Source organism: Halorientalis brevis (assembly GCF_042678165.1).
Classification (GTDB): Archaea; Halobacteriota; Halobacteria; order Halobacteriales; family Haloarculaceae; genus Halorientalis; species Halorientalis brevis.
Genome location: NZ_JBHUDJ010000001.1, coordinates 433,915 through 488,505, shown reverse-complemented (window position 1 = coordinate 488,505; position 54,591 = coordinate 433,915). Strand labels below are relative to the sequence as shown.

Annotated in this window: 56 protein-coding genes and 1 tRNA gene (2 of these 57 cut by a window edge); 24 read left to right on the top strand and 33 right to left on the bottom strand. The window is 65.8% G+C overall.

Annotation, left to right across the window (positions count from 1 at the left end):
- The 3 genes from ACFR9U_RS02515 to ACFR9U_RS02505 all read left to right on the top strand — a co-directional run.
- Positions 1-626, top strand: the 3' portion of a protein-coding gene (locus ACFR9U_RS02515; RefSeq protein WP_247377016.1) for a D-2-hydroxyacid dehydrogenase. The gene continues 334 nt to the left of window position 1, outside the view; the window shows 626 of its 960 coding nt (coding positions 335-960); the start codon falls outside the window, past its left edge; it ends in the stop codon at positions 624-626.
- Between the two features lie 185 nt (positions 627-811).
- A complete protein-coding gene (locus tag ACFR9U_RS02510; protein ID WP_247377019.1) occupies positions 812-2,215 on the top strand; it encodes an APC family permease in 1,404 nt (467 codons plus the stop codon).
- A gap of 139 nt (positions 2,216-2,354) precedes the next feature.
- A complete protein-coding gene (locus ACFR9U_RS02505; RefSeq protein ID WP_247377021.1) occupies positions 2,355-3,074 on the top strand; it encodes a DUF2270 domain-containing protein in 720 nt (239 codons plus the stop codon).
- Between the two features lie 17 nt (positions 3,075-3,091).
- Here ACFR9U_RS02505 and gdhB read toward each other — a convergent pair whose 3' ends face one another.
- Positions 3,092-4,375 carry a glutamate dehydrogenase GdhB gene (gene gdhB / locus ACFR9U_RS02500; protein WP_247377023.1) on the bottom strand — a complete coding sequence of 428 codons (1,284 nt, stop codon included), beginning with the start codon at positions 4,373-4,375 and terminating at the stop codon, positions 3,092-3,094.
- Positions 4,376-4,632: 257 nt separating this feature from the next.
- Here gdhB and ACFR9U_RS02495 point away from each other — a divergent pair, with 257 nt between their 5' ends.
- Positions 4,633-5,709, top strand: coding sequence for an archaeosine biosynthesis radical SAM protein RaSEA (locus ACFR9U_RS02495; RefSeq protein ID WP_247377026.1), 1,077 nt, complete (start codon positions 4,633-4,635; stop codon positions 5,707-5,709).
- 1 nt (position 5,710) lies between these two features.
- On the opposite strand, the gene ACFR9U_RS02490 is transcribed toward ACFR9U_RS02495, so the two are convergent.
- The 4 genes from ACFR9U_RS02490 to purS all read right to left on the bottom strand — a co-directional run bounded on the left by ACFR9U_RS02490 (position 5,711) and on the right by purS (position 7,825).
- Positions 5,711-6,352 carry a hypothetical protein gene (locus ACFR9U_RS02490; protein WP_247377028.1) on the bottom strand — a complete coding sequence of 214 codons (642 nt, stop codon included), beginning with the start codon at positions 6,350-6,352 and terminating at the stop codon, positions 5,711-5,713.
- Positions 6,353-6,423: 71 nt separating this feature from the next.
- Positions 6,424-6,726, bottom strand: a complete 303-nt coding sequence (locus tag ACFR9U_RS02485) for a DUF7967 family protein (RefSeq protein ID WP_247377030.1) — start codon at positions 6,724-6,726, stop codon at positions 6,424-6,426.
- 90 nt (positions 6,727-6,816) lie between these two features.
- Positions 6,817-7,494: a phosphoribosylformylglycinamidine synthase I gene (gene purQ / locus ACFR9U_RS02480; protein WP_247377032.1), complete on the bottom strand. Its 678-nt coding sequence runs from the start codon at positions 7,492-7,494 to the stop codon at positions 6,817-6,819.
- Between the two features lie 79 nt (positions 7,495-7,573).
- Positions 7,574-7,825 (bottom strand): phosphoribosylformylglycinamidine synthase subunit PurS, encoded by a 252-nt coding sequence (purS, locus tag ACFR9U_RS02475; RefSeq protein ID WP_247377034.1) that lies wholly within the window; start codon positions 7,823-7,825, stop codon positions 7,574-7,576.
- 129 nt (positions 7,826-7,954) lie between these two features.
- Here purS and ACFR9U_RS02470 point away from each other — a divergent pair, with 129 nt between their 5' ends.
- Positions 7,955-8,911, top strand: a complete 957-nt coding sequence (locus ACFR9U_RS02470) for a ferritin family protein (RefSeq protein WP_247377037.1) — start codon at positions 7,955-7,957, stop codon at positions 8,909-8,911.
- Between the two features lie 9 nt (positions 8,912-8,920).
- Here the strand turns inward: ACFR9U_RS02470 and ACFR9U_RS02465 are convergent, their stop codons facing one another.
- Positions 8,921-9,616 (bottom strand): helix-turn-helix domain-containing protein, encoded by a 696-nt coding sequence (locus ACFR9U_RS02465; RefSeq protein WP_379813697.1) that lies wholly within the window; start codon positions 9,614-9,616, stop codon positions 8,921-8,923.
- 143 nt (positions 9,617-9,759) lie between these two features.
- On the opposite strand from ACFR9U_RS02465, the gene ACFR9U_RS02460 reads away from it, so the two are divergent.
- Positions 9,760-10,755, top strand: a complete 996-nt coding sequence (locus ACFR9U_RS02460; protein ID WP_247377563.1) for a formyltetrahydrofolate deformylase — start codon at positions 9,760-9,762, stop codon at positions 10,753-10,755.
- 357 nt (positions 10,756-11,112) lie between these two features.
- On the top strand, positions 11,113-11,454 hold the full coding sequence (locus tag ACFR9U_RS02455; protein ID WP_247377043.1) for a hypothetical protein: 342 nt from the start codon (positions 11,113-11,115) through the stop codon (positions 11,452-11,454).
- A gap of 43 nt (positions 11,455-11,497) precedes the next feature.
- On the opposite strand, the gene ACFR9U_RS02450 is transcribed toward ACFR9U_RS02455, so the two are convergent.
- Positions 11,498-12,520, bottom strand: coding sequence for a phosphoribosylaminoimidazolesuccinocarboxamide synthase (locus ACFR9U_RS02450; protein ID WP_247377045.1), 1,023 nt, complete (start codon positions 12,518-12,520; stop codon positions 11,498-11,500).
- A 79-nt stretch (positions 12,521-12,599) separates the two neighbouring features.
- Complete coding sequence (locus tag ACFR9U_RS02445) at positions 12,600-13,391, bottom strand: helix-turn-helix transcriptional regulator (protein ID WP_247377047.1); 792 nt, start codon at positions 13,389-13,391, stop codon at positions 12,600-12,602.
- Between the two features lie 225 nt (positions 13,392-13,616).
- Here ACFR9U_RS02445 and ACFR9U_RS02440 point away from each other — a divergent pair, with 225 nt between their 5' ends.
- The 4 genes from ACFR9U_RS02440 (at position 13,617) to ACFR9U_RS02425 (ending at position 20,195) form a co-directional block, all read left to right on the top strand.
- A complete protein-coding gene (locus tag ACFR9U_RS02440; protein WP_247377049.1) occupies positions 13,617-14,570 on the top strand; it encodes an AEC family transporter in 954 nt (317 codons plus the stop codon).
- Between the two features lie 116 nt (positions 14,571-14,686).
- Positions 14,687-16,507, top strand: a complete 1,821-nt coding sequence (locus ACFR9U_RS02435) for a histidine kinase N-terminal 7TM domain-containing protein (protein WP_247377051.1) — start codon at positions 14,687-14,689, stop codon at positions 16,505-16,507.
- Positions 16,508-16,554: 47 nt separating this feature from the next.
- A complete protein-coding gene (gene cofH / locus ACFR9U_RS02430; RefSeq protein ID WP_247377053.1) occupies positions 16,555-17,904 on the top strand; it encodes a 7,8-didemethyl-8-hydroxy-5-deazariboflavin synthase subunit CofH in 1,350 nt (449 codons plus the stop codon).
- Between the two features lie 122 nt (positions 17,905-18,026).
- Positions 18,027-20,195, top strand: a complete 2,169-nt coding sequence (locus ACFR9U_RS02425; RefSeq protein ID WP_247377055.1) for a glucosidase family protein — start codon at positions 18,027-18,029, stop codon at positions 20,193-20,195.
- Between the two features lie 63 nt (positions 20,196-20,258).
- On the opposite strand, the gene cofG is transcribed toward ACFR9U_RS02425, so the two are convergent.
- The 6 genes from cofG to ACFR9U_RS02395 all read right to left on the bottom strand — a co-directional run bounded on the left by cofG (position 20,259) and on the right by ACFR9U_RS02395 (position 25,510).
- A complete protein-coding gene (gene cofG, locus ACFR9U_RS02420) occupies positions 20,259-21,362 on the bottom strand; it encodes a 7,8-didemethyl-8-hydroxy-5-deazariboflavin synthase subunit CofG (protein WP_247377056.1) in 1,104 nt (367 codons plus the stop codon).
- 52 nt (positions 21,363-21,414) lie between these two features.
- A complete protein-coding gene (locus ACFR9U_RS02415) occupies positions 21,415-21,711 on the bottom strand; it encodes a DUF7577 domain-containing protein (RefSeq protein ID WP_247377058.1) in 297 nt (98 codons plus the stop codon).
- Positions 21,712-21,763: 52 nt separating this feature from the next.
- Positions 21,764-22,411 (bottom strand): 2-phospho-L-lactate guanylyltransferase, encoded by a 648-nt coding sequence (gene cofC, locus ACFR9U_RS02410; protein WP_247377566.1) that lies wholly within the window; start codon positions 22,409-22,411, stop codon positions 21,764-21,766.
- Positions 22,412-22,531: 120 nt separating this feature from the next.
- Entirely contained in the window at positions 22,532-23,302 is a 771-nt protein-coding gene (locus ACFR9U_RS02405) for a hypothetical protein (protein ID WP_247377061.1), read from the bottom strand.
- Complete coding sequence (locus ACFR9U_RS02400; protein ID WP_247377063.1) at positions 23,280-24,458, bottom strand: tubulin/FtsZ family protein; 1,179 nt, start codon at positions 24,456-24,458, stop codon at positions 23,280-23,282. The genes ACFR9U_RS02405 and ACFR9U_RS02400 overlap by 23 nt, the downstream gene beginning before the upstream one ends.
- A gap of 146 nt (positions 24,459-24,604) precedes the next feature.
- The gene (locus ACFR9U_RS02395) at positions 24,605-25,510 is read right to left on the bottom strand and encodes a complex I NDUFA9 subunit family protein (RefSeq protein ID WP_247377065.1); all 906 of its coding nucleotides are present in this window, start codon (positions 25,508-25,510) and stop codon (positions 24,605-24,607) included.
- 122 nt (positions 25,511-25,632) lie between these two features.
- Here ACFR9U_RS02395 and tmk point away from each other — a divergent pair, with 122 nt between their 5' ends.
- Positions 25,633-26,211 carry a dTMP kinase gene (tmk, locus tag ACFR9U_RS02390; RefSeq protein ID WP_247377066.1) on the top strand — a complete coding sequence of 193 codons (579 nt, stop codon included), beginning with the start codon at positions 25,633-25,635 and terminating at the stop codon, positions 26,209-26,211.
- Positions 26,212-26,220: 9 nt separating this feature from the next.
- On the opposite strand, the gene ACFR9U_RS02385 is transcribed toward tmk, so the two are convergent.
- Entirely contained in the window at positions 26,221-26,553 is a 333-nt protein-coding gene (locus ACFR9U_RS02385) for a hypothetical protein (RefSeq protein ID WP_247377067.1), read from the bottom strand.
- Between the two features lie 92 nt (positions 26,554-26,645).
- Between ACFR9U_RS02385 and ACFR9U_RS02380 the strand changes: the two genes are divergently transcribed.
- Positions 26,646-27,680, top strand: a complete 1,035-nt coding sequence (locus tag ACFR9U_RS02380; protein WP_247377069.1) for a thiamine pyrophosphate-dependent enzyme — start codon at positions 26,646-26,648, stop codon at positions 27,678-27,680.
- Between the two features lie 3 nt (positions 27,681-27,683).
- On the opposite strand, the gene ACFR9U_RS02375 is transcribed toward ACFR9U_RS02380, so the two are convergent.
- Entirely contained in the window at positions 27,684-27,914 is a 231-nt protein-coding gene (locus ACFR9U_RS02375) for an Lrp/AsnC ligand binding domain-containing protein (RefSeq protein WP_247377071.1), read from the bottom strand.
- Positions 27,915-28,060: 146 nt separating this feature from the next.
- On the opposite strand from ACFR9U_RS02375, the gene ACFR9U_RS02370 reads away from it, so the two are divergent.
- The gene (locus tag ACFR9U_RS02370; protein WP_247377073.1) at positions 28,061-28,750 is read left to right on the top strand and encodes a potassium channel family protein; all 690 of its coding nucleotides are present in this window, start codon (positions 28,061-28,063) and stop codon (positions 28,748-28,750) included.
- 2 nt (positions 28,751-28,752) lie between these two features.
- Entirely contained in the window at positions 28,753-28,983 is a 231-nt protein-coding gene (locus tag ACFR9U_RS02365; RefSeq protein ID WP_247377075.1) for an Lrp/AsnC family transcriptional regulator, read from the top strand.
- Positions 28,984-29,140: 157 nt separating this feature from the next.
- Here ACFR9U_RS02365 and ACFR9U_RS02360 read toward each other — a convergent pair whose 3' ends face one another.
- From ACFR9U_RS02360 to ACFR9U_RS02345, 4 genes are all read right to left on the bottom strand, one after another.
- On the bottom strand, positions 29,141-29,653 hold the full coding sequence (locus ACFR9U_RS02360) for a DUF5813 family protein (RefSeq protein WP_247377076.1): 513 nt from the start codon (positions 29,651-29,653) through the stop codon (positions 29,141-29,143).
- A gap of 113 nt (positions 29,654-29,766) precedes the next feature.
- Positions 29,767-34,560, bottom strand: coding sequence for a multicopper oxidase domain-containing protein (locus ACFR9U_RS02355; RefSeq protein WP_247377078.1), 4,794 nt, complete (start codon positions 34,558-34,560; stop codon positions 29,767-29,769).
- Between the two features lie 562 nt (positions 34,561-35,122).
- A tRNA-Leu gene (locus ACFR9U_RS02350) sits at positions 35,123-35,205 on the bottom strand.
- Positions 35,204-35,650, bottom strand: a complete 447-nt coding sequence (locus ACFR9U_RS02345; protein WP_247377079.1) for a group I intron-associated PD-(D/E)XK endonuclease — start codon at positions 35,648-35,650, stop codon at positions 35,204-35,206. Before ACFR9U_RS02345 ends, ACFR9U_RS02350 begins: the two co-directional genes overlap by 2 nt.
- Before the next feature lie 86 nt (positions 35,651-35,736).
- Here ACFR9U_RS02345 and ACFR9U_RS02340 point away from each other — a divergent pair, with 86 nt between their 5' ends.
- On the top strand, positions 35,737-36,327 hold the full coding sequence (locus tag ACFR9U_RS02340; protein ID WP_247377081.1) for a hypothetical protein: 591 nt from the start codon (positions 35,737-35,739) through the stop codon (positions 36,325-36,327).
- Here ACFR9U_RS02340 and ACFR9U_RS02335 read toward each other — a convergent pair whose 3' ends face one another.
- The 7 genes from ACFR9U_RS02335 to ACFR9U_RS02305 all read right to left on the bottom strand — a co-directional run bounded on the left by ACFR9U_RS02335 (position 36,328) and on the right by ACFR9U_RS02305 (position 43,121).
- Positions 36,328-36,669: a ferredoxin gene (locus tag ACFR9U_RS02335; protein WP_247377083.1), complete on the bottom strand. Its 342-nt coding sequence runs from the start codon at positions 36,667-36,669 to the stop codon at positions 36,328-36,330.
- Between the two features lie 44 nt (positions 36,670-36,713).
- Positions 36,714-37,379, bottom strand: a complete 666-nt coding sequence (locus ACFR9U_RS02330; protein WP_247377084.1) for an HdeD family acid-resistance protein — start codon at positions 37,377-37,379, stop codon at positions 36,714-36,716.
- Between the two features lie 175 nt (positions 37,380-37,554).
- A complete protein-coding gene (locus tag ACFR9U_RS02325; protein ID WP_247377086.1) occupies positions 37,555-38,877 on the bottom strand; it encodes an AI-2E family transporter in 1,323 nt (440 codons plus the stop codon).
- A gap of 190 nt (positions 38,878-39,067) precedes the next feature.
- Positions 39,068-40,726, bottom strand: a complete 1,659-nt coding sequence (locus ACFR9U_RS02320) for an ABC transporter permease (protein WP_247377088.1) — start codon at positions 40,724-40,726, stop codon at positions 39,068-39,070.
- A gap of 1 nt (position 40,727) precedes the next feature.
- Positions 40,728-41,597 carry an ABC transporter ATP-binding protein gene (locus tag ACFR9U_RS02315; protein ID WP_247377090.1) on the bottom strand — a complete coding sequence of 290 codons (870 nt, stop codon included), beginning with the start codon at positions 41,595-41,597 and terminating at the stop codon, positions 40,728-40,730.
- A 294-nt stretch (positions 41,598-41,891) separates the two neighbouring features.
- Positions 41,892-42,437 (bottom strand): peptidylprolyl isomerase, encoded by a 546-nt coding sequence (locus tag ACFR9U_RS02310; protein WP_247377091.1) that lies wholly within the window; start codon positions 42,435-42,437, stop codon positions 41,892-41,894.
- Positions 42,438-42,497: 60 nt separating this feature from the next.
- Positions 42,498-43,121 (bottom strand): RAD55 family ATPase, encoded by a 624-nt coding sequence (locus ACFR9U_RS02305; RefSeq protein WP_247377093.1) that lies wholly within the window; start codon positions 43,119-43,121, stop codon positions 42,498-42,500.
- 109 nt (positions 43,122-43,230) lie between these two features.
- Here ACFR9U_RS02305 and ACFR9U_RS02300 point away from each other — a divergent pair, with 109 nt between their 5' ends.
- Both ACFR9U_RS02300 and ACFR9U_RS02295 read left to right on the top strand, forming a co-directional pair.
- Positions 43,231-43,602, top strand: a complete 372-nt coding sequence (locus ACFR9U_RS02300; RefSeq protein ID WP_247377094.1) for a hypothetical protein — start codon at positions 43,231-43,233, stop codon at positions 43,600-43,602.
- Positions 43,603-43,722: 120 nt separating this feature from the next.
- Positions 43,723-44,307 carry an HdeD family acid-resistance protein gene (locus ACFR9U_RS02295; RefSeq protein ID WP_247377096.1) on the top strand — a complete coding sequence of 195 codons (585 nt, stop codon included), beginning with the start codon at positions 43,723-43,725 and terminating at the stop codon, positions 44,305-44,307.
- A 1-nt stretch (position 44,308) separates the two neighbouring features.
- Here ACFR9U_RS02295 and ACFR9U_RS02290 read toward each other — a convergent pair whose 3' ends face one another.
- The 3 genes from ACFR9U_RS02290 to ACFR9U_RS02280 all read right to left on the bottom strand — a co-directional run bounded on the left by ACFR9U_RS02290 (position 44,309) and on the right by ACFR9U_RS02280 (position 46,888).
- Complete coding sequence (locus ACFR9U_RS02290; protein WP_247377098.1) at positions 44,309-45,379, bottom strand: anthranilate phosphoribosyltransferase; 1,071 nt, start codon at positions 45,377-45,379, stop codon at positions 44,309-44,311.
- A gap of 95 nt (positions 45,380-45,474) precedes the next feature.
- A complete protein-coding gene (locus ACFR9U_RS02285) occupies positions 45,475-46,263 on the bottom strand; it encodes a formate/nitrite transporter family protein (RefSeq protein WP_247377100.1) in 789 nt (262 codons plus the stop codon).
- Between the two features lie 169 nt (positions 46,264-46,432).
- Positions 46,433-46,888 carry a MaoC family dehydratase gene (locus ACFR9U_RS02280; protein ID WP_247377102.1) on the bottom strand — a complete coding sequence of 152 codons (456 nt, stop codon included), beginning with the start codon at positions 46,886-46,888 and terminating at the stop codon, positions 46,433-46,435.
- A gap of 105 nt (positions 46,889-46,993) precedes the next feature.
- Here ACFR9U_RS02280 and ahbB point away from each other — a divergent pair, with 105 nt between their 5' ends.
- The 6 genes from ahbB (at position 46,994) to ACFR9U_RS02250 (ending at position 53,190) form a co-directional block, all read left to right on the top strand.
- Positions 46,994-48,031 carry a siroheme decarboxylase subunit beta gene (gene ahbB, locus ACFR9U_RS02275; RefSeq protein ID WP_247377104.1) on the top strand — a complete coding sequence of 346 codons (1,038 nt, stop codon included), beginning with the start codon at positions 46,994-46,996 and terminating at the stop codon, positions 48,029-48,031.
- Between the two features lie 213 nt (positions 48,032-48,244).
- Entirely contained in the window at positions 48,245-48,847 is a 603-nt protein-coding gene (locus tag ACFR9U_RS02270; RefSeq protein WP_247377106.1) for a response regulator, read from the top strand.
- Positions 48,848-49,043: 196 nt separating this feature from the next.
- Positions 49,044-49,631 carry a response regulator gene (locus ACFR9U_RS02265; RefSeq protein ID WP_247377108.1) on the top strand — a complete coding sequence of 196 codons (588 nt, stop codon included), beginning with the start codon at positions 49,044-49,046 and terminating at the stop codon, positions 49,629-49,631.
- Positions 49,632-49,646: 15 nt separating this feature from the next.
- The gene (locus ACFR9U_RS02260) at positions 49,647-51,431 is read left to right on the top strand and encodes a histidine kinase N-terminal 7TM domain-containing protein (RefSeq protein WP_247377110.1); all 1,785 of its coding nucleotides are present in this window, start codon (positions 49,647-49,649) and stop codon (positions 51,429-51,431) included.
- Between the two features lie 91 nt (positions 51,432-51,522).
- Positions 51,523-52,455, top strand: coding sequence for a GTP cyclohydrolase MptA (gene mptA, locus ACFR9U_RS02255; protein WP_247377112.1), 933 nt, complete (start codon positions 51,523-51,525; stop codon positions 52,453-52,455).
- A 165-nt stretch (positions 52,456-52,620) separates the two neighbouring features.
- The gene (locus tag ACFR9U_RS02250) at positions 52,621-53,190 is read left to right on the top strand and encodes an AN1-type zinc finger protein (protein ID WP_247377114.1); all 570 of its coding nucleotides are present in this window, start codon (positions 52,621-52,623) and stop codon (positions 53,188-53,190) included.
- A gap of 75 nt (positions 53,191-53,265) precedes the next feature.
- Here the strand turns inward: ACFR9U_RS02250 and ACFR9U_RS02245 are convergent, their stop codons facing one another.
- From ACFR9U_RS02245 to ACFR9U_RS02235, 3 genes are all read right to left on the bottom strand, one after another.
- Complete coding sequence (locus ACFR9U_RS02245; RefSeq protein ID WP_247377117.1) at positions 53,266-53,415, bottom strand: DUF7576 family protein; 150 nt, start codon at positions 53,413-53,415, stop codon at positions 53,266-53,268.
- A gap of 40 nt (positions 53,416-53,455) precedes the next feature.
- Complete coding sequence (locus ACFR9U_RS02240; protein WP_247377119.1) at positions 53,456-54,052, bottom strand: MaoC family dehydratase; 597 nt, start codon at positions 54,050-54,052, stop codon at positions 53,456-53,458.
- A gap of 195 nt (positions 54,053-54,247) precedes the next feature.
- On the bottom strand, positions 54,248-54,591 hold the 3' portion of the coding sequence (locus ACFR9U_RS02235; RefSeq protein WP_247377121.1) for a PAS domain S-box protein. Its footprint extends 5,431 nt past the window's final position; the window shows 344 of its 5,775 coding nt (coding positions 5,432-5,775); its start codon lies beyond the right edge, outside the window; the stop codon is at positions 54,248-54,250.

Sequence of the window (54,591 nt, the reverse complement as noted above, 5' to 3'; positions counted from 1 at the left end):
GGTACCTGCTCACGTTCGCCCGTCGACTCCACGTGAGCTGGGAGCGCAACACCCGTGGCGTCTGGCAACACGTCCAGTCGACGGAACTCAAGGACTCGACGGTCACCGTCGTCGGCCTCGGGTCGATCGGCACGGCCGTCGTCGACCGCCTCGCCGGCTTCGACGTCGACACCGTCGGCGTCCGTCACTCCCCCGAGAAGGGCGGACCGACCGACGAGGTACTGGGGTACGACGCCGTCCACGACGCGCTCGCGCGAACGGACTACCTGGTGCTCGCGTGTCCGCTGACGGACCTGACGCGACACCTCATCGACGCCGAGGCGCTCGCAACGCTGGAGCCCTCGGCCGTCGTCGTCAACGTCGCCCGCGGTGGCGTCGTGGACACGGACGCGCTGGTCGCGGCGCTGCGGACGAACGGTATCCGCGGTGCAGCGGTCGACGTCACCGACCCCGAGCCGCTCCCGGCCGACCATCCGCTCTGGGGCCTCGACAACGCCCTCGTGACGCCACACACCGGCGGACACACGCCGCAACACTGGCCGCGCCTGGCCGACGTCGTCGCGTCGAACGTCCGGGCGCTCCGCGACGGCGACGCTGCCCTCCAGAACGTCGTCCTGGACGGCTGACACCCTCTCCCCTGGCGACCGAGCGAGCTTTTGCGTCCCGTTCGTTACGAGATGTTGCTAGCGTAACTTGCCTCAATTATAATCAACTATGTCTGACTATTGCGCCTACTGTTGGATTAAGTTCAAATAATAGCTTAATTCCTGAACTCAGTAAGATATATACATCTGTCTGAAAACGACTGCATATGGATGACACACAAACGGACGGAAAGTTCTCGCGCGTTCTCTCCAAGCGCGACGTGTTCGTATTGGCGTTCGGAGCCATGGTCGGGTGGGGATGGATCATCCAGTCGGGGTATTGGATCGACCAGGGTGGCGTCACCGGGTCGGTCCTGGCGTTCATCCTCGGTGCGTTCATGGTCGCCGTCGTCGGGCTGATCTACGGCGAGCTCGCCTCGGCGATGCCGTTCGTCGGCGGCGAACACGTCTACAGCATGCGTGCACTGGGACCGATCGGCTCGTTCATCTGTACCTGGTCGCTGATCTTGGGGTACGTCGGCGTCGTCGTCTTCGAGGTCGTCGCGTTCCCGTCGTCGCTCGCGTACGTCGTACCGGGGTTCAACGCGCTCCCGCTCTGGACGGTCGCCGGCCAGACCGTCTACGGGACGTGGGTTCTCGTCGGCGGCGTCGGCGCGATCGTCATGACGTACCTGAACTACAAGGGCGTCCAGCCGGCCGCGCAGTTCCAGACGATCCTGACGGTGGTCATCGGCCTCGCGGGCATCACGCTGGCCATCGGTGCGGTGGCCAACGGCCACTCGACGTCGACGCCGCCGTTCGCCGACTCCGGGATGGCTGGCGTGCTCACCGTCGCCATCATGACGCCGTTCATGTTCGTCGGGTTCGACGTCATCCCCCAGGCAGCCGGTGAAGCCGACGTCTCCGAACGGACGCTCGGCCTGTTGATCGTCGCGTCCGTGTCGGTCGCCGCGCTGTTCTACATCCTCGTCATCTGGGCCTCCGGGCGAGCGCTGCCGGGGTCAGTGCTGGTCGAGAGTCCGCTGCCCGCGGCCGCCGCCATGGAGGCGCTGTTCAGTAGCGCCGCTATCGGGAAGATCATGGCGCTGGCGGGCATCGCCGGCATCCTCACCAGCTGGAACTCCTTTTTGCTCGGCGGCAGCCGCGCCATCTACGCGCTGGCCGAGTCCGGCATGCTGCCGGAGACGCTCGCGACCGTCAACCCCGAGACCGACACCCCGTCGCGAGCGCTCGCGCTCATCGGCGGCCTGTCGGTGTTCGCGCCGCTGTTCGGCGAACAGATGCTCATCTGGATCGTCAACGCAGGCGGGCTGGGAATCGTCGTCGCGTGGGTGATGGTCGTCATCTCCTTCCTCGTCCTGCGCGTCCGCGAACCCGAGATGGACCGACCGCTGAAGCTCCCGGCCGGGAAGGCCGTCGGCGTCCTGGCGCTCGCGCTCACGCTCGGGTTCACCGGGATGTACCTGCCGGGCGCGCCCTCGGCGCTCCAGTGGCCCTTCGAGTGGGGCATCGTCCTCCTGTGGGTCCTGCTGGGCGTCGGCCTGGTGGTCCAGTCGCGCCTCTCCAGTGGTAGTTCGCACGTCGAGGCTCACACCTTCGACGGCGACTGACCACGTTCGGCGTCTGACGTTCTGCGACCGCTCGACCGATTCCGCTGCCGACCTGTTCTGTGCTATTCGTGTGGCGTGCGCGAGACGAGGGACGACGCTTATCGAGCGCTGGCCCCTTACGCTAGTGAGTGTCTCACGAATGAGCGAGTCAAACCGCGACGACATCGACCCGACCGCCCCGGAACAGCGGGAGATCGGCCGGGAGATGGTCGACGAGAACACGGGGCTCGGATCGGTGATGGCCCACTTCTACCGGGGCGAGATGTCGCGCGTCACGACGTGGCGCCAGCGGCTCGACGAGACGACCAAGTGGACGGTGACGTTGATGGCAGCTATCTTGACGTGGGCGTTCTCGAACACCGACAACCCACACTACATCCTCCTGATCGGGGTCGGTGCCGTCGCGACCTTCCTCGGCATCGAGGCGCGGCGGTACCAGCACTACGACGTGTATCGGACGCGGGTCCGGATGCTGCAGGAGAACCTGTTCGCGAACGCGCTCGACCCGACGCGCGAGGTCGAAGACCACGACTGGCGCGTCGCACTCAGCGAGGACTTCCGCACGCCGACGACGAAAATCTCGTTTCGCGAAGCGCTCTCGAACCGGCTCCGTCGCGTGTACCTCGCCTTGCTCTGCGTGTTGCTCGTCGCGTGGCTCTTCCGGATCACGGCGTTTACACCCGGCGAACAGACGTGGCTCGCCGCCGCCGGCATCGCCTACATTCCGGGCGTCGTCGTGGTCGGAGCGCTCTGCGTGTTCTACGGACTCATGATCGTCATCACGATCTGGCCGCGAAAACAGCACGCCAGAGGCGAACTCCACGAGGGCAATTCCGACGACTGGGACGACGTTCGATAACCGTTATTCGCGTGCGGTCACGGCCAGAGCCCGCGCGTGCTCTTGGCCTCGGCGACGCGTGAGAGCGCGACGATGTACGCCGCGTCGCGCCAGGTCACGTCCCGCGCCTCGTACTCGCGGCGGACGTCGGCCCACGCCGAGAGCATCTCCTCCTCCAGTTCCTCCCGCACGCGTTCGACCGTCCACTGACGGCGGTTGATGTCCTGGAGCCACTCGAAGTAGCTCACGGTGACGCCGCCGGCGTTCGCGATGATGTCCGGGATCACTGCCACGTCACGCTCGGCGAAGATGCGGTCGGCCGCCGTCGTCGTCGGTCCGTTGGCTCCCTCGACGACGATGTCGGCCTGCACGGCGTCGGCGTTGGCCTCGGTCAGTACGTTCCCGACCGCCGCCGGCACGAGGACGTCCACGTCGAGCTCCAGCAACTCGGCGTTCGTGACCTGTCGTGCTCCCTCCACGTCGGTCACGGCTCCCGGCTGTTCCTCGTGTGCGTTGATCTCCTCGGTCGCCAGTCCCTCGGGGTCGTAGACCCCGCCGTTCACGTCGCTGACCGCCACGACCGTCGCGCCCCACTCGTCGAGCAGGCGTGCCGCGTTGGCCCCGACGCTCCCGAAGCCCTGCACGGCGACGGTCACGTCGTCGAGGTCCATGTCGTAGTAGCTGGCCGCCTCGCGTGCGACGATGGCGACGCTCCGACCCGGCGCCTCCGCGCGGCCGTAGCTTCCGCCGATGAGCGGTGGCTTGCCCGTGACGACTCCGGGCACCGTCTCGCCTTCCTGCATGCTGTAGGCGTCCATGAACCAGGCCATCGTCTGGGCGTCCGTCCCCATGTCCGGCGCCGGGATGTCCTTGGTCGGCCCGACGAAGTCGCGCATCTCCTCGGCGAACCGGCGGGTGAGTCGCTCGCGCTCGTCCTCGCTCAGTTCCTTGGGGTCGGCGACGATGCCGCCCTTCGCACCGCCGAAGGGGAGGTCCATCACCGCGCACTTCCAGGTCATCCACATCGCCAGCCCGACGCACTCGTCTTCGGTCACGTCCGGATGGTAGCGGAGACCGCCCTTGTACGGGCCCCGCACGTCGTCGTGCTGTGCGCGATAGCCCGTGAACACCTCGACGGTCCCGTCGTCGCGCTCCAGCGGAATCGATCCGCTGAGCACCTTCGTGGGATGTTTCAAGCGCTCGATGACGCCCTCGTCGACGTCGACGTGTGCCGCCGCGCGCTCTAACTGGTGGCGTGCGGTTTCCAGCGCCGATTCCGGGTCTCTGTCCGTCGCTGTCTCCGTGTGTGCTGACTTTGCCATCTATCTCTCCTGTCCCGAGTGATCGACCACTCGGACGGCCCCTAGTTTAATTATATTGTATAAAGCCCTTTTGCATACAATAATGGAGTTTAAAATTGAACTGGGTTCGAATATGGGCCGGGGCGTCGACAGTGCTGGAACGAACGGATGCCAGAGATAGGGGACTGGGCTCTCGTGGTCTGGTGACCGGGGCTGGGTGTGTCCAGCCGGCAGCCGTGACGGTGAGCCTTTACCGTTCGGGCCGATAGCGAGGGGTAATGAGCAAGCCGAGCCCCGACGTCTACGAGCAGGGGAAGGGGATGGACGCCCACAACAAGGCGATGCGGGAGATCCGCTCCCGGAAGGACGAGACCTACGACCCGCGGGAACCCACGCGGGTCTGGATCGACGAGGACAACACGCCCGACGGCGTCTACCAGTCGCTGACCATCATCCTGAACACCGGCGGCTGCCGGTGGGCCCGCGCCGGGGGCTGCACGATGTGTGGCTACGTCGCCGAGTCAGTCGAGGGCGGGTCGGTCTCCCACGAAGACCTCATGGCACAGATCGACGTCTGTCTGGAGCACGAAGCCGAGAATGCGGAGGACCAGTCCGGCCTCATCAAGATATACACCTCCGGCTCGTTCCTCGACGAACGCGAGGTCCCCGCCGAAACTCGAAGGGCGATCGCTTCTGAGTTCGCCGACCGCGATCGCATCGTCGTCGAGTCGCTGCCGGACTTCGTCGAGCTGGAGAAGATCGAGGACTTCACCCAGCACGGCCTGGAGACCGACGTCGCGATCGGCCTCGAAACCGCGACGGACCGCGTCCGTCGGGACTGCGTCAACAAGTACTTCGAGTTCTCGGAGTTCGAGCGCGCGGCCGAACACGCCCAGGAGGCCGGTGGCGGCATCAAGGCGTATCTGCTGATGAAGCCCCCGTTCCTCTCGGAGCCGGAGGCCATCGCAGACATGAAACGCTCCGTGCGGCGGTGCGCCGACGTGGAGGCCTGCCACACGGTGTCGATGAACCCCACGAACGTCCAGCGCCACACGATGGTCGAAGACCTGTACCACGACGGGGGCTACCGACCGCCGTGGCTCTGGTCGGTCGCCGAGGTACTGGAGTCGACCGCCGACGTTGACGCCATCGTCGTCTCCGATCCCGTCGGCCACGGCAGCGACCGCGGCGCGCACAACTGCGGGGAGTGCGACGACAAAGTCCAGACGGCGATCAAGGACTTCGACCTCCGGCAGGACCCATCGGTGTTCGAGCAGGTGTCCTGCGAGTGTGAACTGACCTGGGACGTCGTCAGAGAACGAGAAACCGGGTACAATCAGCCGCTCGCGCGATAGATCACACGCCGCGCTCGGGACGTGACCCGCCGCCCGAGATGCGACCGAACAGGCCCTTCACTTTCGCTTTCAGTTCCCCGTCGTCGTAGCGGCGCGTGACGGCCCAGGTGAGAATCTGGACGACGACGCCGACGCCGAACAGGGCGTTCGCCCACGTCGGCGGCGTCGGGACCGAGAGGCTGGTCAGCGACGCGACGATGGCATCGGTCGCCAGTGCGGCCCACGTCAGGTACGCGCCCCAGGCGGCGCTGACGAACACCACGACGACTTTCTGGAGGAGCACCGCTACGACGGCCCCGATGACTGGCCCAGCCAGGATCACCGGATCGGCGAGGTTCGTGACGGGGGACATCGACGTGCCCGTCAGCGTCAGCGCAGCGCCGAGCCCGGTCGCCGCACCGGGGACGAGGAGCATGAGCACGTAGATCTTCTGTGCGATCACGAGCCCGACGAATCCCAGCAGGAGGATGCCGGCGACGGTCGGGATCGGCCCGACGCTCGCGGCGCTGGCCGCGAAGAAGCCGGCGCCGCCGCCAAGCAGGAATCCGAACAGTTTCAGTCCGGTTCGGTAGATGAACACGCCGCCGACGGTGAGCGCGAGTCCGACGAGCAACAGGACGGCAGTGAGTACGATGTTCGACACCAGTTGGTCACCACGTCAGATGTCGAACAGCCGATGGATAAGTGTGCTGGCAGCACGTGGCGCGGGCGGGTTCAGAGCGTCGCGTCGGGGTCGTGTTTCTCGGCCATCCGTTCGACCTCGTTCGCGTACCGCTCTCGCGTTTCCTCGTCGTCGACGGTGCCGAGGTTCGAATCCTCGACCGTTATCGAGACCGGCGTCGCCCGGTCGGGGCCGGTGAAACTCGGCAGCGCGCGCTCCTTCCGGAAGTCGCGCCGGCCGTCCGGCGTCGCGTACGTGAGAATGATCATGTTCTGCTCGTCGTCCCCGTAGGTGCGTTCGACCAGCCAGACCCGCTCGGTCTCACCCGTGTCGTCTGCGTCGTCGGTCGTCGCCATGCTAACAGTTAGGTGCTCAGGAGATTTCAGTCCTGGGTCGGTTCTCACACGACGAGACCGAACGAACGTATTTTGCCCCGTCTGAGGGTCTTACTCCGCGAAACCAGTCAGCACGCCCTGCCCGTCGGTCGGACCGATGTCCGGGAGCGCTGCACGCTCGGGGTGGGGCATCAGCACGGCCACGGAGTCGTGCTCACCGAGCACGCCCGCGACGTTGTGTTTCGAGCCGTTGGGATTGGCGTCGTCGTCGACGTTCCCCTCGGCGTCGCAGTACCGGAAGAGCACGCGGTCTTCGGCCTCCAGCTCGTCCAGCTTGTCGTCGCTGATCTCGAAGCGGCCCTCGCCGTGGGCGATGGGCAACTGGATGACTTCGCCTTCCTCGTAGGCGTCGGTCCAGGGCGTGTCCGCGTTCTCGACGCGGAGGTAGACGTGTTCACACTGGAAGCGCGCGCTCTCGTTGGTGGTGAACGCGCCGGGCGTGAGGTCCGACTCGGAGCCGATCTGGGCGCCGTTGCAGACGCCGAGGACGGGAACGCCCTCGTCGGCGGCCTCGCGCACCTCGTTCATGATCGGCGAGCGGGCGGCCATCGCGCCGGCCCGGAGGTAGTCCCCGTAGGAGAAGCCCCCGGGGAGCATGATGCCCGTGGTGTCCTCGGGCAGGCCGTCCTCGTGCCAGACGAGTTCCGCGTCGACGTCGAGTTCGGCGAGCGCGGCGACGGCGTCGCGGTCACAGTTCGACCCGCCGAAGCGGATGACGGCGACTGTCACGCGAGCCACCTCCTGGTGGCGAGGGTGACCAGGGAACGGGAGGTGAGCGTCCGTCGGACGCGAGCGGGAGCGAGTGAGGTCATCGTTCCTGAACTTCGACCTCGTAGTCGTGGATGGTCGGGTTCGCGAGCAGGCGTTCGGCCATCTCGTCGGCGCGCTCGGCGGCCGCGTCGGCGTCGGCGGCGTCCAGGTCGACCTCGAACTGGTCGGCAGAGCGCAGGTCCTCCAACTCGAAGCCCAGTCGTTCGAGGGCGCGCTGGGTCGTCTCGGCCTCGGGGTCGAGCACCCCGTGTTTCAGCCGAACCGTCACGGTCGCGGTATAGGCGGTCATTACCCGGAGTGCGGTCGCCCCGGACGAAAACGCTTGTGACTTGGGTGTGTCGGCCACCGCGACTGATACAAAAATCCACCTAGCAAGCTAGGCAGCAGTCGTATGCACATCCCTGTGGCACGTGGTAGTATGACACAGGTCGAGGACACGAGTCGCGACATGCGACTCGACCCGGACTCGTTCGCACAGGGCTACTTCGAGAACGCCGTCTACCGCCACTGGGACCCCTACGAGGACGTGTCCGAGGACCTGCTCGAACAGGACCGCGAGAACATGCTCGCGCAGGAGGACCAGGGTCAGGAGCACTTCGACGCCCTCCGCGGGACCATCGCGCTGTTCGGGGCCGGCGAAGAGGCCGTCACGGAGGACCTGATGCCGCTCGCGCTCGTGCTCGAGGACATCGACGACCAGATGTTCGTCTCCAGTCAGATCTACGAGGAGGCCAAACACACCCAGTTTTTCGACCGGTACTGGCGAAACGTCATCAACCCCGTTGCGGAGGAGCGCGGCTACGAGGTGGTCAACCCCACCGACCAGCGGTGGTTCCCCGAAGGGTACGTCGAACTGTTCGACCGGACCGAAGCCGCCATGGAGCGCCTGCTGACCGAGGACACGCCCGAGAACCGGGCGAAGGCGTACTGTCACTACCACCTCGTCGTCGAGAGCGTGCTGGCCCAGACCGGCTACTACGGGCTCACCTCCCGGTTCAAAGAGGAGAAGTCCGACATCTACGCCGACGACATCGAGACGGCGCATCTGCCGGGGCTGGTCAAGGGCGTCAACTTCGTCCGCTCCGACGAGGGCCGCCACGTCGGCTTCGGGATGCACAAAGTCCGCCACCTCATCCACGAGGAGGGCGTCGACGAGGCCGTCGTCCAGGACACGTTGCAGTCGTTGCTCCCGCTGATCTCCGAGACGGTGCAGGCCAATCAGGTCGAGGAGGCCGATCCCGTCCCGCTGGTCGAGTACGCCAGCGACAAACTCACGCGGCGCATCGACATCCTGACCGACGCGACGGCCGAAATCCCGGGCGTCGACGAACTGGTGAAACTCGAGAACGTCGACGACCCAGCGGCGAGCGACTGATCGCACCGCTCACCGGACCAGCGGCGTGAGGACTTTCGACTCGATCTTCTGGAGGTGTTCGGTGACCGTCCCCGGCGCGACGTCGAGCGCGTCCGCGATCTTCCGCTGGGTCGTTTCCCGCGGCACCTCGTAGTATCCCATCTCGACCGCCGTCGCGAGGATCTCTCGCTGGCGGTCGGTGAGCAGCGCCGCGACCTCGTCGAGGTTCGGCTGGTACTCGCCGGTCTCTTCGAGGCGCACGTCCACGGCGTCGGGCGCGTTCGAGACGACGCGCTGGAGCGTGCGGTCCTCGCCCAGCAGCGTCACGCGCAACTCTTCTCCCTTACCATGCTCAGCCTCGCCGAACTCGATCGGCGTGGAGATGAGCACTTCGTGCTCGCGCTCGACGGTGAGCAACTGCTGGACGACCTCCGTCGCCTCGGCGTGGATGTAGGCGTACCCCTCCTCGCGCCCGAACACCTCGCACTGGCGGATGTCGTCGCGCTCCTCCAGAATGGTCCGGGCGAGTTCGAGGTCGCCTCGCAACTGCGTGAGCATCAGGACGGTGCCGTCGCCCAGCAGCGTGATGTTCTGGATGCCTTCGTGGGTAATCGCCGGGTGGCTCGAGATCGTCCGTCCGACGCCGGTAAAGCCCGACTCGGCGACGACGGTGAACGTGGCGTAGCGCATCCTGCGTTCGTCGTCGCCTTCGCTGCTCTCACACAAAGGTCTACGGCGTGAGCGCTGCGGGTTCGATGCGGCGGGGTGTATTCGGTGGCAATGCGCGTGCTGGCGACAAAAAACAACTTTTTTCGCCGGCCCATGCTGAGTCGGTGACCAATGAGTACCCTCGCACGCGGGTGCCGGTGGTGGTCGCCGTGACGCGCAAGCACAAACTGACCGAAATCACCGTCGTCGGCGAGGACGACACCGGACTGATCGCGAACGTCACCAGCCTGCTGTTCGAGCGGGGCATCAACATCGAGGATCTGGATCAGGCCGTCCGGGAGGGCGTCTTCCGGATGACGATGCACGTCGACACCACGGAGATGGTCTGCACAGAGGAGAAACTCCGCGAGGACCTGACCGACCTCGGCGACGATCTGGGCGTCGACATTCAGGTCCGCTTCCCGGCCGACCGGGAGACACAGTCCATCGCCGTCCTCGTCACCAAGGAGTCCCACTGTCTCGAAGCGCTGTTCGAGGCCTGGGCCAACGGCGACCTGGGCGCGGACATCGGCGTCGTCATCGGCAACCACGACGACCTCCAGCCGCTGGCCGAGAAGTACGACGTCCCCTTCCACGACATCGGCGACGAGAAAGGGACGCCCGACGAGGACCACCTCCTCGAACTCCTCTCGGAGTACGAGGCAGACCTCGTCGTCCTCGCGCGCTACATGCGCATTCTCAGTCCCGACGTGGTCTTCCGCTACGAGAGCCGCATCATCAACGTCCATCCCTCCCTGCTGCCGGCGTTCCCCGGTGCCGAAGCGTACATGCAGGCCATCGAGGAGGGCGTCCGCATCGCCGGCGTGACCGCCCACTACGTCACGACCGACCTCGATCAGGGCCCCATCATCACCCAGCGGGCGTTCAACGTCCCGGACGACGCCACCGAGGAGGAACTCCAGCAGATGGGCCAGCCGCTGGAGGCCGAGGCCCTCATCGAAGCTATCGGACTCCACCTCGACGACGAGGTGTCCGTCCACCGCGGGCGCACGCGACTCCGCGACGACGTCAGCGAGGAGTCCGTCCAGCTCGGTGCGCCGGACGATCTCGACAGGGCCAATCCCGATCGGCCGATCGACGGGCTCGGCGAGGTCGTGGCGAATCAGGAGCCGGAAGAGACCGAAGCCGATGATTGACCGGCGAGGACGTCGGTCCGAGCCGCGATATCGGCTTCGTTGAAGCCGACGATTGACGCGAGGCCGACCGGATGGGAGGCCTCGGACTGTGCGAGCGGTGAGTGGAGCGAGCCGCGAGCAGGAGGACGCCGGTCCGAGCCGCGATGTCGGGTTCGCTGAAGCCGGCGGCTGAACCGGTGCTGTTCAGGGCGGCCGCTTCTCGACGGCCCGTCTCCCGTCGGTCACGTTCTCTACGTGTCCTCTGACGTTTCGACGCCAGTCACGGCCGTGGCTGGCACGGTTCTCCCGAGGTACTCAAGGACCTGCTACTGGTGGCTCATTAAGTTTATTACGGCCAGTACAGAAGTAAAATACAACATGCAAACGCGGAGCATAACTGAGGCGGGCGGTATCGTCCTCGTGGTCGCCGGGTTCGTCACGGCCGCGTACCTGACGCAGGACGTGACGTTCGGCTTCATCCTCCCGATCATACACGTGATGAACATCGCCGTGGGTATCACCGGGATGGGGCTGCTGGCGCTCATGAAGCCGCGGCTGGCACCCGTCGCCGGCGCCGTCGGCATCGGACTGGCCATCGACACCTTCGTGTTCATGTATCACGATCCGCTGTGGGCGCTGCCGGCCCTCGCCGGTGGCACCCTCTGCGTGGGCAGTCTCGTCTCCGGACGGGTGTCGGTCCCACAGCCCCAACAGCAGTAACACGAACGCCGCTCCGCGCTCGCAAAAATCGACTGCGCTCTTCCTACTTCAGTTCTCGGACGCTCTCGACGGCCTCGGACAGCGTCGGTGCCTCGAACAGGTCGCGGCCGATGTAGGCGTTGGTTCCCGCGGTGTAGAGGTCGCGAGCGGCGTCGACGACGTGGTCCGGGAGCGGTTCCGGATCCTGCTCACAGAGGGACTTCCAGTCGGCGAGGTCTTCGGCTTTGGCCTCCGATTTGGCCTCGCTGACGGCCTCGACCCACTCGGGTTGGGTCCGCTTGTGGTACTGGCGGATGACCTCCTTCGAGACCTCCTGGCCGTCGAACGAGAAGCGGTTCTCGTCGAACGTCCCGACGACGTCGGCGACGTACACCTGTCCGTCGTGATAGAAGCACTCGATCTTGCCGTCCTCGTGGACCAGGCCGCACTCTCGGGCACGTTCGGTGACGAGTTCGTTGACGGCCAGCGCCGTCTCTTCCAGGTCGTCGATGGCGACGGGACCTGCGATCTCGTCTGCTTCCGCTCGACTGAGGTAGCGGTCGGACTCTTCCAGTTTCGTCGAGAACTCGACGACCGGCTCCGGGAGGTCGACGACCTCTTCGGGCCACTCGTCGTAGTCGAGGTCGAACTCCGCGGGGTCGGCGCGGGAGCGGAGACTCGATCCGACGGGCACGGTGTTGCGGAAGACGATCTCCAGGGGGATCAGGTGGTTGTCGCCGGCGTCGGCGTAGTAACTCTCGTAGTCGTAGTCGCGGCCGTCGTGGGGTAGGTCGGGGACCTGGGTCAGCTGGATGGCCATCTCGCGGGGCGGATCGAGCACTTCCTCGAGGGGGACGATCTCGCCGTTGGAGACGACGCCCTCGTAGTGGGTCGGGACGCCGGCGGCTTCGAGCAACTCGAAGTTGAACGCGCCCATCGTACAGAGGCTCGCGCCCTTGTTCGGGATGGCGTCGGGCATCTTCCCCCAGTCGAACACGGAGTAGTCGTCCGTGAACACGAACGCACCGCGACCCAACTCGGTGGCGGTCGCGTCCTCCTCGATCCGGAACTCCTTGACGCTCGTCATCTCGTCTCCCCCGGCTGTCCGCCGAGACGCTGACTGCTGGTCATTGTCTCGTGGTTCGCCCCTCACCACTAAGACGTTTTCATCCGATTTCGGCGCTGTCGATCGGTGTCGCTCGCTCCCAGTAGCGCTCGTGGACGTCCGCTGCCCAGGCCCTGACGCGCTCGTCGTCGGTGTCGATCGAGGCGCGGACGAGGCCCTCCTCGTCACGCAACAGCAGGTGCGTCCGGTCGTCGGTGACCTCCATCGCTAACGGGACCTCCTCGCTGGCCACCCGGATCGACGCTCCCGCCGCGTCGTTGATCTCGCGGAGTCGCTGGCTCAGCTCTGGCGTCTCCACGATCGCGTCGATCGCGTCGGCGCTGAACACGCCCTTCGCGGTGAGCGTCCCGTCGGTGACCCGCTCGCTCAGCAGGTCGAGCTTGTGCCTGTTGAACGAGTGTGAGAGGAGCAGCGCGGTGTCGGCCTCTTCCAGCAGTTCGACCATTCGCTGGATCGGGGCGTTCGGTCGCGTCCCGCTCGGGGTGGTGATCGTCGCGTCGCTGAACGCCTGGAGGCTCACGTCCATCGCCTCGGTCGGGAGCCAGGGGATCACGTCGCGGAGCCGCGTCTCCGTCTCGAGGCGGTCCTGGAGGTCGGTGATGCCGGCTTCGACGAGTTCGCCGGTCGCGGTCGCGCGGTAGCGCTCCCCGTCGTAGGCGATCCAGTGTCGCTCGGCGAGATCTCTGAGGACGCGCCCGATCGTCGGCTGTGACGCGTCGACGGCGTCGCCGAGTTCCCGGCGCGTGTACGCGTCGTCGGTCAGCGCCTGTAACACCTCGATCCGATAGGGCGACCCGGCGAGAAACTCGATCTCCGCGAGCGAATCGCTCATAGGGTCGGGTACTCGGTCACCGACATAGAGGGCTTCGAACCGCGAAACGGTTTCAGGCGCTGAAAGTCCACGCGCCGCTGACGACGTTTCCGCGACTGAATGGGTTTCTGAAATGATACTCGTGGGTCGAGCGCCGAGGAGGCGTATGCACCTCGCAGTGACACGCACGATCGACGCCAGACTTCGACAGCGACCAGTGCGACCCTCGTGCGGGGGTGAGTCACCGTGTCGTTGACGGCCGCGTTCACCAACGCCGTGTTGCCGATCCTCGCCGTCGCCGTGGTGGGCTATCTGCTGGCGCTGACCACCGACGTCGAGGTCGGACCGCTGAACACGGCCGGGCTGTACGTGCTCGTGCCGGCGCTGGCCTTCCACAGCATCGTGACGACCGACCTCGGTGGCGGCGCGGTGGTCAAGCTGAGCGTCGGCGTGGTCGGCTACGCCGTGCTCATGATCGCCATCGCCTGGGCAGTCGGCCGACTCACCGGCGAGTCCGGGCCGCTCCTGGGCGCACTCATGCTCGCCGCGGCGTTCCCGAACTCGGGGTTCGTCGGTATCCCCCTCTCCGAGTTCGCGTTCGGGGACACCGGCCGCACGACCGCCGTCCTCTATCTCACCGTCCAGAACCTCGTGGTCTACACGCTGGGCGTCTACATCGCCTCTCGGGGAACCAGTCGCAGCGCGGTCGGGGCGGTGACGGAGATCTTCCGACTCCCGCTGCTGTACGCGGTGGTCGCCGGCGTCGTGGTGCGTGCACTCGGCGTCGCGCCGGCCCCCGAGACCGCCGTCATGGAGACGATCGGCCTGGTCGGCGACGCGTCGATCCCCGTGATGTTGCTCATCCTCGGCATTCAACTGGCCGAGACGGACGTGACGGCGGTCTCCCGCTCGGTCACACCATCGGTGCTGAAGCTCGTCGTCGCCCCGTTCGTCGGGATCGGACTCGCACTCGCGCTTGGGTTTGCCGATCCGACGGTCGCGAAGGTGTTCGTCCTCGAGTCCGCGACCCCGGCAGCCGTGATCCCGCTGGCCCTGACCATCGAGTACGCCGACACCGTCACCCACGACGGCATCTCCGCGCCTGAGTACCTGAGCACCGCGATCTTCACGACCACGGTCGCCAGCGTCGGCGTCCTCACGGTGCTCGTGGCCGCGCTCCAGGCGGGCGTCCTCTTCTGACTGCCGGAGCGTTAGACCTGCCGCCGCGAGACTCGTACGCTGCAGTCGACCGGACTCAAAACTGAGAACGCGGGCCAAACCTACAAGGCGGTTTACCCGTCACCTATCCGTATCCGATGGTGACGAGTGCACTGCTTCTCGGGGGGTATCTGCTCAGCGCCGTAGCGATGGCCGCGTTCGGGTATCTCTACTGGACCAACCGGAACGTCACGGGGATGCAGTTCCTGCTCGTCGCAGCGCTCGTCGGCACCGTCCAGTCGATGCTGTACCTGCTGTTGCTGATCGCGCCGTCGCTGCCCACGAAGGTACTGCTCTGGCAGCTGTGCAGCGTTCTCGGCGCGGGCGTCGTGTTCCTCTGGTACGTCTTCACGCTGGTCTGGACGGACCGTCGCCGGCTGGCGACCCGGCGGGCGCTCGCGCTCGTCGCCCTCCCCCTGGGACTCGGGAGTTTCGTGATCGTCACCAACGCGTCCCCGGCGTTCGCCGGCGGACACTCGCTGTTCTGGTCGTCGGTCGCCGTGGCCGATCCGTCGGGCCTGGCCTCGCCGCTGACGTTCTCCTTCGGGCCGGCGATGCTTGTGTACTATGGGTACGTGACGCTGCTGGTCGCGGGGAGCGTCGCCTCGCTCGCGGCGTACACGCTGGGAGCCGACCAGCAACTGTACCGCTGGCGGAACACCATGCTGGTGCTGGCCGGCGCGACGGCCGTGCTCTTCGGCGTCGGCTTTGCCTTCTTTCCGGCCGCGTTCGAGCCCCAGCCGCTCGCGTACGTCGTCGCGGGCAGCTTCGTCGCGGTCGGGATCGCTCGCTCGGGCACCTACGACGTCGTGTCGCTGCCGGAGAACGCTCTCATCGAGGCCATCGACGGGGGCGTCCTCGTCTACGATGCCGACGGGGTGGTCATCGAACTGAACCAGGCGGCCGAGCACCTGCTCGGGTTCGACGACGACGTCGTCGGCAAGGGCGTCGTCGCGATGGTCGAACTGGCGGAGACGTTGCCGAGCGTCCGCTCGACCGACGAGTCGACCGACGGAACTGCGTCCGACCCCGCCGCCGTCGCGGACTTGCTCGACGGGCACGAGTTCACGACGACTATCCACGGCACCACGCGAACCTTCCTGGTTCGCGTCTCCGCGCTGACCGACCGGAACGACCGACGACTGGGCTGGACGGTACTCTTCTACGACGTGACGGACCTGCGGCAGAAACAGCACGAACTCGACCTGCTGAAGCAGGTGCTCAGCCGCGTGCTCCGGCACAACGTCCGTAACGACCTCTCGGTGGTCAAGACGAACGCCGAACTGCTCGAAGAAGAGGCGACGGGACTGAGCGCCGAACGGCTCCAGACCATCCAGGAGAAAAGCGACAACCTCCTCGACGCGAGCGAGAAGGCCCGAACCGTCGAACGGCTGCTCGAAGGCGACCGCACCCGGAACGAACTCGACGTGGTGGACATCGTCGAGGACGCCGTCGAGACGGTCGCGACCGATTTCCCCGCGGTCGACTTCGAGACGTCGCTGCCCGATCGCTGTTCGGTGCGCGCACACTGGGCGCTCTCCCAGGCCGTCGAGAACGTCGTCGAGAACGCGGCGATGCACAACGACGAGACCGACCCGCAGGTGGTCGTGGCCGTCGAAAGGGTCGACGAACAGGTCGTGGTGAAGGTCGCGGACAACGGGCCCGGGATTCCCTACACGGAACTCGACGTGCTGGAACGGAAGGCCGAGACGGCGCTGGAACACGGCTCCAGCGTGGGGCTGTGGCTCGTCGACTGGGTCGTCGACCTCTCGCGCGGCGAGATCGAGTTCGAGAACACGGAGCGCGGGTGTACGGTCACGATCTCGCTGGAGCGCGCCACGTCCGACGCCGACCGAGCGGAGTCCGACCTGCTCGACCTCGGTCTCGGCGGGTCGGCCGAAACGGCCGGCGACGACTGAACGCAGACCCGCCACGTTTTTGCGCGTTCCTCGCGTTCGACCGAGCAATGTCGGACGCGTTCGAACCGTCGGTCACCCCATCCGACGAGTTCGACTTCGATCACAGACCTGAGACGGACCAGTCGTTCGAGAACGCCCTGGCGAAGGCCCGCGACGGCGACCGGCTAACGGTCGCCGACGCGATCGAACTGTTCACGACCGGGACCGATCGCGAGGGGATCGACCGCCAGCGCAAAGAGCGCGTCCTCGAAGCCGCCGACCGCCGCCGGGCCGACGTCGTCGGCGAGCAGGTCACCTTCGTCGCCAACGTAAACAACAACGTCACGACCGCCTGCAACACTGGCTGTCTGTTCTGCAACTTCAAGGACCGCTCCGAACAGTTCCGGACGAGTGCCGACGTCGACCACGACGGGTTCACCAAGACGCCCGCCGAATCCCGGCGGATCGTCGAAGACGCCGTCGAGATGGGCATCTACGAGGTGACGTCGGTTTCGGGGCTCCATCCGGCGCTCGCGCTGGACGACGAACACCTGGAGATCCTGCAGGCGAGCGACCGCGGCGACCTGAACTACCGGCCGGCCGCCGAGTACGACACCGATCCCGGCACCTACTGCGAGCAGATCGAGGCGATGAGCGTCGACGGCGTCCACGTCCACTCGATGACGCCCGAAGAGGCCTATCACGCCCGACGCGGGACCGACTGGTCCTACGAGGAGGTGTTCTCCCGACTCGAGGACGCCGGGCTGGACTCGGTGCCGGGGACCGCCGCCGAGATCCTCGTCGACGAGGTGCGGGACGTGATCTGCCCCGGCAAGATCGACACGGGCGAGTGGCTGACGGCGATGGAGGCCGCCGCGTCGGTCGGCCTCGACACGACGGCGACGATCATGTACGGCCACGTCGAGAACGAGGCCCACCGGGCGCTCCACCTGGAGCGCGTCCGCGAGTTGCAGGACCGCACCGGCGCGATCACGGAGTTCGTCCCGCTCTCGTTCGTCCATCACGACACGCCGCTGTTCGAGCGCGGGATGGTCGACGGTGGCGCGAGCACCGACGAGGACGAGTTGATGATCGCCGTGTCGCGGCTCTTCCTCGACAACGTCGACCACGTCCAGTCCTCGTGGGTGAAGTACGGCGACGCCCAGGGCCTGAAGATGCTCAACTGCGGGGCCGACGACTTCATGGGCACCATCCTCTCCGAGGAGATCACCAAGCGCGCCGGCGGCGAGTTCGGCGAGTACCGCTCGGTCCAGGAGTACGTGGACATGATCGCGGCCATCGGCCGCGTCCCGGCCGAGCGCTCGACCGACTACGAGCAGGTCCGCCGCCTCGACCCCGACGAGTCGCCCCATGGCCCGCGTCTCGGGCCGAAGGCCGACGGCACGCCGTTGCTGTGACGCTGGCACCCCGGTCTTTCTCGCCGTACATCTCGGCAGAACCGTGACGAGCGACTGACGAGAACCGCGCGACGGCGGCAGTGTTTTTCCGTCTCCACGCCGTAGGTACTCCCTCGCAAATCATGGTAGACGGTCCCACGCGCCGTGATTTTCTCTCCACGCTGACCAAAGTCGGGGTCGTTACCGGGACGACGGGGGCTGCGACGGCGGGCTACCGGCTCTCGACGTTGCCCATGGATCTTCGGAACCTCGATCTCCCACCGGCGGCGATCGCACGGCTCGCGCGCTCGTCCCCGGTCGATTGGCAGTACTGCTGGGACGCCGCCATCTCGACCGTTCCACAGCTCACCATGCTGTTCGGGAACAAGCTCGGCGGGATGCAGGAGCTCTCCGCGGAGGCCGGGTTCGTCTCGACGCCGGACGACGGCATCGCGGCCGGCGTCACCGAAACCGGCCGCATGAGCACGCTCCTCTTTCCCGCGACCGGCTTCACCCACCACCTCCCCTACTACTCTCACGACGCCGCTGCGCCGCACCTGGGAGCGAAACCACACGCGGGCGGGTTCGGTGGCCTCCGCCTCGACGGGACGACGACCTGGCTGTGGGACGACGCCGCCGATCACGGGATCGACTACGAGCCCGACACTGGGCTCCTCGAACTGCAGTACGACTTCCCGCGCGCCGCACTCACCGGGGCAGCAGACGACGCCACGGTTCGCTCGCGGGACGACGCTGCCGGTCGCGTCCTCGTCGACGAGACGTTCGGCGTCGTTCCCGGGACCGAAACCATCGCTCGCGAGTTCCGGGTCCACAACGAGTCCAGTGCGCGCCTCGACGGCGAGTTCTACTATCACACCCAGGCGAACGTCACGGCCAACCAGCAGAACTTCGTCGTCTGGCAGTCCGACGAGAACCGCCTCGTCGCCGACGACGGGCTGCGCTGGACCGACCTCGACGGTCCCTACGAGCTGTCGATCTACGGCGACTCGCCGGTCACACATAGCAGCGTTGCCCGGACCGGTCCCGGCGACTCCGACGAGGCGACCGCCAACGCTCCCGCTGGCCTCCTCCCGTCCGTCGTCGAGAGCGACCGCGCCAGCGTCGAGGGGCGTTACCTCTCGGGCGTCCTCGGGTTCGACCTTTCGGTGCCGCCCGGCGAGTACCAGGACCTGACGATCTTCGTCACCGGCGGCCCCGACGTCGCGCGACTGCCCGAACAACTGGCCGCGAGCCGCGACCGGCGATTGGCTCGCGCTCGTCGATACTGGGCGGATCGGGTCGGGAATCTCCAGGTCGACGCGCTCCCGGCCAGGTACCGCGAGGCGGCCGTCCGCGCGGCGATCACGGTCTCCAAGCTGGCGGACCCGTCCTCTGGAAGCATCTCGGCGTCGGGCAACCTCCAGCCCTCGTACTACCCGACCTGGCCGCGTGACGGATCGTTCGCCGCCGTCGCGCTCGCCCGCGCCGGTCTGCCGGAGCCGGGGAAGCGATACCTCGCCCGGTACCTCCCGCACGTCCAGGAGGACGACGGCTCGTTCCGGCAGTGCTACGACAGTCGCGGCGTCGACGCGGGCGTCCTCACCGTCGAGAACGACCAGCAACCGATCTACGCGTGGGCGGTTCGGGAGCTGTACGACGAGACCGGTGACGAGTCGTTCCGCCGGGCCGCCTGGCCCGCCGTCAGAGACGCGCTCGACTACACCGTCGACGCCGTCGCGAGCAACGGCCTGCTGGTCGCGACGCCCGACATCCAGGAGGGTCCGACGTCCTCGCACCAGTCCCTCTGGACGAACGCGATGGCCTACGAGGGGTTGCTGTCCGGCGCGACGCTCGCACGGGTCGCGGACGAGGACCCGGCGCCGTACAGCGAGGCCGCCGAGACGATCGGCCAGTCTCTGCGTGACCGGTTTTTCGACCGAGACCAGTTCGTCACAGACGTCGGGTTCTGGGGAACTCAGCGCGACCTCAAGGGGTTCAACGGCGCGGCTGTCTGGCCGTCCCGCTGGGCCGCCGCGTTCGGTGAAGTCGGAACCATCACGAGCGCGCTGCGAGAGAACTACAAGGAGCAGGGCATCGCCTGGATTCCCGGGGAGCTGCTGGCTGCCGGCGCGCTCGCGCGGGCGGGCGATACCCACACTGCCGACGCGATCCTCGACGACGTGCTCGCACAGACGGCCCCGAGCGGCTACCTTGCCGAGGAGACGACCGACAGCGGCGAGCACATTCTGGGCTCACCGCTCGGCTGGTCGTCCTCGATGCTGCTGCTGGTGCTCGCCGAACGATTCCAGTAAATCGGTGCCGTGGACTCCGCGGTGCGTTCTGCACCCGTGGCTGCGTCTCCCGCGAGTCGACGCTCAGGGCTGCTGTTCGGGCGGGTCGGACAGACACGCTCGGAACCGTTCGCCGGCGTCGTCGTCGGCCCGGAGCGCGTCGCGGATCGTCGGCGAGAGCCACTCCTCGTCGACGTACCGCTCGTAGACGGGCAAGCGCTCGGTGAGCGGCACGCCCGCGTGGTCGGCGACGGCTTCCAGTTCGCGCAGGCCCGGCCACTCGTACTCGGGATTGATGTGGTCGACCGTCACCGGCGAGACGCCGCCGAGGTCGTCGATGCCGCAGTCGACGAGATCTCTTGCCGGCGCGAGGTTCGGCGGCACCTGCACGCTCACGTCGTCGGGCAGGCCGGCGCGGGCCATCGCGACGACGCGGCGCAGCGTCTCGACGCTGGGCGTTCCGTCCTGCCAGCGCTCGTTCTCGACGACCGGCTGGACGATGACCTCCTGGACGTGGCCGTAGCGCTCGTGTAACTCCCGGATGGCGAGCAGACTCTCGGCGCGGTCGGTCCAGTCCTCGCCGATGCCGACCAGAATCCCGGTCGTGAAGGGGACGCCCAGTTCGCCGGCGGTCCGGATCGTGTCGAGTCGCTGGCCCGGACTCTTCGCCCGCGGGCCCCCGTGGGCCTGCACCTCGGCGGTGGTTTCGAGCATCACTCCCATCGAGGCGTTCACGTCGGCGACGAGTGCCAGCTGCTCGCGCGTCTGGTCGCCCGGGTTCGCGTGCGGAAGCAGTCCCTCCTCGAGCGCGATCTCGCAGGCCTCCCGGAGGTACGCGTGGATCGAGTCGTGACCCCACTCGGCGAGCTGGTCGTGGACGGCGGCGTAGCGGTCGTCGGGGTCGTCGCCGAACGTGAACAGCGCCTCCGTGCAGCCGGCGTCCGCGCCGCGACGGACCGTCTCGCGAATTTCGTCGGGGGACATGAGATCGGCCTGGCCCGGCGGATCGTAGTACGTGCAGTACGTACAGGTGTAGCGGCAGGCGGTCGTCAGCGGAACGAACACGTTTCGGCAGTAGGAGAGTTCGGCTGCCGGCTCGACGTCCGCCGGCTCGACGTCGAGCAATCGCTCGATCGCTGCCTGGGCTGGCGCGACGTCGATCCCGTACTCGGTGGCCCCCGGAATCACATCGATTGCTCCGTACTCGACTCGGAAAAAGGGTCCAGTTCCGGCGAGCCCGTCAGATCGGGCTCACGCAGCGGCCACAGTACGCGAACCCGGACTCGTTCGTCGCCCCGCAGTACGGACAGGCGACCATCCCGGGTGGCAGGTCGGGAGTCTCCTCGTCGAGCACTGCTGGCGGTCCGGCCTCGAACTCCGGGTCCGGACTGTACATCTCCATCTCGTCGGCTCGCCACTGCTCACGACGGTCGAGCCCCTCGCGGACGATGTTGACGATGACGGGGATACAGATCATGAGCGCCGCTAACAACAGCACCGTGATGACGAGCAGGTACAGCCGGGCGGGCAGGGACACGGTACCGACGCTACGGGCTCGACGGTCTTAGAAGCTTGTTAACATGTGGCGGTCAGTTGGTTTCCACTGGTGTACCGTCGCGCGCGAGGCCGACTCTGCCGTCGGTCACGTCGAGATCGAACCCCGCTTCGCGGAGCCACTCGCGTGACTGGCCCGACCCGTGGAGGAGCACCTCGACGAGATCTGCCGGTTCGTCCACGTCGGTGGCCAGTCGCATCGAATCGACCTCCCTCACCGTGGCCCCGACCTGCTCGGCCGCGCGACGGTGGTCGCGGATCGAGGCGCCGTGATAGTCGACGCGGAACGCGGGGTGTCGCACGAGGAGCGCGTTCGTCCCGCCGCCCCGTCCGGGTGCCAGGACCACGTCGCCGTCGGCTGCGAACAGGTTCTGGAGCGCCCGTGGCGTCGCCAACGCGAGGTCGGCCATGACGACGGCGACCGCCTCGTGCGCTCCCGTCTCGAAGGACGACGCGAGTACCGCGTTGACTGCCTCGGTGAGTGGTCGGTCGTCGACGGTGACCGGGACGTCGCTCTCCACGGGATCAGTGGCGAGCAGTTCCGGGTCGTGATCGGTCGCGTCGAGCGCCGAGAGCACGTCACTGAGCATCGCGCGAGCGAAGGCCTCGCGTTCGGCGTCGGTGAGTACGCCGCCGAGTCGCGTCTTGGGCATCTCGGTCGCGAACGGGACGACGACGCGCATGGTCGCGTCTTTCCGCGGGACCACTAAATCACCCCGGTCTCTTCGATCGACGGATAGCCGCGCGCGGCGGGTTGCCGGTGAAGACCGGGGCAGAAAAACGAGCCGCAGTCGGAGACGAACTTACCGCAGTTTGTCGTAGTCGTCCTGCTGGTTGCGCCAGTACCAGACGCCGCCGACCACGACGAACAGGACCACAGCACCGATGCCACCGAACAGCAGCATCTGGTTGGTCTGCTTGGACTGCTTTTTCTGCTGTGCCTGGTTCTCGGCGTCGTTGGCGTTGGAGATGGCGTTCTCGTAGTTGCCGCTGTTGTACGAGGAGATCGCCTGATCGAGGTCACTCTGCGCTTCCGAGTCACCGCCGGCCTGCTCGATGGTGGCCTGTGCGGAGTCGATCGCCTCGCGAGCCGTCTTGCTCTCGTTCGTGTAGTGGTGGACGCTGTACGTCTTCAGCGTCTCGGTGTTGCTACCCGTCGTGCGCTTGACTGCGACGAGCGTGACGTTCTCGCGGGGCTCGTAGTTCGGATCTTCGAGGGCTGGGACGTCCCCGCGGATCGTGATGCGAACCTCGTCGCCCTTGGGGTCGCTGGCGAGCGCCTGCTCGAAGGTTTTCTCGCCGCCGGACCACTGGTTGATGCGGCTGCCCTGGTCGTACTCCTCGACCGTCCAGCTCACGTTGTTCAGTTCCGTCTCGGTGCGGAGGGTCCACTCGGCGTTTTCGGTGTACGCGTCGTCGATGACGACCGTCGTGTTCACTTCCGAGCCGACTTCGGCTTCCTCCGGAACGTTCGATGCACTCAGCTCTAGCGCCGCCGCCGTCCCGGTAGCCCCCAGCAGGACTACCAGCAGCGCCGCTACCACCGCTGTCTTAGAAGAGCGGATCCAACTCATCATCTTCGTCCTCGACTAACTCCTCTAAATTCGCTTTGCTTTCGTCACGGATCTCGTCGATGTTGTCCTGTGCCTCGATGGCCACCTGCTGGAGCTCCTTGATGCGCGGAACGTTGTGGACGCCCGACAGGAGGATGACGCTCGCGACGTAGCCCGAGTCCGGCACCGGGTAGTCGCCACCGCGGACCTCCATGCTCCCGGTCTGCTCTTCGAGCCACTTCCGGCCGCGCTCGATGCCTTTCCGGTTCAAGTGCTGTGGCGGACCGCTCATGACGAGCAGCGCGCGCTCGGAGCCCTCGATCTCACAGGGCAGCGTCAGCCGACCGAGCGCTGCCTTGCGGACGAGGCTGGTGATCCGGTTGGTGGTGTTGGCCGAATCCATGCCGTCGTCGTCGTCACCGCCCTTGAACCGCGAGAGGAGGCCGCCGTCGTTCTCCTGCTCGACCTCTTCTGCGGCGTAGCCGACGGTGGATACGCCGCCGCCGGCGAGCGTGTTGATGATCTCCGAGGAGTCGACGACGCTCTCTGCGACGGTGCCGCCCTGGTTGACCTCACCGGCACCGAACAGGATGCCGAACCGCTTGACGATCTCGTCGTTGATGGCGTCGTAGCCACCTTCGACGGACTCGCCGGATTTGCGCCAGGCGTCGTTGTCGAACACGAGCAGGTTGTCCACCTCGCGCACGAACGTCTGGAACGAACGGGCGGCGTTCAGCGTGTAGATGCCCCCTTCGTCGCCGCCGGGCAGGATACCAAGCCCGTAGACGGGTTCGGTGTAAATTCGTTTCAGGTGTTTCGCCAGCACCGGGGAACCCCCGGAACCGGTCCCACCGCCGAGCCCGGCGATGATGAGGAAGGCATCGACTTCGTGGACAGGGATGTTGTCGATGGCTCCCTGCACCTCGTCGATGTCTTCTTCGGCGATCTCGGCACCTAACTCGTTGTCGGCGCCGACACCGTGTCCTTTCACTCGGGCCTGTCCGATCAGGACCCGGTTGTCTTCCGGTACGTTTTCGAGACCCAGTAGGTCGGCTTTAGCGGTGTTGACGGCAACGGCGGAGCGGACGATCCCGCTTCCCGTCCGTTCGTCGTACTCGAGGAACTTGTCGACGATTTTCCCGCCCGCCTGGCCGAACCCGATCATCGCGAGTTTCATATCTTCGTCTCCGTATGAAAAGAAACAGTCCCATAATGTGTATAAGTTTTATGCCCGCTTATCAACAATTAGAACGACTCATTAAACGACAAATCGCCTGAAAGCATCCAGTTTAATGACCTCTTACTCGCCCCTAAAATGGGTCCTTATCCCGCCGCCGTCAGGTATTCTTGCAGCGTCCGCATGTCGGGGGAGTCTCCGTCGAAAGCAGCGACGTCGTTGTCTGCTGTCGTGTTGTCGAACTTGAGTGATCGGTACTGATCTGCGCCCATCGGGAACCCAGGAACCGCGCCCCCGAGTTTCAGGCCGATGCCGGCCAGTCCCATCGGAATCGGAACGATCGAGACGGACTTCCCCTCGGCGTCGTACACCATGTTCGTGATCTCCCGCAGCGTGAGCACTTCCGGGCCACCGATCTCGTAGGTCCCGCCGACGTGTTCGTCTTCCTCTAGCGCGTCAGCCAGCATCGGGACGAGGTCGCCCACCCAGATCGGCTGGAACCGCGTCTCGCCGCCGCCCGGTAGCGGGTAGATCGGGAGTCCGGGTGCGAACATCCCCTTTAGCTTCTTCGTGAAGGAGACGAACTCGCCGCCCTCGCCGAACACCACGGACGGGCGGAAGACGACCCAGTCGAGCGCGGAATCGCGGACGATCTCCTCTGCCTCTCCCTTCGAGCGGATGTATGCCGTCGACCCGTTCGAGTCGGCGCCCAGCGCGCTCATCTGGAGCAGCCGGTCGACGCCGTGTTCCTCGGCGGCAGCGACGACGTTCCGCGTCCCCTCAGTGTGTACTGCGAAGTGCTGGTCGTCGCCCCCTTTCGGCTTGAACAGCGGCGAGAGGGCGACCAGGAACACGACGGCGTCTTTTCCTTCGAAGGCGCCTTCGATCGAGTCGTAGGCGGTCACGTCACCCCGCACGGTCGAGACGCCTTCCGGGAGGTCCTCGTCCTCGGGCGTGCGCGACACGACGGTCACGTCGTGGCCGCGTTCCGTGAGTTCCTCACTCAAGTGGGTGCCGATGAAACCGCTGCCGCCGACAACGAGTACGTTCATACGACCTACTGTTCGTTTTATAACTCTTTAAGGATGGTGCGCAACTGGTTGGGTACGTCGATAGGTAGCACGACTGCTCGGTCGAGCGCAATCGTTTACAGGCCGTCCCTCGCAGTGACGGTATGCTCATCACGCTGGAGGGGATCGACGGCAGCGGGAAGACCACCGTCTGGGAGGGGCTCCACGACGAGTTCGACGCCACCTTCACCCGTGAGCCGACCGACTCCTGGTACGGCGACGCCGTCTACCGCTCGATCACCGACGACGACGCCGATTCCCTGGCCGAACTGTTCCTCTACACCGCCGACCACGCCGACCATCTCTCGCGGGTGATCCGTCCCGCGCTCGCCGACGGTGACCTCGTCGTCTCAGACCGCTACTCCGACTCGCGGTACGCCTACCAGGGTGCGAGTCTCGAGGGACGAATCGACGAGCCGATGGCGTACGTCCAGGAGATTCACGAGCCCTTTACGCGGGTCCCGGACTGCACGCTGTACTTCGACGTGCCACCGGAACTTGGCGCGGAACGCAGCGGTGCGACGAACAAGTTCGAACAGACGGACTATCTCGAACGGGTTCGCGACAACTACGAGGCCCTCGTCGCGGCCGATCCGGACCGCTTCGTCCGCATCGACGCGACCCAGTCTCCCGAGGCCGTGCTGGACGAAGCCGCGACGGCGATCGCTGCCCGTCGCGACTGAGCGACCCCGCTACCGGGTTCGCTGCTGACGGGTCCGGTCGGGGACGTCGACCTCGTCGGGAGCCGGCATCCAGAAGAAGTCGAAGGCGATGCCGAGCGCCATCGGCAGGACGATCGTGACGCCCAGGACCGCGTTCGCGGTTCCCAGGTTGGGTCCCAGTCCGATGCCGCCCAGGACCAACACCACTGCCACGAGCGGCAGCGGCAACAACAGGGCGGTGTAGAGCGCGCTCCCCCAGCCTGTGTTCAGTCGCACTCGGAAGAACCGCGTCGCGAGCGCTGCGATGGTGGTGTTGACACCGAGAATGACGAGCAGTCCCACGACGTCGGCGACGCTGACCATATCGGGCGTACGTGCCACGGAACCTTTGGCGTGTCGGAACCGCGCCCGAGGTGAGGTCACCCTTTTTACCCTCTCCCTCGGAGCACTCTGCCATGCATCGGGTCATCGGTGAGCGGGAGTTCTCGGACGTGACGATCGCCGAGGACCAGGCACGCGAGTTGCTGGCGGCGATGGTGCGAGCGCGGGTGTTCGACGAGCGCGCGCTCGCGCTCCAGCGGCGCGGCTGGATGAGCGGGTATCCCCCGTTCCGCGGACAGGAGGCGTCACAGGTGGGCGCGGCCCACGCGATGGCCGCCGACGACTGGCTCTTCCCGACCTATCGCGCCAACGCCATGCAACTGGCCCGCGGCGTTCCGCCGAGCGATCTGCTGCGCTTTCGCCGCGGCCACCCGGAGTTTCACTCCGACCACGACCTCCCGCACTTCCCGCAGGCGATTCCGATCGCGACCCAGCTCCCCCACGCGGTCGGCGCGGGGATGGCCGCGAGCTACGAGGACGCCGACCACGCCGTCGTGGCGTACTTCGGCGACGGTGCGACCAGCGAGGGCGACTTCCACGAGGCCTGCAACTTCGCCGGAGTATTCGACGCCCCCGTCCTGTTCTTCTGCGAGAACAACCACTGGGCCATCAGCACCGCGCGGGACCGCCAGACCGCCGCTCCCTCCATCGCGGCGAAGGCCGACGCCTACGGGTTCACGGGCGGCCAGGTCGACGGCAACGACCCGCTGGCGGTCTTCGAGTTCGTCCGGTCGGCGCTCAAGCGCGTCCGCGAGTCCGAACCGGTGCTCGTCGAGAGCCTGACCTACCGCCAGGGGCCACACACCACCAGCGACGACCCCGACCGGTATCGTGGCGACGAGGAGCTCCCCGAGTGGCGGACGCGCGACCCCATCGACCGGTTCGCGGAGTACCTCCGCGCTGAAAACGTCGTCTACGACGGCTTCCGCGACCACGCTCGCGAGGAAGCCACCGAGGCGATAGACGACGCCGTCGAAATCGCAGAAGCGGCAGGTGAGTCGGGCCCCGACGACGTGTTCGAGCACGCCTACGCGGACCTGTCACCACGCGTCCGCGAGCAACGAGAGACAGTGCGAGGTCGCGCTGAGCGCGACGAGCCGGACCGCTGAGTCTCACTCCAGGCAGATGTAGGTGCGCGTGTCGGCGACGCCGTCGAGATCACGGATGTCCGTCGCCACCGAGTGCATCACGTCGTACACTTCGTCATCCTGGGCCTCCGCGATGACGTCGTACTTGCCGGCGACGATGTGTGCCTCGTCGATCCCCGGTAACTCCCGAGTCTCCGTGAGTAACGCCTCGGATTTCCCCGCTGCCGTCTTCACCATGATGTAGGCCCGTACCATCGTGACATGTGGTACTCCGTCACACAGCAAAAGCTTTGTTCCGACCACGTACTGAGAAGTCAGTATATGGGTTCTGACACGATCTCCGACGGCCGCCGGCGACCGACCGGGATAGCTTTATGACTTCCCGTGGGATTATGTAGCATATGAGATTCGTTATCATGGGTGCGGGTCGCGTCGGCTTGCGCACCGCGCGCGTGCTCAAGGAGGAAGGACACGAGGTCGTCGTCGTGGAGAAAGACCAGAAGTCCGTCGAGCGCGCCCGCAAAGAGGGGTTCGACGTGATCGCGGGTGACGGATCAACCGAGGCGGTGCTGGCCCAGGCAGACCTGGCCAGCGCCGACGCGCTCGGCGCGCTCTCGGGCGATCTGAACGACAACTTCATCGCCTGTCTGATCGCCAAGCACCACGGCTGTCGCACCGTGTTGCGCATCGACGAGGACTACCGCGAGGACATCTACCGCCGGTACGCCTCGGACGTCGACGAGGTCATCTACCCCGAACGCCTCGGTGCCATCGCCGCCAAGAACGCGCTCATGGGCGGGTCCATCCGCGCCGTCGCCGACATCGCCCGTAACCTCCAGATGGTCGAACTCACGGTCACCGAGGGCTCGCCGATGCAGGGGTACACCCTCAGCGAACTCGAACTCCCCGCCAAGGCGCAGGTGCTGGCCTTCGGCAAGCAGGGCGAGACGTTCGGCCTCCCGGACGCCGACGCGTCGCTCGAAACGGACGACCGCCTCGTCGTGCTCGCGGACTTCGAGGTGCTCGACGACGTCCGCCAGATCATCGTCGGTGACGGCAACACCCGCGCCGCAGCCATGGGAGGTGCCTGAGCGTGGTCACTGCCTACGTCATGGTCAAGGCGCTCTCGGGCGAGGCCGACCGCCTGAAATCCGAGATCGAGGCCATCGAGGGGATCGTCGAAGCCTCGATCGTCGCCGGCGACGTCGACTTCATCGCCAAAGTGGCGGTCGACTCCCCAGCCGAAGTCAAGAACGTCGCCGCAGACGGCATCCAGTCCATCGACGGCATCGAGAACACGCAGACGTACATTGCGATGGATTAGTACCTTTTTACTTCACCGGGTGTCCTCGGGCCTACGGCCCTGCGGGCACCCGGTTCGCAAAAATCTACGCTAAAAACTGCTGCGACCTCACTCCGCTCGGTCGCAGTGAACCGCCTCGTCCTTCGGACTCGGCGGATGCTTGCTTTTTTGGCGACCGCTACAGCGGCGTCCCGGTCCCCTCGCCCTGCCCCGCCGAACTGGCTTCGCCGAGCAGGTCCGCGACCACGCCCTCGTAGTCGTAGCCCGGGACGGCTCCCTCGACGTAGGTTCCCTCAACGTACTCGGCCATGGCCTTCGCGACCTCCGGTGCGTGGTCGGCGTTGCCGTACTCGAAGGTGAACGTGGCGACGGCTGCGCCGTCTTCTTCGGTGACGGTCAGATCGTCGAGTTCCACGTCCGCACGGGTTGCCATCGGTGCGTCCTCCAGTCGGCGCTCGTAGGTGTCGAACCACCCGGACTCGACGGCGTCGCCGACCTCGTCCGCGGTCGCACTGGAGAGCATCGGTGCCCGGACGGTGAGCGCGTATTCCAGCGCCCAGTCGTCCGTGTCGGTTGCGGTGACGCGGCTCTCGAAGCGAGAGGTCGTCACGAGAAAGGCGTCGCCGTCGCGCTCGAACGCGTCGTGAGCGTCGAAGGTCTTCGCTGCCCGCTCGGGAATCTCGTCGGTCATTGCCAGCCTCTAGAGTCGTCGTCGGCAAAAGCCCGTTGTGTCCGGCGAAGGGTCCCGCTCTCGATCACACGAGCGTCACAGTGTTCCCGAAGACGGGCGGAGAGCGACCGGCGTCAGTGCTCGTCGCCCATGGTGTCGATCTCACCGAGGCGGCAGGTCCCCTCGGGCTTTTCGTGGCCGTCGATGACGTAGGGAGTGTCACGGCAGGTCGCGTCGACGAGGAGCGAGTTCCCGACGATCTTGACTTTCCTGCCGGCGCGGTCCCCGGCCGACTCGCCCAGGAGCTGCGCGTCGGCGTCGAGCAGGTCGAGGATTTCCCGCTCGTCGACTGGGCCGTAAAAGACGTACGCTGCGCCGGCGTCGTGGCCGTTGAGACTGCTGTCCGGAACGCCGATGAGCACGTCGTCGTGACCGTTGCCGGTCACGTCACCGTAGGAGACGTTCCATCCCGGCCGATCCTCGGGGTAGTAGCCTTCGTGTTCGGCGACGTCAGGCAACGGCTGCACCGGCGTCTCGAATTCCTCGGGGCGGTCCCGAACGCGGAAGATCCCCCAGTACCCGGCTTCTAGCTTGCGGCGCTGTCTCGTCTCCTGGTAGATGAAGTCGCCGGTGCTTTCGGCCAGGCCACCGGCGCCCCCGAGTGGGGTGATGCTGTCGGATCGGGTGACACTGATGTCGTCGTTGACGCCGATCGTGTCGGATTCTTCGATATCGTCGAGTCGCAGCCACTGGTGGTCCGAGAGGTGGAACACGAGGCCGTCGGCTTTGTCCGCGGTCTTCTGGACGCGGAACGTGACGGGGTCGCCCAGCATGGCGCGCGGAATCGGCGTGTCGGGGTCGCCGGGGGGGTCGATGTCGGAGGCGTACACCTGCCACGGCTCGAGGTCCTCCTCGAACCGGCGCTCGAACGGCGCCGACCGGTAGTTGATCGCCTGATAGCCGTGGTCTTCGGGGTCACCGAGTTGGTTACACGGGGCGTCCGGATTCTCGACGTCAGGGCCGGGCGGGACCACACAGTCGTCGGGGTCGTTTTCGTTTAAGATGTACTGGCCGTCGGCGAAGGCGAGGGCGAAGTCGCGGCGGTCCGTGCCGTGGGGCACCTTCAGCATCGCCGAATCGGCACGGCCCTGCGGTGCGGGTTCGGCCGTCGTCGGATCGAGGAACTTCACGCCCTCCTGTTCGACGATGAGTCGACCGTACGCACCGTGGTGGCGGTTGCTTCGGAGGTCCGCGTAGTCGTGCAAGACCGCGCTCGTACTGATTCCGTTGACGAACCACCGGTAGGTGATGCTCTCGCCGGGACCGATCGTCTGGTCCCAGTTGAACCCCGCCGTCGTGCCGTCGGAGCCGAGCACGTCGTAGAACAGTTGCTTCGCGTGGATAGAGATGCGTTCAGAGCGCTCCCACTCCTGATCTGGCCCCTGCATCTCGGGATGGTCGTGCTCGACGTCGATCTCGTCGAAGTCGATGTCGTTGGTCAGCGTGACCTCTATGCAGTCTCCCTGGTTCGCACGTAAGACCAGCGGGGTCAGCGGGAGGTCGCCGTTTTTGATCTCCTCGACGTCGCAGTCGAGCGCGTAGGCGATTCCCAGCGGATCGTGGTCGCCGAACTCGTTGTACTCGATCTCGGTGTTGAACGCCGTGACGTCGAACTCACGGAGGCAGACGTCGTCGGGACACGGATCGCCCGGCGTCGGTGCCAGCGGCGGCGGGTTCCCGTCGATGGCGTCGTTCTGGCGGGCGTCCTTGTCTGGGGGGAATCGCCTGTCGTCGTCTTTCCCGTACAACAGCCGCGCGAGTTGCCCGTACTCGCTCCAGTCGAAGTCGCTCCACGGGGCCGGATGGCCCATCTCTTTGAGTTCCTCTCGGTGGATCTTCTCGTCCGGCGGCTCACAGTCCGGGAGTGGATGAAGATGGTCGACCCGCCCGCCGAACTCGCGGAACAGCCCCCACATCCCGTCCCAGAGGTCGTCGACCACTGCGGAGCCGTAGACGTAGTCCCTGATGGGAAGCCCCGCTGGATTCACGTCGAGTTCCTCGAAGAATTTGCGTCCGTGTTTGCGGCCGTGTTTGTGTCCGTGTTTCTGACCGTGTTTGCGACCGTGCTTGTGGTCGTGGTGTCCGTGTTTCTGACCGTGCTTGTGGTCGTGGTCGCCATCAACGAAGTTCTGATCCTGTTGGAGGTCAAACGTGAACGCTTCGGACGTTCCGATGACCTGTGTCGTGGCGTTCTCCGGGCCGACGCCCACGTCGTCGAACCGCCGGCCGTGGATCGTGAAGTTGTGTTGTTCCTCGTAGACCCCCTGCCAGAGTCGGAACCGGACCGGATCGTCTTCGTAGGCCTCGAACACTGGCGTGGAGGGATCGCCGTGGACGAACGAAGAGTGGACGTACGCCGGGTCCTCGTCGTTGCGCGTGTAGTACGGCGTATTGCGATAGTTGAGCGCCATCACGCCCGCGTTCTCGTTGTGCTCCTGCTGGTTATTGACGAGTTCACCATCTCGGTCGATCAGTTGAGCGAAGTCCTGATACGCCACGCAGAACTCGCGGTAGGCGTCACCGTCTTCGGGGTCGATGATCGCCTGGGTCCCGCTCCGGATGGGCTCTCCCGAGTACGGGTCGAGCCACTCCGATCCCGGCGGTTCGACGACGATCGCCGCGAACGAGCCGTGCATCACGTCTTCGATGCCGGTGATGTGGTCGTGGAAGAAGATGGTCCCCTCCTCGTCGGCGTACCACCGGTACTTGTTACGCTCGTCCGGCTGAGCGTCCTGGCGGTAGTTAAAGCCCGTCGCCAGCGAGTCCGACCCGAGCAGGTCGTAGGAGACGAAGTGGATGTGGTTCGACTTCCCGCCTTCCTCGATGGGGACGGTGTCCGCACCGATGTCCTGATCGGGCGGGTTCTCGGGGAACCGATCGCCCGGGATCGCAGCGATGTTCTCTTCCGTGACCTCGTTTTTGAACGTGATCTCGACGCAATCGCCGACGTTCGCCCGGATCACCAGCGGTTCGGGGTTCATCTTCCCCTCCCGGACCAGGTCGGCGTGTTCTTCTAACACGTAGACGATCCCGTTGGGGTCGTGGTGCCCGTCGTCGTTGTAGACGATGTCGGCCGGGAGGGCGACGATGGTGTACTCCTGCTTTTCGCCCTCGAACTCCGTCTCCGGGCCGTCGTAGATGTCGTCGTCGATCTCGGGATCGCAGGGGTCTGTGTACGGCGCACCAGGCAGGATCTCGCCCCGTCGGGTGAGCGCTTCCTCCTCGTCGGGTTCCGGGTTCCGGAAGTCGTTGAGGCCGGCCGCCCCGTACGGCGGGAACGGCGGTGCGTCGCCGAACTTGCCGGGAATGAACTCGGGGAAGCCCGGGATGGCCGAGTCGGCGTCGAGCGGCGGGTCGTTGTTCGGGAGTTTTTTCAGTCCCTCTCGCTCCTTGTCGAGGACGCGCATGACGCCCCACATTCCCTCGCCGTAGTGGGGGAACAGGTGGCAGTGGAACAGGACGTCACCGGTCGTTTTGTGCGCGCCGCCGGCACCGACCTCGAACGACTCGTCGAAGTCCATCCCCGGGCGAACCGACGTGAAGTCGTTGATGCCCGCTCTGGGCGTCCCGGCTGCGGTCACGTACGGGCTGTGGTGGACGGCACCGTTGCCCACTGTCTGGGAGTCGATGGTGTCCGATTCGTCCAGCGGCGGCGTCTCCTTCCAGCGGTGGCCGTGGAGGTGGTGGACGTGGTTCTCTTCGACGGATGCACCCATCGGAATCGCCATCACCGGGTCGCCGACGTACATCGGGTAGACGTTGTCACCGCCGCCGGGGTCGCCGTGGAGCCAGGAACTGTAGAAGTTCTCGCTGAGCTCTTCGATGTCGGGATCGTCGAGGTCCAGCGTCGGGATCCGGTTCCCGGTTGGGTCCGCCCGGTAGTTGATGGCGTGGACAGTCTGTGGCGTGTCGTCGTTTGGATACGTGAGCTCGCCGCCATCCGCCGTTTGTATCCCTTCGGGCGTGTGGTAGTGGACGATGAACTGCCGGAAACTGACCCCTGGGACGAACCCGGCGGTCTGGGCTTCCTCGCTGATCTCGTCGGGCACGTGTACGTCGGCCTGGACGCGTCCCTGGACCTCCTCGCCCGTATACGGGTCGGTCCAGGTCGTCCCCTTCGGGTGGACGACGACTGAGCCGAACAGGCCACGAGAGAGGAGGTTCACCTCCTGCGGGTCTTCCTCGGCGCTGTCGAACGCCTGGTTCGCTCCGTCGAGGAAGAAGTGGCCGCCGAAGTGCCTGGCGTGCCACCGATACGTGATGGACTCGCCAGGCGGCACGGTCGTGTTCGGATTGAAACCCACCTCCATCCCGTCCGAGTCTTCGACGTCGTAGGGCAGCGACGTCTGATGCATCGACGCGTGGCGGTCGAGGTCGTTGTGGAACTCGATCTCGATGATGTCACCCTTGTTCGCCCGGAGCGTGAGCGGCTGAATGAGCCGCGAGTCCGGCCCGGCCAGTTCGTCGTCCGGGACGTCGTCGCAAAAGAAAGCTGCATCCTCGTCCTCGAAGACGACGTTGTTGCCGCAGGGCCGTTTGCCCGAAACCTCGCGGATCCGGTCGAGGTCGTCTTTCAACGCGTACATCACGCCGACGGGTTGGTGCAACCCGTAGCGGTTGTACACGATGTCGACGTCGATGGCGTGGACCTCGAAGTGACAGACCTTCCCGCCGTTGGTCGGCTCGTCGGGGACCGTCTCGTCACAGCCCGCGAGCGCTTCCTCGAAGGGCTGTACGTCGGATCCGGAGAAGAGCATCCCCGATCCTGCCACGGTACCGCTCCCTTTGAGAAAGTCGCGTCGTGTCGCGTCGCCTGCCAGCGGATCTGTCTCGTCGGTTGCTGATTGAGGGTCGTTGTTGCTTGGCATGGATTACGTGTAGCCCACGCCCCACGTGACCCGTCCTGGGGACTGGACTACGAATCCTGCCATCCACGAACGTTCCCTTTGTTATCTCACGTCTGCCGGACTGTAGCCCTTACTTGCCATTCTAGACCCTCTCTTTCCCCAGAATACCGCGGTCTCTCTTGCGACGCCGTCAGTTGCTGGCGACGGGACTACTCAGAGTAAGCGACACTTCCAGTAACGACGATCCGAGTGAGCTGCTCAGTGCAGTCGCGTATACGCCGTTTTCTTCGAGCGAGAACCACCGGCCGGAACGGGCTCTCTCGGGCGATGTTACTGTTCGAGTTCGCTTGCTACTCCGGATTCACCTTCAGGAACGTGCTGGGGTGAACTCGAACTACGTGGAGACGATCGGACTCACTCCGGTCGGCCGCTGCGACTCCCCTCGTTCGAATCCATCGATGCACCTGCTGCTCACAGGTTGGTCGCAACAGGATGCGATTCGAACCACGTGGAGACGGCCGTTGCGTTGCCGTGCGGTGCTGTGCCCGACTCCACGCCGACGTGAGCGATCGGCAAAAGTGGATGAGGGGACGGGGGTTCGAACCCCGGAACTCCTTCGAGACGGGTTCTTAAGACCCGCGCCGTTGACCACTTGGCTACCCCCTCACAGTCTCGCGTCTAGTGTGTAATCCACCGCGAAGTTTACTGCTTTTTGGTTGTGATCGTTGTACGCTGTCTTCTCTCTGAAACTGAAGTTCATCTGGGTCTTCGGCGTTTCATCGAACCGAACGTACAACGTCGTCTCTCGATTCGGGCAGTGGATCAAATAGGACTCGATTTCGTCGGCCGTATAGTACGTTCTCTGTGGTGTCCCGCTACTCTGATACACCGTCGTATCGAACTCCACGACGACGGTCTGCTCTTTTTGTGTGTGCCTGTACGCCGTTTTCACCTGGACACGTTCTAGATCCCCGTCTCGATCGATGACCATATCGTACCGCTCGTTGCCGAACGCTGGCGTCAGGACTGAGATGCCCCGCTCGATCAGTTCGCTCGTGACTGCCGCTTCCGTTTCCCTCCCTCGCTGCTGATGCTGTCGCCCTCTGTTCATTAGCTGGCGGTAAATTCCTCGCTATTGGATTTAAAATTCGGCACGCAACTCCTGTGACTTATTCGCGTCGCACCCGAATCGCGTCCATGGCCGAACTCTCCGACGACGTGCTCGAGGAGGCCGCACACCGGGGCGAGACGCTACTGGTGGAAGACCTGGTTTCGCTGGCCGAACGCGCACACGACGACGAGCCCGGCATCGAGCGCGACCGGCTGACGACCTACGCCGAGGCGCTCGCGGAGCGCCGTGACGTCGACTTCGACCTCCAGGCGTTCGACAAGGGCGTCGCTGATCGGCTCACCGACGCGGAAACGTGGACGGACCGGGACCGTCTCTACGAACTCGGCGACGGCCGACTCAGTCTGTATCCGGCCGAGTGGCACGCGGCGCTCGGCGGTTCGACCGACGTGGCCGAGTACATCGCCTTTCTCGAACGGGACGCACCGGAGTTCGTCCTCGACCGCGGGACTGCCGAGGTCGGGCCGGGGATTCCTCAGCAGAAACTGCTGGACATCGTCGCCGTGGTCGGACGGGTCGATCGCGAGACGGCGCGCGCGGCGCTGGCAGACGCACGAGACGCTGGCGAGGTCGTCGAAGACGCGGATCAACATCCGCAAGCGGGCGTCTATCTGCGAGACGAAGCGGAAACCTACCGCGACGGGACGCTCGACGGATAACTACCAGTCGACGCTGAGCGTGCCGTCGCCGTGGGGGTCCGGCGCGATCTCCTCGTTGGTCCGGCGGTCGACCACGTGGATGACGCCGTCGTCTTTCTTCGCCGGGCAGACCTCGGCGGCGCGGACGTTGTGGTCGAGTTCCGATTCGTCGAAAAAGTACGTCTTGGGCTTGGCGACGCCGGTCGAGATGTCGAGATCCCAGTTGTCCGAGACCTCGGCGCACTTCCCCGCGCCGAAGCACTTGTTCGCCTCGAACACGATCTTGTAGGGCTTGTCTTCGACCGGCGGTGCGTCCTGCTCACCGATCTCGCTCGGGTCGATCGGCCCGTCCTCGTCGGCCATACCCGCAGTTTGGACCCGCCGACCTTTCGTCTGTCGTTTCAGCCTCAGGTCCTGGTCTCTCCGACCGGACCGGTCGCCGTCGGGGCTGCCTCGGGCGTCGCCGCCATCGCCAGGGAGGCCATCGCGACGCCCGTCGTCAGGAGGTTCACCCCGAACAGCAGGCCGACCGCCCACGCCGCGCTGCTGGGGAATTCGAGCAGGATGAGCGAGGACAGGAGGAGTGAGACGATGCCGGAAAACAGCATCCATCCCCAGTTCGAGTTCGCTCGGATGCGCAACCCCATCAACAACTGGACGAGCCCTTCGACGAGGAAGTAGATGCCGAGCAGGAGCGTCAACGTCACCAGGCCCAGCGTCGGATTCGCCAACAAGGCGACCCCAGCGATCCCGTAGAGGACGGCGAGGAGGACGCCGAAGGCGAAGCCGCTCCACCCTCGTGCCGCGAAGGCCGAGGCGGTGTGGAAGATCGCGCCGGCGACGAGGAGGCCACCGAACACGAGCGTGAGTGCGAGGCCCGAGACGAACGGCGCGAGGATGGCGACGATGCCCAGCAAAGCGATGAGCACGCCGACCGCCATCACGAGCGTCCGGTTCGCTGCCAGCGACTGCACGCCCGGTTCTCCCGCGGACGTCACGCGTTCTGATCGGGTATCTGTCGGCTCGTCTTGTGAGTCTGCGTCGATGGTATCGTCTGAGTTATCGGAGTTCATGGCTACTGTTGTGGGGACCACGATTCGGGCGGACAGCCCGGGACGACTCGGTCGAGAACGTGAAACCGCGCTGCAACGGACACCGAGAAATATTCACCAGCAGTGGCAAAAGGATAGTTTCAGCCTGTGTGTGCTGTAGTTGCGAACTGTGGTCCCGATCTGTCGTCGGGGCTCTCTACTGCGCCGAGTCTCCCTGCCCGTCGTCCGAGGCGACCGACCCGTCTTCGGCGACGGAATCGGATGACTCCCCTCCGCTCGCCGGCGGTTGCCCGCCCGACTGCGTCGGCTCGTCGGACTCCTCGGCAGGGACCGTCGCAGTCAGCTCTGCCTGCTCTCCCGGTGGTTCCGGTGCCGTCTCGGATGCCGTCTGGGACGCGAAGATCGGCTCCGTTCTGGCCCTCGCTGGGGTGTACTCCGGATCGACCAGCCAGGGGAACACGTGGCGGGCGAACTCGACGGCCACGACGAGCAGGAAGGGGCCGAGGAAGATGCCGTACCACCCGAATAGAAGCGGGCCGATCGTGTAGGCGAGCATGACGGCACCGACGTGGAGCGTTCGCCCGCTCACGTACGGGCGGAGCAACTGATCGGGAATCGTATCCACGATGATGATCGACACCCCGGCGAACAGCGCCACGAACCACACCGCGGTCGGGTCGACCAGCAGCGCGTTCCCGAGTAGATACGCACCGATGGGAACCCAGACGAGTTTGATGCCGATGACCGGCACGAGGCTGGCGACGCCAGCGACTAGACCGATCAACACCGGGTCCGGGATCCGAACGGCGGCGGGCGCGACGAGGTTGAGCCCGCTGTACGTGACGACGCCCAGCACGGCGGTGAGCAGCGCGTTGAGGATGTTCCCGAAGAACACGCTCTGGAGGTCGCTGTCGACCGCCATCAGGTACGAGTCGACGACGCCGTCGGCCGTCACGAAGGTTTCGCGTGCCCACGCTGCGATGCGGTAGTCGTCCCGGAGCAGGTAGAACGCGACGATGAGTGTGATGAACAGGTGAATGAGCGCGTTCAGCACCGAGACGATCGAGTCGATGAGGGTCCCCAGCACTGTCGTGGCCGACTGGTTCAGCCGGTCGAGTTGCGATGGGTCTTCGAGGACGGCTCTGGCGTTCGTCTCGAGGTCCGCGAGCGACGGCGACGTACCGACGTACGGCTCCAGTAACGTACCGAACTGGTCTGCCATGTCGGACCCGAGCAGCGCAGAGAACTGCTGGACCGCGGTCGTGACCGTCCACCCCAACAGCAACAGAACCGGCAGGGCCACGACCAGCAGCGTCACCGCCACTGCGAGCGTTCGTGTGGGGATGCGCTGCTCCAGTCGCTCGAACACCGGACGCGCGACGTAGTAGGCGAACAACCCGAGGATGAGCGTGCCGACGTACTGCCAGGCGACGAACAGCGATCCGACCACCAGCACCAGAAAGATGGCCCACAGCCCGACCCGTTTCCGGTCGAAGCCGCCGTCGGTCACGGGGCTCACGTCGGATCAACACCGGTGTGGCGGCCGCGACCGACACGCCAGTCGTCGGACCAGACACGGGGCACGTCGACAGGGCTGTCGCGCCAGTGCATGTCTCGACAAAACGAGCCTGAGGGCCTTAGTCGTGGGCTCCCGTCAGCGAGCGGGAACTGTCGGCTGCTCGGTGCGACTGACGCAGAGAGTCGCCCGCTCACCGCAGCTCGAGTTTCCGATGGAGCAGTGCTGCACCGAACAGCGCGATCCCCACACCGAGGAAGGCGAGTGGGACGCCGGTCTCGATGCTGGCGGCGGTCGAACCGAGGAAATCGACCGGTGTTGCACCGTTGAGCGGTCCGACGTACCACAGCATCAGGTAAGACAGCTCGAACAGCCATGACGACTGACTCCAGGTCCCCGCTGCGAGCGCCAGTGACGGGGCGAACACCGCACCACTCGCGAGTCCGACGAGGAGTGCTGGCTGCCCACTGACGACGAACAGCGCTCCCAGACCGCTACTGACGCTGACGGCCACGGCGATCCCAGCGATCCACTCTGCAACGAGTTGTTCGACAGGGTACTTCGACGAAAGCACCAGCGCCGTCAGTCGGTGTCGCGTCGTCCGCACGCCCATCTCCGACCAGACGAATATCGGCCAGACGAACGCGAGCGGCACCAGAACCTGTCGCGTGACCGTGGCGTGAGAACTCGCCAGCCCGCCGCGCAGGAGAGTCCCGATCGGGACGAGGACGAGCGCGGCTACACCAGCGTACCACCACCACCGCCGGCCCCGGACAGCCAGCCGCACCTCCGCAGCCACGAGGCGCCAGAACCCCCCCGTGCTCCGGTCTTCGACGGGCGTGAGTGATACCGAATCGACGGGTTGTGAGTCGGCCGCGGTCTCGTCGGGGTCGCTGTTCTCGCGACCGGACCAGACTGCAGGTAGCAGTGCGGTGAGTCGCGACAAGCGCCCGGTTTGCTCCGAGGACGTCACTGATCGGACCCGCCGGAACGGAACCGCCGCGACGAGGACGACGACCAGCGCTGGCAGCACCAGGCCGGCACGCTGAACGTATATCCAGATCGGCCACGACTGCCCATCGTAGGTGAACGTCTGGTCGCCCTCGAGCAGGCCGAACGACGGGAGCACGCCGTCGGCTGCGGGCACCGCTGCGGTTAGCGGGTCCGCAGTTAACGTGTAGACAGCGACGTGACCGAGGAGATCGCTCGCCTTGATCCAGAGCGGCAACTCGCTCGGCGGCGTCCCCTCTGCGGAGGCGAGACTCGCCAGTGCGACCGTCGCGAGCAGCAGGTAACCGACGTTCCCGCCGGTTCCCCGGAGTCGCTCGACGGACTCGAACAGCAGTGACACTGCGCCGACGAGGGCACAGAGCGGGAGCCCGAACGCGACGATCGGTCCCAGGAGTGCGAGCGGCTTGGTCGGTCCGACGCCGTGGACCGCGTGATTGACGACTGTTGCGAAGCCCAGCGTCGCGAGGACGAGGACGCCGTACCCGATATTGCTCAGCCACTTCCCGGCCAGGAACTCCCGGTCGGTGACCGGGGTCGTTCCGACGAGTTGGTCGACGTTGGTCTGCCGGTCGCGCTCGAGTGTGCCCTTCATGAGGTAGAACCCGCCGAACAGCAACACCGCAGCGGCGGTCATGCCGGCTTTGAGGCCGACGAACGACGCCGTGTTCGCGCCGTGGACGTTCGTCAGCGCGTCTCCCATCTCGATCTGGTAGGCGAGCTCGATCGCGCCGACGTTGACGAGGTACCCGAGGTACGCCACGACAGCGAGCACGACTAGCAGCCGCCGGGATCGCACCCGTTGCAGGAAGTCCGCTCGCGCGACGTGATAGATCCGGCGCATGTCAGTGTGGTCGTTCGACCGTTTCGAGGTACGCGTCCTCGAGCGTCGCCGGGACCTGCGCTGCGGTCTCCGTGGGCGGGGACTCGCCGAGCACCCGGGCTTTGACGCCGTCGGACCGCTGGACAGTGCTGCACACCTGATACTGGTCGGCGAGCGTGGACAGTTCCGACCGCGGCACCACGCACTCGTAGACGGTCTCGGCGACCCGGTCGATCAGTTCGTCGACCGTCGCGTGTGTGAGCAACCGGCCGTCGTCGAGGATGGCGATTTCGTTCGCTGTCGCCTCCACGTCCGGGACGATGTGCGTCGAGAGGACGACCACCCGGTCGGTCGCGGTGTTGGCGAGCGCGCTGCGCAGGCGGACCCGCTCCTCGGGATCGAGTCCCACTGTCGGCTCGTCGACGACGAGCAGCTCGGGGTCGTTGAGCAGCGCTTGCGCGATCCCGACGCGCTGGCGCATCCCGCCGGAGAACGTCTCGAGCTTCCGGGTTCGGACGCCGGTGAGATTCGTCAGTTCGAGCAACTCGTCGATCCGTGCGCTCGCCGTCTCGCTGTCGAGTCCCCGCAAGGCAGCCATGTACTCTAGAAACTCCGTCACCGTCAGGTCCGGGTACACGCCGAAGTCCTGCGGGAGATAGCCGAGTACCGATCGCACGGTGCCGGGTGACTCGACGATGTCCGTTCCGTTCCAGGTGGCTGTGCCCGTCGTCGGCTTCAGGATCGTCGAGAGAATCCCCATCAGCGTCGATTTCCCCGACCCGTTCGGCCCGAGGAGGCCGTGAATCCCCTCTTCTAATTCGAGAGTCACGTCGCGGACCCCCCACGTCCCCTCGCCGTACTGTTTCCCGAGGGATTCCGTACGGAGCGTCATCGGTGACCTCCGGCGCTAACCGGTCGCGGCGCGCTCGGTCGCCGGGACCACCGCCTGCCGATCGGTGCGCGTCGGACCGCTCGGCTTGGCGGCAGTCGCGAGCGTGTTCGTGGACGGTACCAGCTCTCGGGTGTGGAGGGCTGCTCTGCAGGCGGGACCATGCTGGTCGGATGTTCCGCGAGCCGTGTAATAAAGCAGCTATGACAGTTTCAGCGAGCGAAACTCTCGTCGTCACGTGAACGACGACTCGGTGACGAGGCGTTCGTCACCGTGGTTCGGTGTTGGTCGCGTTCCTCAGCGGTCGATATCGACGGATTCGATGACGACGTCGTCGAGCGGCTTGTCTCTGCCGTCGGTCTCGACGGCGCCGATCTCTTCGACGACGTCCATCCCGTCGACGACTTCGCCGAAGACGGCGTGTTTGTCGTCGAGGTGTGGCTGTGCGCCGAGTGTGATGAAAAACTGTGAGCCGTTCGTGTCGGGGCCGGAGTTGGCCATCGACAGTTTGCCGGGGCCGTCGTGGCGGAGCTCGTCGTGGAACTCGTCGTCGAACTGGTAGCCGGGGCCGCCTCGACCCGTCCCCGTGGGATCCCCGCCCTGGATCATGAAGTCCTCGATGATGCGGTGGAAGGTGATCCCCTCGTACAGTGAGTCGCCGCGGACCTCGCCCGTCTCGGGGTCTTCCCACGTCGTCGTCTCGACGCCGGGTTCGTCGTTCGCCGCGGGGTCGTGTTCGGCGAGGTTGAGGAAGTTCTCGACGGTCGTCGGCGCGCGCTCTGCGAACAGTTCGATTTCGATGTCTCCGTGGTTCGTCGACAGCGTGACAGTCGGGTTGCTCATGGAGTCCCCTCCGTCGGGTCAGGGGAAAAGTCTGGTGTCTGGGGCCATTTGGTCGTCCGATTAGCGCCGCGCGTCGGCGGTCACGCCGCCGTCCGAGAAGTTCAGATCGACCAGTCCGAACGGCGAGCCACCGCGGACCTTGGTGATGGCCATCCGGGTCCGGAGGTTCTCGTCGATGACCTCGGCACAGACGTCCCACACCTGGTCGGCGCGGGCCAGCGTCATGTCCCGGCGGAGGACCGAGGGCGTGTTCTCGTGGCAGTGGAGCAGGCCGACGCTGTCGGTCATCCGGAGCGCGCGCTTGCAGGTGTCCAGAAACGAGCGGTAGCGTTCGCGGTCACCCTGCTCCAGTTCGGTCGTCGGGTCGATGATCACCAGCGAGTGCGAGTCAAGGCCGCCGAGATACTGCTCCGGGCTGGCGAGGATGTCGTCACCGCTGACCGCGCGGACGTCGATGCTGACGCCGGCCGTCGAGGGCAGCGTGGCGGTGATGGCGTCGGTCACCTCGTCGCTCGTGCGAAGCGTCGAAAGGTATCGCGTCGGGTTCTCGGCCGCCATCGCGTACAACAGCGGTTCGCTCTGTGCGCGCGGCGGCGCGGTCAGTGCCACGAGACTGCCCGGTGGCACGCCGCCACCCATGGCGCTGTCGAGGAGTTCGACCCCGGTCGAGAGGTCACCGGTCATGCCCCCACGCATGCGGTCTGTCCCGATAAATGTGCTGTCGACTGGTGCTGTCGTGCCACCGTTCGGCACGGAGCGGCCCGTTTTTTGTCCCGGGCTGCGAGGTGCCGCCATGAGCACTGACCGGGCGACGGCGGAGGGCACCAGCGGAATGGCCGCGACGAACGCGGTCCTGGTTACCGGACTCCTCGCTGCGCTGCCTGCCGTTCTCGTCATCTACCTGCGTTTCGACGGCAACCTCTACGCCGTCTTCCTCACGACGCTCGCGATGGGCGCGCTCCCACCGTACAGTTACAGCAAACGCTCGCGGCGGGACAGTCCGGGCCGCGCCGCGCTCTGGGGGCTCGGCGTCGCACTCGCCGTCTTCGCGGCGTTCCTCGGTCTCTGGGTCGCCCTCCGCGAGTCGCTCGGCGCTGACGGCGCGGCCCTCGTCGCCTTCCTCGCCGTCCTGCTCGCCATCTACGGCGCGCTCACGGTTCGGTGATCGTCACAGTCGTTCCCGAGTGACCCGAAACCGACCGGCATGCCAGCGGCGCGTAACTCCACTCGAATATAACCATTTATCGTGAATATCCTTACCCGTCTCCGGTTCCTGTGCGCGCGTATGAGCACGGAAACACCGACCGACGCGACGCTGGCGACGGTGGTCGCCGACAAGCGGCGGACGCTCCAGGCGGCCGGCGTCCTGCTCGCGCTGCTGGGGGTGCTGGCGATCGCGTTCCCGTTCGTGACCGGCATCTCGCTGGCGCTTCTGTTCGGGGCGACGCTGATCGTCGGCGGCGTCTTCCACTACGCGCACGCCTTCTCGGCGGCCGGCTGGAGCGGCTCGATCGCACAGGTGCTCCTGGGGCTCCTCTACACGGGGGCCGGCATCCTGCTGATGGCGAACCCGGTTCTCACGCTGGCGTCGCTGACCGTGCTGCTCGTCGCGTTCCTCGCCGTCGAAGGGCTCGTCCTCATCGGGCTGAGTTTCACCGTCCGAAACGAGCCAAACTGGGAGTGGAACGTCTTCAGCGGCTTGCTCTCGCTGTTGCTCGCCGCACTCCTGTGGGCCGGCCTGCCGTCGACTGCCGCCTGGGGACTCGGCCTCATCCTCGGCGTCAACCTGCTGACGACGGGCGTCGGGCTGGTGTTCCTGGGTCGTGGCTCCGAAGAACTGACGGGAGAAACCGCAGAAACGCCCGCGTGAGTTAGAAGGACTGCAGGTCGTCCAGCACCGCTTCGGCGTCGCCGCTCTCGATGGTCTCGCGCGCGACGTCGAGTCCGTCGTCGAGGGTGTCGACGTCTTCGCGGGCGTACATGCGCAGCGCGGCGTTGACGGCGACGGCGTCGGCGAACTGGTCGTCGCGGTCGCCGGCCAGCACTTCCTCGGTGATCGTCGCGGAGTCGGCGGCGACGTCGTCGACTTCGAGGTCCTCGCTCTCGAAGTCCATCCCGTACTCGGGCGTCTCGATCTCGAAGTCGGCGACCTCCTCGTCGCCCTCGCTCCACTCGGCGACGACGGTCGAGCCGGGGCGGACGTCGTCGTAGCCTTCCAGGCCCTGGAACATCAGGACGCGGCTGACGTCCTGGGTCTCGGCTTCCCGGAGGGTGTTGGTCATCTTGAGGGCGAAGGGCAGGTGGTAGAAACTGCCGAGGTGGACGTCGGCGTTGGCGGGGTTGGCCAGCGTCTCGACGGTGTTGACGAACGTCCGGACGCCCATCTGGTCCCGTCGCTCCCAGATGTCGTCGACGCCGGGGTTGAAGTTGGGCTGGTAGTAGTAGCCCACGCCGACCTCGTCGACCATGTCGGCGCTCTCTTCGGGTTCGAGGTCGGTCCGGACGCCGAGTTCGTCGAGCACGTGCTTGTACGAGTCGGACTTCTGGGAGGGGATGCGGTCCCCGGAGTGGATGACGATCGGGGTGCCGGCGGCCGCAGCGACGGCGCCCGCGGCCACACCGAGGATGGCGGTGTCGGCTTTGCCGTCGTAGTTCGCCCCGCAATCGACGGGGTCGGCGTCGGGTTCGGCCGTCACGACGGACTGCTCGCGCATGACGTCGGTGAACGCGGACAGCTCCTCGGGATTGTTGCGCTTCCAGCGGTTGGCCAGCATGAACGCGCCGAACGTCGTGGGGTCGGGTTCGTCGGCCAGGATGCGCTCGAAGGCCTCCCGGGCCTGCGCGTGGTCCATGTCCGCTGCGGATTTGGGCCCCGAACCGACGACTTCGGTCATCAGCCGTTTGAGCGGCCACTCGCCGAACTCCTGGGTCGCTTCTGCCATACTCGGCGCTCGGGCCGCCAGAGCGAAATAGCCTGCGGAACGCGCCGCTTCTCCCACGACGCCGAACGACGACCGCGACGCTGCGACGTCGGGTCTCACCCGCCGTCCTCGCGCGCCCCCTGCACCTGCGCGATGTGAGACAGTGTCACCAGTCCGAGTCCGCCGACGATGTTCCCGGCAGTGACGACGGCTGTGATTTCGGCCAGCGTTCCGAGGCCGATGTCGGCACCGAAAAAGACGCCGAACAACAGGTGCAACACGGTGACGATGACGTGGTCGAACGGCCCCAGCGCCAACAGAACTCCGACCATGTAGGAGACCGTGATCTGACTCCTGACGCTATTGACCGCCGACAAGAGAAAGGAGAGTAGCGTGACGAGACCGCCGCCAGTGATGCCTTTCGCGAAGCCAGCGACCGGGTCTCGGACGACGGTATCCTCGGCGAACCCGCGTAACGCGTGAGCCGTTCCTGACGGGAGTGCACCGTCGACCGACAGGACCCACACCATCAGTGCGCCGCCGACGAGGTTGAGGACGAAGGTAACGACCCACAGGCGGACGAGCTTCGAGACGAGCCACGACTGGGAGTTCTCGGCCGCCGCCGCGACCGGGTCGAAGAAGTTCTCCGTGAACAGCTCCGCGCGACCGACCACCAGGAACACGATGCCAGTGCCGAAAATGAGCGCCCCGGCGACGCTGGCAATGTCCTCGAACTGCGACGCGAACGCCGCCTCAACGATGCCGAGCGCGGCGATCCCGAAGACGATGGTAAAGCCGGCGATGAAACTGGTCGCGAAGAGTTCGAGTGGCGACTGGTCCAGCCGCCGTTGCCCTTCATCGACCGCCCGCTGGAACACCTCGGAGGGGTCCGGTTGGACACCCATTTTCGACTGGTCGGTCGGCACGAGCAAAAACGTGTAGATTCGCCTGTATATCGGGCTGCTACCCCGCTATCAGCCCGCATCCGTCGTGAAAAGGAGGCTCACTTACCAACCCGATGAGATACGCTCTCGACGTGACGGCACTTCGACTGGCGAGCCGGGGTGTGGCCGCTCACTGGTCGTCGTGACGTCGCTCGACCATGCCCAACCCGATCCAGGAGATGACCGCCTCGCCGTCCTGGTTGTACCCCGTGAGCTTGCTGTCGACGTGGCCGACCGCAGGATTGTCTTCGTCGGTTCGTTTGTCGACGACTTCGACCTCGACCGAGAGCGTGTCGCCGGGGCGGACTGGCCGAATCCAGCGCAGGGCGTCGACGCCGCGTGCCCCCTGGGACGCCCAGTCGGCCTCGTCCATCACTTCGACGAGCAGGCGCATGCACATCGAAGCGGTATGCCAGCCGCTGGCTGCGAGGCCGCCGAACGCCGTCTCTTCTGCGGCGTCCTCGTCGACGTGGAACGGCTGCGGGTCGTACTGTTCGGCGAACTCGACGATCTCGTCTTTCGTGACGTCCTGGCTGCCGTGCTCGTAGGTTTCTCCGACCTCGATATCATCGAAGTACCTGACCATCGCTCCCTACTGGCCGGCGCTCCCACGAATAGGTTGTCCCCGTTCGTTGCTGACCAGTTGCGGTGAAACGACAGGATTACACGCCACGACTCCATAGGCCGGCTAATGAGCCTCCAGTCGGGCGACTGGCGCGACGAGATCGACGACGCGGACGCGGCCCTGATCGACGGCTACCAGAGCGACTTCCCAATCGCCGAACGGCCGTTCCGCGTCGTCGCCGACGATCTGGGTATCACGGAAACCGACGCCCTCCAGCGAGTCGAACGGCTCCGCGACGAGGGCGTGTTCCGTCGGTTCGGCGCCGTGCTCAACCCGCCCGTCATCGGGTCGTCGACGCTGGCAGCCGTCGCAGCGCCCGACGACCGCTTCGACGAGGTCGCCGAGGTCGTCAACGGCTACCGACAGGTCAACCACAACTACCGACGGGATCACGAGTGGAACATGTGGTTCGTCGTGACTGCCGGGTCGCGGGAGACGCGCGACCGCATCATCGCCGAGATCGAGGACCGAACCGGCCTCGACGTCCTCGTCCTCCCGATGCTCACCGACTACTACATCGATCTGGAGTTCCCCGTCGTGAACACTGACCGCTTCGCCCGGGAATCCTTCGCAGAAACGGACGCCTCGGCCACTCGAATCAGCGAGGACGCCGCGGCGGACCTCTCCGCGCTGGATCGGCGGCTCCTGCTCGAAATCCAGGACGGCTTCCCGCTGTCGGCGACGCCCTATCGGGACGTCGCCGACGCGGTGGGCGCCGACGTGGCTGACGTGTTAGCGGCCATCGAGGGACTGCTCGCCGATGGGTGTATCAAGCGCATCGGCTGCGTGGTCAACCACGTCGCGACCGGCTTCGACAGCAACTGCATGGTGGTGTGGGACGTGCCCGACGAGAAACTGGACGAGTGGGGGTCGACTGCGGGCTCGCTGCCCTACGTCACCCTGTGCTATCACCGCCCGCGCCGCCCCGAGCAAGACTGGCCGTACAACCTCTTCACGATGATTCACGGCCGCGAATCGGCGGCCGTCGACGAGAAGATCGACGAACTCGCCGACGAGTACCTGCCCTGCGAGCACGAGCGACTGTACTCGACCGAGACGCTGAAACAGACGGGCGCGCGGTACGACGAGATCGTTGGCGAGTGATTTTTCGCCCCACGTGCGAGCGAACCAGCGTTTCTCGTCAGTCGATCTCTCGGTTTGATGATTACTGTAACTCTCTCACTCACGACGGGGTGGAATTGGCGGTGAGCGTCGCTGAAGCGCGGACTTTGCCTCGTGGTGGCAGCTGCAAAACGTCTTGGTCTATCGAAACATCCGGAACGCTTATCATTCTGTTGCGTCTAAGGTGCTACCCTGATGAGTTCCGGTGACCTCCCCACCGTTCTGGTGGTGGACGACGAACCCGACGTGGCCGACGCCTACGCGGCGCAGTTGTCGTCCGAGTACCGCGTCGAAACGGCATACAGCGGGGAGGAGGCACTGGACGAACTGGGGCCGGACGTGGACGTGGTGCTGCTCGACCGTCGGATGCCCGGCGTGTCGGGCGACGACGTCCTCGACGAGATTCGTGAGCGCGGTCTCGACTGTCGCGTGGCGATGGTGACGGCGGTCGACCCGGACTTCGACATCATCGAGATGCCGTTCGACGACTACGTCATCAAGCCCGTCTCTCGCGACGACCTGTTCGAGACGCTCGAGCGACTGCTGACGTGCGCCGAATACGAGGCGAAACTCCGGGAGTACTACGTCCTCAGCACCAAGTACGCGACGTTGCTGGCGAACAAGAGCGACGCGGCGCTCGAAAACAGCGAGGAGTTCGCGGACCTGACGGCCCGACGGGAGGAGGTACGCGAGCAACTCGACGCTAGGGTCGAGCAGTTCGACGACGAGGACTTCGCGGCCGTGTTCCGCGAACTCCACGACGGCCGGACGGTCGCCGCTGGGCCGTCCGACGAGTAGCCACGTCGACAGTTCGGCCGCAACCGTCCGGCGGACCGACTGACTGCGTGTTCAGAACGGTTGCCACCGCTCCGCATTCGTCCGATTCCGCCCACACGGGCAGCCACTGCGTTCGTGCATCCTGATTTTCATTTCTGAGGAACGGGCGGAAACTTTTTGCCTGTTCTTTGCGACCTGATAACGTGAGTGGATAGGTTTGGGCGAAACAACAATCCTCATCGTCGACGACGAATCTGCAGTCACGGACGTCTATGCGGCTCATCTCCAGGACGAATACGACGTCCGGACAGCCTATGATGGGTCGGAAGCGGTCGAGAAGCTGGACGAGGAGATCGACGCCGTCCTCCTGGACCGCCGGATGCCGGGCATGTCCGGTGACGAGGTCTTAGAACACATCCGCGAGGAGGGATACGACTGCCGCGTGGCGATGGTGACGGCAGTCGATCCGGACTTCGACATTCTCGACATGGGCTTCGACGATTACGTCGTCAAGCCGGTCTCGCGGGACGATCTCTACGAGACGGTGGACAGACTGCTCACCTATTCGTCGTACGACGACACGTTCCAGAAGTACTTCTCGCTGGTCTCGAAGCGGGCTGCGCTCCAGACCTCGAAGAGCCAGTCGGCGCTCGAAACCAACGAGGAGTACCAGGAATTGACCGATCGAATCAACGAACTCGAAGCGGAACTCGACGACGCTGTGATGGACTTAGAGGAGGGCGAGTTCGGCGCGCTCTTCCGGATGCCGGAACCCGATTTCGACTCCCTCGACTCTCCGTCATAGCCGTCGCTGGCTCTCATGGCATGGGAACAGACGCCGTATACGGTGCTGTTCGCCGGTGTAACAGTCCTGTTGTTAGCCGCTGCCGTCGTCTCGTTCCGCCACCGCGAGGCGGCGGGCGCCACGCCACTGGCTGTTCTCTCCGCTGCGACGGCCGTCTGGGCGGCGACCGCCGCACTCGGCGTCGCTCGAACCGACCCCGGTGGACTCCGGGCGTTCGCTAATCTCGCGTTCGTCGGCGTCTCTCTCGTCCCGGTCGCGTTCCTCTTTTTCGCCGTCGAGTACGCCAACCGCGACGTGTGGCTGACTCGGTACGGACCGCTCCCGCTGCTCGTGGTCCCGGTGCTCACACAGCTCGTGGTCTGGACGAATCCCTCGCACCAGCTGATGTGGACGCGCCGGGTCGTCGAGCACACCGGCTCCGTTTCGACGCTCGCCGTTCAGTACGGTCCCTGGTTCTGGTTCCACAGCGCCTATTCGTACCTCTTGACGCTGGTGGGGACGTATCTGCTCGTCCGAACCTACGTGGTCTCGGAGACCGTGTTTCGGAGCCAGTCCGCCGCCGTCCTCGTCGGGGTGATGGCACCCTGGCTCAGCAACGCGCTGTACGTGTCCGGCCTCCTCTCCGTCCCAATCGACCCGACGCCGGTCGCGTTCTCGGTGACGGCGGTGGCGTTTCTGATCGCCATCTACAGACACAAACTCCTCGAACTGATGCCCGTCGCACGTGAGATCGCCCGTGACGAACTCCTGGACAACCTCGTCGAGGCGGTGTTCATCCTCGACGACCGCGGCTGCATCTCGGATTTCAACGAACCCGCCAGGCACATCGCGGGTGAGCCGGCCGCTGCCATCGTCGGTGAACCCATCGACGAGGTCGTTCCGGGGCTCGCGGACGCGCTGACCGACGTGAGCGACGAGACGCTCTCTGAGGACGACACCGGGACCGAGGTCGCGCTTCGGCAGAACGGGACGCTTCGCCACTACGACGTGCGGGTGACGGAGTTGCGCCGTGGCGGTGGGCTGCTGCGCGGGAGGCTCGTGAGCCTCCAGGACGTGACCGACCGCCGACAGCGCGAACAACGGTTGGACGTGCTCAACCGGGCGCTGCGTCACGACCTGCGCAACGAGGCGAACGTCATCCTGGGGTACGCCGAACTCGGCATGCAGAACCACCCCGACGCCGAGTGGGTCCAGGCCATCCAGCACCACGTCTCGGGCATGGTCGATCTGAGCGCCAAGGTCCGCCAGATCGAGCAGGCGCTCGACGGGGAAAACGTCGAGTCGCGACCGATCGACGTGGCGGCAGCCGTCCGCGAGGTCGTCGCCGAAATCGAGGCAGAACGCCCCGACCTCTCTATCGACACGGCCCTGCCCGATTCGGCGCACGCCTCGGCCATCGAACTCGTCGATTCGGCCATCTCCAACGCCCTCGAGAACGCGATCGAACACAACGACAATCCGGACCCGCTGGTCGAGGTGTCGGTCTCGGTCTGGCTGACCGACGCCGGTGACGTGGCGATCGAGATCACCGACAACGGCCCCGGCATCCACGAGGACGAACGCGAGGTCCTCCTGCGCGGACGGGAGACCCAACTCGATCACGTCAGCGGCCTCGGCCTCTGGATCATCAACTGGATCGTCACCGAATCCGGGGGCACCATCGCGATCGACGAGAACGAGCCCCGGGGCAGTGTCGTCACGCTCCACCTCCCAGCGGCGGAGAACCCTCCTGAATCGGAAGCGGCCGTCGCGGATCCCGCTTCGACCGGTCAGCCCACCGGAGACGTCGACCGCTCCTGAGCGTGCGAGCCGTGGGAGCCGGGACTGGCTTCACGCAGAGCAAATTTCTTTTCGAAAGCACTAACGGTAGTTCAAGCCTAAGAAGACTCCAATGAGTCAGCAACTGCCGGACGTCCAGGCATCCAGTCCGGAAGTACGCGTGGGCTTGAACCGTGTCGGCGTCACGGGGGTCGAGAAACTCGTCAAACTCGGTCGCCAAGACGACCGTCCGATCGTTCTCATGGCGGACTTTTCGGTGTTCGTCGACCTGCCGTCCTGGCGGAAGGGCGCAGACATGTCCCGGAACATGGAGGTCATCGACGAGACGCTCGAAGCCGCCGTCGCAGAGGAAGCCTACCGCGTCGAAGACGTCTGCGGTGAGGCCGCCGAACGGCTGCTCGACAAGCACGACTACACGACCAAGGCCGAGGTCCGCATGGAGGCGGAGTACGTCACCCGCGAGCGGACGCCCGAGAGCGACCGCCCGACCCAGTCGACCGCGGACATCATCGCCTCGGCGACCGCCACCGAGGATGGCACCCACGAGGAGATCGGCGCCCGCGTCACCGGGATGACCGTCTGTCCCTGCTCGCAGGGAATGAGCACGTCCCGCGCACGGGAGACGCTCCGCGGCCTGAACGTCGAGGACGAAGTCATCGACCAGTTCTTAGAAGAGGTACCGCAGCCAGGCCACTCCCAGCGGGGCCACGCCACGCTGACCATCGAGAGCGAGGGCGCGCCCGAGGCGGACCTGAACGACATCATCGAGGTCGCCCGCGATTCGATGAGCGCGCGCATCTACAACCTGGCCAAGCGCCCGGACGAGGACCACATGACCTACGAGTCCCACAAGGACGCGAAGTTCGTCGAGGACTGCGTCCGCTCGATGGCCGAGGGCGTCGTCGACGCGTTCCCGGATCTCCCCGAGGACGCCATCGTGACGATGAAACAGTCCAACGACGAGTCGATCCACCAGCACAACGCCCACGCGGAACGGGTCGCGGAGTTCGGGACGCTCGTGGGCGAGGTCAACGGGGACGACTAGCGTCTGCCGACCGGAGGGAGGCGGTTCACGGACCGCGAGCATGGCGAGCGGTCCGTTTTTCGCCCACGTTTTTCGAGGAGTGGTCGCCGCTGGCGACCCGACGATGAAAAAGGTGGGGTGTCAGATGCCCAAGATTATTATCGTCTTATAGAAATAGACGGACGTATGGCAAGCTGTGCCGAATGTGGGGATGGGATAGAGACGGCATACGACTGTCGTGACTGCGGGGACGCGTTCTGCATCGACCACCGACTCCCGGGCGATCACGAGTGTGCGTCGGGAACGGAGGACACGGTTGACGTGACCGATGGTGGCGTGGTCACGGAGCCGACGTCGCTCTCGCTGCCGGACGGGCCGCGAGTAACGCTGTTCTTACCGGTCTGGCGGAAGATTCCCTGGCCGATCTTTCCGCTGCTGGGGGTCGTGCTCGTTCCGGCGTCCGTGCTGGCGCTCGTGTTCGCTCCGGTAGCGCTGCTGGGAGTCGCGCTCGTTCCGCTGTCGCCGCTGGTGCTTGGTCTCCACGTCTATCACGAGCGGCTCGCCCACGCGCTGGCCGCAGAGTCCGGCGAGGGCGAACCCGACGCGTGGCGTCCGAGCGGTGTGTACTACTTCCCGGTCGCACTGCTGGTCTTCTCCCGACTCATCGGTGACCTGGGGATCGTGATCGCGATGGGGGCGATTCCCGGGCTGATCGCGTCGATCGTCTACGCCGTTCAGAAACTGCGGCACAGGTGACGGCTCGTCCGCACGGCGGGTCACGGGCGCTGCCGGGGAGACCAACCGCTTCGTTCGTCACTGTGGTTCTTCCGATCAATCGGCCGTCTGGGCACGCCACGTCTCGCGACACTGCTTGTCACAGAACGCGTAGAGCGCGACGTTGCCGCGTTCGTCCTTCGCGGTGACGATCGGGTACCAATCGGAGGTGTCGATCGCCGACCCGCAGCAGTGACAGTGTGTCATTCGGCTGTTGGATTCGCGCTGTGGGCTCCTGTGCGCCGAATTAGCGTTCGTCATCCCTCTCGGTTCCGGGCTGGACCAGCACCACGGCTTCACCGTCGATGACGGTTCCGTCCTCGTCGGTGACCGTCGTCGACAGCCGATACCGGTCGTCGCTGATCGGTTCGACGACTGTGCAGTCGGCGGTGACCTGGGCGCCGAGGTAGACCGGACTGTGGAACTCCAGGTCCTGTGAGAGGTAGACGACGCGACCGGGGAGACGGGCCAGCGCGGCGCTGATCAGCCCGGAGACGAGGATCCCGTGTGCGATCCGGGTGCCGAACATCGTGTCGCTGGCTGCCGCTTCGTCCAGGTGGAGCGGGTTCGTGTCGCCGCTTACGGCGGCGAACTGGGTGACGTCCGCATCGGAGATCGTCTTGCCGAACCGGACGCTGTCGCCGACGGTGAGTTCGTCGGGATCGTCGACGTCGGTGGTGACGTCCCAGTTCGGGAGGTCGGCGGCCGGTTCGATCTCGTCGGCCGGGGCGTCGCCGTCCTGCGTGCTCGTGGACAGGCCGGACGCGGCCAGCAGGGCTCGGTTTGCTTCGACGAGACTGGCTCGAAGGTGCGTCGATGAGTCGGTGAGTGTGTTCAGTAGCATCGGTGGGTGCGAGTCGAGTCGGTCGGACGCCGTCTCGACGGTATCGCCTATCGAACGGTAAGGTACCGTTACGCGATAGGACTGGCCGGTACGTGTATTCGGTCGGCTCGCTGGCGAGGCAATATGTATACGGTTGTCTCGGCTTACGGACAGCTATGGTCAGCTTAGGCCGGAAACCGCGTCGCTGTGGGCGGCCTACGCGGTGGGCATCGCCGGCTGCTGTTCGGCGTCGAACAACTGGCCGAGCAGGCTGCGCTGTGCGAGTCGGAGGTGCCGGTTGACGGTCGGTTGTGAGACGTCGAGCATGGTCGCGACTTCCTCGCCGGTCGTCTCGCGCGGCCACTCGAAGAAGCCACTGTAGTACGCAGTGGTGAGCGTCTCGCGCTGTCGATCGGTCAACGCGCCGAGGAGGGATTCGACGAGGTCGGCTTTCGTGCCGATCGAGCGCTCGACGTCGCGCCGTGCGACGAGTTCGACGGACTGGTGGCGATCCTGCAGCAGTTCGACGAACTCGCGGACGTCCGTCTCGCGCGGCACGT

What these genes read in the sequence shown, in the direction of transcription:
- ACFR9U_RS02375 (WP_247377071.1), bottom strand. Translation starts at nt 27,914, where the DNA reads ATGGTACGGGCCTACATCATGGTGAAGACGGCAGCGGGGAAATCCGAG.
- ACFR9U_RS02260 (WP_247377110.1), top strand. Translation starts at nt 49,647, where the DNA reads ATGGCATGGGAACAGACGCCGTATACGGTGCTGTTCGCCGGTGTAACA.
- ACFR9U_RS02380 (WP_247377069.1), top strand. Translation starts at nt 26,646, where the DNA reads ATGCATCGGGTCATCGGTGAGCGGGAGTTCTCGGACGTGACGATCGCC.
- ACFR9U_RS02245 (WP_247377117.1), bottom strand. Translation starts at nt 53,415, where the DNA reads ATGACACACTGTCACTGCTGCGGGTCGGCGATCGACACCTCCGATTGG.
- ACFR9U_RS02455 (WP_247377043.1), top strand. Translation starts at nt 11,113, where the DNA reads ATGCAAACGCGGAGCATAACTGAGGCGGGCGGTATCGTCCTCGTGGTC.
- ACFR9U_RS02290 (WP_247377098.1), bottom strand. Translation starts at nt 45,379, where the DNA reads ATGGCAGAAGCGACCCAGGAGTTCGGCGAGTGGCCGCTCAAACGGCTG.
- tmk (WP_247377066.1), top strand. Translation starts at nt 25,633, where the DNA reads ATGCTCATCACGCTGGAGGGGATCGACGGCAGCGGGAAGACCACCGTC.
- cofH (WP_247377053.1), top strand. Translation starts at nt 16,555, where the DNA reads ATGTCGGACGCGTTCGAACCGTCGGTCACCCCATCCGACGAGTTCGAC.
- ACFR9U_RS02405 (WP_247377061.1), bottom strand. Translation starts at nt 23,302, where the DNA reads ATGAGTTGGATCCGCTCTTCTAAGACAGCGGTGGTAGCGGCGCTGCTG.
- ACFR9U_RS02335 (WP_247377083.1), bottom strand. Translation starts at nt 36,669, where the DNA reads ATGGCCGACGAGGACGGGCCGATCGACCCGAGCGAGATCGGTGAGCAG.
- ahbB (WP_247377104.1), top strand. Translation starts at nt 46,994, where the DNA reads ATGAGCCTCCAGTCGGGCGACTGGCGCGACGAGATCGACGACGCGGAC.
- ACFR9U_RS02435 (WP_247377051.1), top strand. Translation starts at nt 14,687, where the DNA reads ATGGTGACGAGTGCACTGCTTCTCGGGGGGTATCTGCTCAGCGCCGTA.
- gdhB (WP_247377023.1), bottom strand. Translation starts at nt 4,375, where the DNA reads ATGGCAAAGTCAGCACACACGGAGACAGCGACGGACAGAGACCCGGAA.
- ACFR9U_RS02315 (WP_247377090.1), bottom strand. Translation starts at nt 41,597, where the DNA reads ATGACGCTCCGTACGGAATCCCTCGGGAAACAGTACGGCGAGGGGACG.
- ACFR9U_RS02320 (WP_247377088.1), bottom strand. Translation starts at nt 40,726, where the DNA reads ATGCGCCGGATCTATCACGTCGCGCGAGCGGACTTCCTGCAACGGGTG.
- ACFR9U_RS02495 (WP_247377026.1), top strand. Translation starts at nt 4,633, where the DNA reads ATGAGCAAGCCGAGCCCCGACGTCTACGAGCAGGGGAAGGGGATGGAC.
- ACFR9U_RS02485 (WP_247377030.1), bottom strand. Translation starts at nt 6,726, where the DNA reads ATGGCGACGACCGACGACGCAGACGACACGGGTGAGACCGAGCGGGTC.
- ACFR9U_RS02370 (WP_247377073.1), top strand. Translation starts at nt 28,061, where the DNA reads ATGAGATTCGTTATCATGGGTGCGGGTCGCGTCGGCTTGCGCACCGCG.
- ACFR9U_RS02360 (WP_247377076.1), bottom strand. Translation starts at nt 29,653, where the DNA reads ATGACCGACGAGATTCCCGAGCGGGCAGCGAAGACCTTCGACGCTCAC.
- ACFR9U_RS02385 (WP_247377067.1), bottom strand. Translation starts at nt 26,553, where the DNA reads ATGGTCAGCGTCGCCGACGTCGTGGGACTGCTCGTCATTCTCGGTGTC.
- ACFR9U_RS02425 (WP_247377055.1), top strand. Translation starts at nt 18,027, where the DNA reads ATGGTAGACGGTCCCACGCGCCGTGATTTTCTCTCCACGCTGACCAAA.
- ACFR9U_RS02310 (WP_247377091.1), bottom strand. Translation starts at nt 42,437, where the DNA reads ATGAGCAACCCGACTGTCACGCTGTCGACGAACCACGGAGACATCGAA.
- ACFR9U_RS02285 (WP_247377100.1), bottom strand. Translation starts at nt 46,263, where the DNA reads ATGGGTGTCCAACCGGACCCCTCCGAGGTGTTCCAGCGGGCGGTCGAT.
- ACFR9U_RS02295 (WP_247377096.1), top strand. Translation starts at nt 43,723, where the DNA reads ATGAGCACGGAAACACCGACCGACGCGACGCTGGCGACGGTGGTCGCC.
- ACFR9U_RS02400 (WP_247377063.1), bottom strand. Translation starts at nt 24,458, where the DNA reads ATGAAACTCGCGATGATCGGGTTCGGCCAGGCGGGCGGGAAAATCGTC.
- ACFR9U_RS02510 (WP_247377019.1), top strand. Translation starts at nt 812, where the DNA reads ATGGATGACACACAAACGGACGGAAAGTTCTCGCGCGTTCTCTCCAAG.
- ACFR9U_RS02330 (WP_247377084.1), bottom strand. Translation starts at nt 37,379, where the DNA reads ATGAACTCCGATAACTCAGACGATACCATCGACGCAGACTCACAAGAC.
- ACFR9U_RS02470 (WP_247377037.1), top strand. Translation starts at nt 7,955, where the DNA reads ATGACACAGGTCGAGGACACGAGTCGCGACATGCGACTCGACCCGGAC.
- ACFR9U_RS02395 (WP_247377065.1), bottom strand. Translation starts at nt 25,510, where the DNA reads ATGAACGTACTCGTTGTCGGCGGCAGCGGTTTCATCGGCACCCACTTG.
- ACFR9U_RS02240 (WP_247377119.1), bottom strand. Translation starts at nt 54,052, where the DNA reads ATGCTACTGAACACACTCACCGACTCATCGACGCACCTTCGAGCCAGT.
- ACFR9U_RS02355 (WP_247377078.1), bottom strand. Translation starts at nt 34,560, where the DNA reads ATGCCAAGCAACAACGACCCTCAATCAGCAACCGACGAGACAGATCCG.
- ACFR9U_RS02505 (WP_247377021.1), top strand. Translation starts at nt 2,355, where the DNA reads ATGAGCGAGTCAAACCGCGACGACATCGACCCGACCGCCCCGGAACAG.
- ACFR9U_RS02280 (WP_247377102.1), bottom strand. Translation starts at nt 46,888, where the DNA reads ATGGTCAGGTACTTCGATGATATCGAGGTCGGAGAAACCTACGAGCAC.
- ACFR9U_RS02450 (WP_247377045.1), bottom strand. Translation starts at nt 12,520, where the DNA reads ATGACGAGCGTCAAGGAGTTCCGGATCGAGGAGGACGCGACCGCCACC.
- purS (WP_247377034.1), bottom strand. Translation starts at nt 7,825, where the DNA reads ATGACCGCCTATACCGCGACCGTGACGGTTCGGCTGAAACACGGGGTG.
- ACFR9U_RS02340 (WP_247377081.1), top strand. Translation starts at nt 35,737, where the DNA reads ATGGCCGAACTCTCCGACGACGTGCTCGAGGAGGCCGCACACCGGGGC.
- ACFR9U_RS02250 (WP_247377114.1), top strand. Translation starts at nt 52,621, where the DNA reads ATGGCAAGCTGTGCCGAATGTGGGGATGGGATAGAGACGGCATACGAC.
- cofC (WP_247377566.1), bottom strand. Translation starts at nt 22,411, where the DNA reads ATGCGCGTCGTCGTCCCGTTCGCGACCGAGATGCCCAAGACGCGACTC.
- ACFR9U_RS02305 (WP_247377093.1), bottom strand. Translation starts at nt 43,121, where the DNA reads ATGACCGGTGACCTCTCGACCGGGGTCGAACTCCTCGACAGCGCCATG.
- ACFR9U_RS02270 (WP_247377106.1), top strand. Translation starts at nt 48,245, where the DNA reads ATGAGTTCCGGTGACCTCCCCACCGTTCTGGTGGTGGACGACGAACCC.
- ACFR9U_RS02445 (WP_247377047.1), bottom strand. Translation starts at nt 13,391, where the DNA reads ATGAGCGATTCGCTCGCGGAGATCGAGTTTCTCGCCGGGTCGCCCTAT.
- ACFR9U_RS02345 (WP_247377079.1), bottom strand. Translation starts at nt 35,650, where the DNA reads ATGAACAGAGGGCGACAGCATCAGCAGCGAGGGAGGGAAACGGAAGCG.
- ACFR9U_RS02300 (WP_247377094.1), top strand. Translation starts at nt 43,231, where the DNA reads ATGAGCACTGACCGGGCGACGGCGGAGGGCACCAGCGGAATGGCCGCG.
- mptA (WP_247377112.1), top strand. Translation starts at nt 51,523, where the DNA reads ATGAGTCAGCAACTGCCGGACGTCCAGGCATCCAGTCCGGAAGTACGC.